Genomic DNA, 56,577 nt, shown 5'->3' on the forward strand with positions numbered 1-56,577 from the left:
CTGTTTGGTACAATCCATTAGCAGCTTGTTCAGGTCAGTGGACTCTATCTGGTGCTCATCGGGGTTATTCAGCCGGGAAAAGTCAAGGATATCTTCAACAAGAGTATTCATTTGCCGGGCGCCTGCCCTGGCAAACCTGAAGTAGGTATGCAGGTCGTCGTACTTGCCCTTTTCCAGATCGCGTTCTGCCAGTCCCAGGAAACTGGAGATATTCCGGATGGGCGTCTTCAGGTCATGAGAGGCAATGTAAGCGAACCGTTCCAGCTCAATATTTGCTTTTTGAAGCGCAGCATTGGAGGACTTCAGCGATTTCATCAGCAGCGCTTGTTCCTCTTCGTACTTTTGGTTCTCATGAAAAAAGTAGGTGATCATAAGGCTGACGGCAAGGGAGGTACCGATAAAGGTAATGATGCTGTCCAGCGGGTCAACCTTGTCCGCTAATGGGGGGCTGATCGAAAGCAGTGCAATGCTGGAACCGGTAAAAAGCAGAATAATGAATACAATCAGCGCAATGCGGACCGCCCACTTTTGGTGAAAAATAATGGCGGTGGTAATAAAAACGAACAGGGTATACCCCCCTCCGATTGAAGGGCCATAGAGCAGAAGGACCGCTGTCAGAAGCAGAGGCAGGACGATATTGGCAGCATAGCGGGCCAGGTTGTGCAGTTTTAGGTAGGACAGCACTAATTCTCCGACGAAAAACATCAGGATCGGGATCAGCACGGTAAGCTCAAGGCCCTTGAGTATAATATCTTTTATACCTACGAGTACGGCTGCACTGGCGCCCGCAAGATTGAGGCGGTTCAAAATGACGATCCTCGCGACCTCCATCCGGTTGAGTCCGGGGTTGACGCCCAACTGGGAAATCCATGAAAAAATACCGGGCTTAGTGTACATAGTTGCTGAAAAATCAAATCTATCCACAATGTACTGGGTTTTCTGGCACTTTCCGGTTGTGTTTTGTCAAAACTTATTGGGCTGGCCGGTTTCGGAATTAGATATTATTAATGTGGGTTTTTCCCAAAAAGAATTCTGTTTTGTAAACCTTTTTCAAGGTGCTTTGTCTCACTTTTATAATTTAGTGGTGCCTGTGTTGGCGCTGCAAAAGATGCATTAGTAAACATGTCGGAGCACTACGATTACATCATCGCCGGGGCAGGTGCCGCCGGGTTGAGCCTAGCCTGTAATATGGTGGACGGGGCACTGTCTGGCGCCCGGATTCTGCTGATAGATCAGGACCTCAAGCAGAGCAATGACCGGACCTGGTGCTACTGGTCTGATGAAACGGATGACCTTGAGCACCTGGTGTACAAATCCTGGTCTCATTTATCTTTCCTAAACGAGGCGCATCAACACGGCGGAGCGCTTGGTCGTCTGACTTACAAGATGATCAGGGGAGGAGATTTCTACGAATATGCCTGGGCTAAGCTACGTGATTACGCGAATGTATCCTTCCGGCAGGAGCGGGTACTTCATTATCATTCCACAACAAATGGCGCTGGGGTAGTAACCAACCGTGCATCTTATACCGGAAAGTACATCTTCAACAGTTGTACGCTACCTAAACCTGACCCCGGGGCACACTTTCTTCTTCAGCATTTCGCAGGCTGGTGGATAGAGACCGAATCACCTGCTTTCGACTCTCAGAAAGGCTATTTGATGGACTTCCGTACCCCACAGAAAGGAAGTACCCGCTTCTTTTACCTCTTACCAATCGACGAACGGCGCGCATTAGTTGAGTATACTGTTTTTTCTCCTGCCCGTTTGCAACCATCCGAGTACCAATCCGAATTAAAAACTTATGTTGAACAAACTTTAGGGATTTTGCATTACACCATCGCAGAATGCGAATCGGGAGCTATTCCCATGACGGACCAGATAATGCCAAAGGAAATGTACCCTAATGTGATCAATATCGGAACAGCAGGTGGAGCCGTCAAGCCCACGACCGGCTATGCTTTCTCCAGAATCCGGCAGCAAGCGGCACGGGTTTGTGCACAGCTCGAGTCAGGGCAGTATCCGGACAGTACAGTCAAAAGCCCCGTGCGTTTTCGGTTCTACGATCAGTTGCTGCTCAATATTTTACAGAACAGAGGCGATTTAGGGAAAGGCATTTTTTCCAGCCTGTTCCGGTATACGCCGATCGAGACAATATTCCGTTTTCTTGCTGAGGGGACAAAGCTGTGGCAGGAAGCAAAAATATTTTTGCGGTTGCCTGTCCCAACGTTCCTCAAAGCAGTTTGGCGCGTATTCGGTCCGATGAAAGCAACACCCAGGGAGAGGAAGGCTTCTGATCCTGCTGAGAAGGCACCGGTTGCCTGGGCTATTCCTGTTCAGGATAAATTACAGACACCATGACATCCAGGTACCCTGTACTTTACCGGTCCATTCAGGGCATAGCGCTGCTTGCTGTGCTACTGAGTTTGCTGGTGCCAGGCTGGCTGTCGAGTGTACAGCTGATTGTTGCGCTGGTTATGATTCTGCTGATCGGGATCCCTCACGGAGCAACAGATTATCTTATTTTTCAGCAACTCTCCCGCCCGCTCTGGGGCAGTCGGGAAATGACCCGGTTTTACATCAATTATATTCTGCTGATGGCTGCTTTTGCTGCATTATGGTGGATACTTCCGGAATTAGCGCTCCTTGTGTTTCTCGGTATTTCAATCTACCATTTTGGTCAGTCCAACTGGAATTATGTAGGGTTTCAATCCAAGCTGGAAGCTGTAGGGACGCATGTGTTGTGGGGGAGCTTTGTGCTGTTTGTGCCTATACTCTGGCATTACGAAACTGCAGCACCAATTATTGGCAGTATAACGGGTGCCCCTGCTCCACAAATCAGCGGAGCCTGGAGAGAGGCGGTCAGTATCACGCTATTGGTGCTTAACCTATGGCTTTGTGTTTATTACTTTGTGCAAGACAAGGTTACGAGAAAAGAATTCATGGATGAAGTTGTCAATCTTTTCGCATTGGCGCTTTTGCTAATTAATCTGCCATTGCTGCTGGGGTTTGCCATTTATTTTGTCTGCTGGCATTCCTTGAGCTCGATGATGGATCAGATACGTTTTTTCAGGAGGCAGGTACAGTCCTATAATGTGGCTCAGTACATTAAAAATGCATTGCCTTTGAGTCTGGCTGCAATCGGAACACTTGGCGTATTCGCTTTCGCACAGGTAAAAATGGATATTCCGCTCAACATTGGAATTGTGTTTGTGTTTATCTCCGTGGTAACACTGCCACACATGATTTTGATAGACCAATTGTACCAGGAAGACAATGCTGTCTCGGCATATAATTCCATGAACAAAGAATTTTGAATCATTTGGTTCGGCGGTTTGAAAATTTGACAAATTTTTAAACCATTTTTTCACGACGCTGTTAGTGCAGTGTCTTTTAACAGTTCTTTAACGTAATTCAATAAATCTAAATCATGGACGCATTAGTAAACATCCAACCCTTGCTGCTTGCGCAGCTCAAGTCCGGTGATTATGTAGGTTTTACCTTCTTCATCGGTTCAATGGCCATGGCAGCCGCCACGGTATTCTTTTTCTTCCAGTTTAGCCAGGTGAAAGGCAAGTGGAAAGACTCCATGCTGGTGTCTGGCCTCATTACCTTCATTGCAGCGGTACACTACTTCTACATGAGAGACTTTTGGGCAACCAATCAGGCTTCTCCAACGGAGTTCCGCTATATTGACTGGATCCTGACAGTGCCCCTGATGTGCGTTGAGTTTTACCTCATTCTGCGCGCTTTCGGTGCAAAGGTCGGTCTGCTTTGGAAGATGATCTTCTATTCACTGGTGATGCTGGTAGCCGGATATCTCGGTGAGACCGTTTTCCGCGATCAGTCTCCACTTTGGGGTTTCATTTCCACAATTGGTTACGTTGGCATTTTGTACGAAGTATGGTTTGGTTCTGCCAAGCGCCTGTCTTCTAACTCCAACGATCCTAAGCTGCAGAAAGGCTTCAATGCACTGGCATGGTTTGTCTTTGCCGGCTGGGCGATTTACCCGATCGGTTACATGACCATCGACACAGGTTGGCTGGCAGGGGTTATCCCGGGCGAGTCTATGGATATCATCTACAACATTGGTGACGCTGTAAACAAGATCGGCTTTGGTCTGGTGATTTACTCACTGGCGATCTCTAAGTCAGCTGAAGGCTCAGAGGAGTCTGTTGGTGTGGGTGCAGGAAAAACGACTACCAACGCTTAAGGAGCAGATACGGTTTGCATTGAAGAAAAAACCTGCACTCAGGTTTCCACCACAAAGTGCAGGTCAATAATGCATTAGTAAACTATAACTGCAAAAGTAAGGGTTTTAAAGCATATCTGAAATCCTTTGATGGCGGATAGCATTCAAAAACACTTACAATCGTATCTTTTCAAAAAGAAACTTAGGGGCACGGCAGTTTTGCCGTTGCCCCTTTTGGTGTTTATACAGTCTAATGAGAAATTTTTTCTAAAGCCTACAAACGGAATTGGTAGGGAATTGACTAAAAACGACGTCTATTTCCAACTTTTTTTCCTTTCCGCTCTTTCCTGTGTGGATACTATACTTTTCAGAACTATCTCAAATTGATAGCTATGCGCAAAACCTTAAAGATCATTGGAATTGTCTTTGCGGCATTAGTGCTGTTGGCCTTAGGTGCTGCCTGGCTGGCCAACGAGCCGATTCCGGAAGGCACACCCGGGGCAAAAGCAGATGAGCTGGCGCGCGAGATGCAGCAGGCGGTCAATGTGGAAGCCTGGAATAACACCCGGTTTGTACGCTGGTCTTTTCCCGGCGGGCATGATTATGTGTGGGATAAGCAGGCGGGGCTTGTTCAGGTAAAATGGGGAAGCAAAGAGGTACTGCTTCGTACAGATGGGCCCAACGGGAAAGCGTGGGATAGCGAGCAGCTCCTGAAAGGGGAGGCTGCTGAGGCGGCGGTTCAGGAAGCCTGGGCTTATTTTTGCAATGACTCTTTTTGGTTGAATGCGCCCGCCAAAGTTTTCGACCCGGGTACTCAGCGGGCTTTGGTAGACCTGGAAGGCGGTGAAAAGGCACTGCTTGTCACCTACGAAAGCGGAGGCGTGACCCCCGGGGATGCCTACCTTTGGCACCTTGGAGCAGATGGTAAGCCGGAACGCTACGAAATGTGGGTTTCAATCATCCCGATCGGGGGGCTGGACGCCACCTGGGAAAACTGGACAACGTTGTCTACAGGTGCCCAAATCGCTACGACCCATAATCTGGGCATTTACGAGATGAAACTGACGAATGTAAAGGGAGGGCATTCCCTTGAGCAGATTGGCCTGGAGTATTACCCTTTTGAGGCACTGGGAATCAGGCAGTAAGTGCCACTTACCTGATAGAAAGAGGGCGCGTTATGAGTTGTAAAGGTTGAGCAACGGAAGGTTAATCAATCAGGGCCTGAAGCTCTGATTTGATAAATGCACCCAGCTCGCTGACGTATGACCTGGAAAAATTAAACTCGATACCAGCGGCCTGGTAGATTTCCCGGACATTGCGGGTATAGCCTAGTTTAAGTGCGTTCAGGTAATCCTTTATGGCAGCCTCGGGCTCTTCCCGGTACCTTTTCCAAATAGCGATAGCGCCAAGTTGAGCCATACCGTACTCGATATAGTAAAAAGGCACTTCAAAAATGTGCAGTTGTTTATGCCAGAGGTGTTCCAGGTAATGCTCCAGTCCTGAATGGTCGATGGTTGGAGAATTAAAAGATTTCATGATCTGCATCCAGGCCTCCTGCCGGTCTTCCTGCTGATGCTCAGGGTGCGTGTACACCCAATGCTGGAATTTGTCAATTGTTGCGATCCAGGGCAATACCTTGAGGACGTATTCCAGTTGGTTGATTTTTGCCCGCCGCAGTTCTTCCGGGTCTTCGAAAAAGACATCCCAATGCTCCATAGTCAGCAGCTCCATGCTCATCGCTGCCAATTCTGCAACCTCGGAAGGCACGCGCTTAGCGGTCTTGAGTTTGTAATGGTTGGTAAGCCGGCTATGTACGGCGTGGCCGGCTTCGTGCATTAGCGTGCGCATATCGCTTAGGGAAGTCGTCGCGTTCATGAAGATGAATGGGATACCAGTCAGGTGGAGTGGCATATTGTAGCCACCAGGCCGTTTGCCCGGACGGGAATCCAGGTCAAGGTGCCCCAGCTCACTCATGATTTCCAGGGTCTGGCCGAATTCAGGATGAACCTTATAAAGGCAGGCGGTAGATTTCTCTACCAGGTCATCAATAGTCTGGAAGGGGCGAAGGGGCTGGTCACCAGTAGGGTCGACAAACAAATCCCACGGGCGTAGCCGTTCCAGTTGAAGCGTTTCCTGCCGGTACTGGTTTAGCTCATCGACGAGCGGGACAATCTCCGTTTGAATAGAGTGGTGAAAATCCTCACAGTCCCGGACCTCATAGTCAAAACGGCCAAGTGCCCTAAACTTAAAGTCCCTGAAGTTTTCGAATCCTGCATTCTTTGCCATCTGATGCCGCATATCTTTGAGGGTATCAAAGAGGTTGTCCAGAGGCGCTGTTTCTTCCAGCAGGCGGGCATGGATTTTGTGGTATACTTCCTCACGGTAGGCCCGGCTGGGTTCTTCGAGTAGAGAAGAAGCTTTCTGCAGGGTCATTTGCTTGCCATCTACTCCTATGGTCATTTCGGAGAAGATCTTAACGTACTCTTTGGATTTCAGTTGGATTTCAGTAGCCAGAGGGATATTTTCCTCCCGGAACAGGTTTACGGCATTGCGGATACTACGCAGGTGAATGAGGTACTGGCCCTCATCTAATTGTGTAATACAAGGGCAGTTGACCAGTTTTTCATTGAGTTCGTTCTCAAGCGCGGTGATTTTAGGCGCCAGCTCCTGCACGGCATATTGATACAGGGACTCGGCTTTATCATCGGTACTGTCTATAGTGATTTTGATATAACGCCAGGAAAAAGCTTCACTGACCACAGCATCCAGTTCGCTCTTATCTTTTAGCCATTGTTCAAGTTCCTGCTTGGTATGAATCTGCCGCTTGAGCAAATCCCGGTAGTAAGGCTGAAGCCTTGACCAGGTCGTCACTTTGAACTCCTTAGGCACAAATGCTCTTTCATGTTCTTGCAGAACAGTAGCCGTCTTGGTCATGAGAATCATGATTTAGGGGTGCCGCACGTTTCTACAGTTATACGGGCACACAACGGGAATGTATATTTTCTCACAGTTGGTTGTTCCCCCCGGGAACCACAATCGTGAAATTTTCCCTTCAATGATCGAATGTTGTACCGGGGGGTACGTTAAGAAGGTTTACGCTACTTACTGCTATTTGTTACCCAATCTGAGGAATTTGTTTGGGAAAAGCGCCGAAGAGCAATCAAGGTGGGGGGGATGGGCTGGCACGGAAGCGAGTCACTGGGCGCTTTGAGAGGGGTGGGAGCGTCCGTGCCAGCTAAGTGCCGTTTTATTCTTCTTCTTCTTCGCTTTCTGCTGAATCATTCAGCAATCCCGCTTCATCGAGGTAGTTAAACCACTTTATCACTTTCTTGATATCACCGTTGAAGACCCGGTCCCGGTCGTAGGTCGGTAATACCTCATCGAAGTATTCGTGCAGTTCCTCTGATTTGGCAGATGCAGCAGGGGGCGGATTATCCTCCTGTTGCTGTTTCATGTTTCGGAACACTTTTTTTAGCTCCATGGAGTCTCCGTCATCCGTAAAGATGGAGATAGACTCCAGGGGGGTAAATTGGTGCTTCCGTGAAGATGCAAACCGGCGCTTGCCCGATTGGACATCTTCTATGATTAAGCCGTTGCTGCGGTTGGCTGCCATTCGGTATATGCCGGATAAGCCGCTTACCGCTATGAGTTGTTCTAAATTCATAAATTACGTGTCTCCTTATTTACTTAAGGCTGCAAATTTAACAACAAAAACCTGAATTGCTTAGCCTAAAGAACTTGTTCTTTTACGGAGATCACTATGAAGGGGGGATGGGGGCTATTTAGCATTGATGGTAGTACGACAAATCTACGGATTAATTTCAGCGAACACAATTATTAGCCCTGTTAATTGGGGTATTCATACCAAACTTCTGCCATTATTAAGGATGCAGCCAGCTTCTTCTTTTGCAGGGGTATGGCCTGAACATACCGGGCTATTCCTCCTCTTCCCGTTTCGACAGCTGCCGGAGCTGGCTTGGGAGCAGGCTGATTTTCCCTTTGCTGAACCGCTCCAGGCTAAGCGCAGTAACAATATACAACTCGGTAATACCAGGGACGGGCATAAAAATCAGGCTAAAAAAAGGCAGAAACCTGGGCAGGTCTTTGAGTTGCTCTATGGCTGCCTTTATTTCCTGTTCAGATGGCAGAGGGGTATCTCCGTGAGGCCGGAACTTTCTGCGCAGCAAACGGCTAAGGGTGATGGCCATTTCGCGGGTTTCCACAGCTTCCATCTTTGCTGCCCGGCCCAGTTTAAGTGTGTTTTCTGCTACGGCTTCCCACACCAGGTACATCCCGGCTTTTCGGGCTTTATAGAACCGCAGTTGCTCGCCGTACTGAAACAGGAACAGGCCAAGGTTGGCTTTACTGCTGATCAGATCATCTTCCGTAAGGCGGAGCCTGAAGGCCAGCTCTTCCAGCAGGTGAATCTCCTGCAAATCAATTTCAGCATCAGCGTATACACCCATCAGTGCAATATCCAGCAGGAAACGCCGCCCGGCCCAGTGGAGGTTTTCCGGTACCTGTATGTCCCAGGCAGAAGGGCCGGAACGGATGAGGTTGCGAATAGCATGCTGTTCTCCTGGTGTCAGGATGCGGGCAGATTTCCGGAACTGCCGGAGCAGGAACTTTTCCTGGCGCGTGACCTCCCAGTCGGCATGGACCGCTGCTGCGATAACCTTCAGCGTGAGGATCTTCAGGGCCTTCAGTTCTTCCTGCAAAGCGGCTGCCCATTCAGCAGAGGGCTCCCCGCTAAGTTGTTTTTCATAATACCGCTGAAAGCCGTAGATGTCCCAAAACAAGTGGCTGTTGATGCCGCTGCGGCGAAAATCAAAATAACTGCGCTTATACTGTACCCGCTCAAAGAGGATTTCCTCGACAAAGTTATGCGTTTGCCCGGCGCCCCGCCCGTGCAGTTGTTGGTAGTATTGGCGCAGCGTACGACCAAACCTCGCTACCATATCCTTATATGCCTGCCCGGTAGGTTGCCCCTCGATGAGAAGGGCAGTGTAGAGCAAGGTGTCAAGCAGGATGAATTTTGCTAAATCCGGGCGTTTCATCCGCTGTATACGTCCATCGGTGGCTTCAAACGGGTAGGCAACGGGAAAGCCGAAGGAAATCCCGGAGCGCTGCATGCACAGGTAAAGCGGATGGTGGAGGCTTTCAAACCGCTCCCCATGCTGTATGAGCGCTTCCGGCAGCTCAACCGGTACTTTGGGCATTAGCGGTTTGTCCTGACGGTAAGCCAGGTATTGTTCCAGCCAGCTCTTTGATTTAAAATTCAGCATGCAGTTGGGTAATGGCGTAAAATGTTTCCGTGCCTAAAATAATGCCCGTAAGTTAGCACCTTCAAAATTATTCGCTCTATGGACTATTCTGCTCTGCCAAAAGTAGAGTTGCACCTACATCTGGATTGCTCGGTCAGCTACCCGGTAGCCCGTCAGCTGAAGCCCGGCTTATCTGCGCAGGTCTTTGAGGAGGAGTTTATTGCCCCGCCCAAATGCAAAGACCTGGCTGATTTTCTAAAGCGTGCTGTAAAGGGCTTCGAGCTGTTGCAGTCCCGCAAGGCATTGCGCCTGGCTACGCTGGACTTGCTGGGAACCCTGCAGGCAGAAAAGGTCATTTATGCCGAGATCCGGTTCGCTCCGCTTTTGCATACGCAGCAGGGGCTGTCGCCTGAGGCAGTGGTGGAAACCGTACTTGAAGCCCTAAAAGAGGGACAGCAGGAGAAAGGTATACACACGGGGCTTATTCTCTGTACCCTTCGGCGGTTTGGTGAGGCGCAGAGTATGGAAACTGCCCGTTTGGCTGCACGCTACCACGGTCAGGGAGTTGTAGGCTTCGATATCGCCGGAGACGAAGCCAATTTTGAACTGGCACCGCATATCTCTGCTTTTCAGTACGTGCACGAAAAAGGCATTCCGGCTACGGCACATGCCGGGGAAGCCCGGGGCCCGGAAAGTGTGCGTGAGTCTATGAAGTACCTTCACCTGAGCCGGATGGGGCACGGCGTCCGCATTACTGAAGACCCACGTTTGATGGACGAGGTCCGGGCTGCAGGGCTACACCTGGAAATTTGCCCCACGAGCAATATTCAGACTGATATTTACCCGGCTATGCCCGACCATGCGGTCCACCAATTATTACAGGAGGGCTTCCCGCTCAGTATCAATACCGATGGCCGGACGCTCGTCAACGTCTCACTCAGTGAAGAATACCGGCGGATCGGAAATGCTTTTCATTGGTCACCTGATCAATATCGGGTAACTTTAGATGCCGCTATTGATGCTGCTTTTACGACAGAAACCATAAAAACCGGGCTGCGCAGGCAAATCCGGGAAGCATGGGGTGACGGTTCATAACCGATGGCCTACGGTTCAGGGCCCGATATCTACGGCTGATCAGAAATAAGTGGTGGAAGGGGAGAGAAGCGTACACCTTTGTACCATCACTCACAAATACCTAATCTGATCATGACTCGATTTTTCTTATTTCCGATACTCCTGTTCATTGCAGGGACCCTTTTGGCACAACCGGTGCAAACCATCAAAGGAACGGTAACTGACCAGCAATCTGAAATGCCTGTTATTGGCGCTACAATCGAAGTGCTTAGCGTCGAGCCTTCCAAAGGCACTGCTACCGATTTTGACGGGCGTTTTGCCATTGAAGGCATCCCGGTGGGGCGGCATCAACTTCGCATTTCCTACCTGGGGTACGAAACGGTGACCATTCCTAACGTCCTGGTGACCGCCGGCAAGCAAACCGCTCTCAACCTCAGCCTGCAGGAATCCATTGTCCAAATGGATGAGGTAGTGGTCACTGCTAAGGTGGAGAAAGGCAAGGCACAGAACGAAATGGCGACTATCAGTGCCCGCTCTTTCAACCCCGAAGAAGTTACCCGCTTTTCGGGTGGGCGCAACGACGTGGCCCGCCTGGCAGGAAGTTTTGCCGGGGTAGCCGTAGCTGATGACAGCCGCAACGACATCGTCATCCGGGGCAACTCGCCTACGGGCGTACTTTGGCGCCTCAATGGCATTCCCATTCCCAATCCGAACCACTTTTCCACGCTGGGTACCACCGGCGGACCGGTCAGTGCGCTAAATCCCAACCTGCTCAAAACCTCCGATTTCCTGACTTCAGCCTTCCCGGCGGAGTATGGCAATGCCCTTGGCGGCGTTTTCGATGTGGGCTTCCGCAATGGCAACCGCGACGAGCACGAATACATGTTCCAATTGGCGGCCTTCAGCGGAGTGGAAGCGATGGCAGAGGGCCCATTGTCTAAGGCAAAGAATAGTTCTTACCTGGTGAGCTACCGCCACTCCTTTGTCGGGCTGGCAGACGAGCTCGGTATTCCGGTGGGCACCAATGCCACGCCCAATTACCGCGACCTGAGCTTCAATCTGGATTTTGCAAATGGAAAAGCCGGTAAGTTCACCCTTTTCGGCATCGGCGCGACGAGCGATATTGACTTCCTGGGTGATGAAATTGATGAGGCAGACCTTTTCGCCAGCCCTAATGAAGATGCGTACGCCGATTCTCAATTAGGTATCATTGGTTTGCGCCATAACCTTATTGTTGGCGAGAATGCCTACATCCGGACCGTGGTGTCTGCTTCCACTGCACGTTCCGGTTTTGAGCAGGATAACTTCCTGGACGATGGAGAAAGCAAGCTCCGGGTTACCGAAGTCAGCGACGTGACCAATACCCTGGCGGTATCTTCTTTCCTGAACAAAAAATTCAATGCACGATTTACCCTGCGGACAGGTATTGTGGCAGAAAACTATCAGCTTGATACCCGTGTAGACGACCGGGACGGCCGCCCTGACCTTGATGAGGACGGCGAGCCTGACTGGGTCGTGGTGCGGGATTTTGAAGGCAGTATGACGCTGATGCAGGCCTTCGCGCAAGGGGTGTATCGCTTCAATGATAACCTGTCGCTGCAGGCAGGCGTGCACGCCCAGTATCTCGACATCAATAAAACCTCAGCAGTAGAGCCACGTGCCACCCTAAACTGGCAGGTACACCCTAAACATGCCTTTAGCCTGGGCTATGGCCTGCACCACCAAATGCAGCCGCTGCCGGTCTTCTTCTTCACAGAAACCGACCCTGCCACCGGCGAGCTTGTACGATCTAATGAAAGCCTGGACTTCACCCGCAGCAACCACTTCGTGCTGGGCTACGACTGGAGCATTGCCCCAAGCTGGCGGGCCAAAGTGGAAACGTACTATCAGGCGATTAGCGATGTGCCGGTGCAGCCTTTCGCTAGCAGCTTCTCCATGCTCAACGCCGGTGCAGACTTCGTCTTCCCGGAAACAGGGCGCCTGGTGAATGAAGGCACCGGGACGAACTACGGGCTGGAACTTACCCTGGAGAAATTCTTTAGCAGCGGGTACTATGGATTGCTGACCGCTTCGTTCTTCGATTCCAGGTATGAAGGCAGTGATGAAATCGAACGCAATACCGCTTTCAACAACGGCTACGTGGTCAACTTCCTGGCAGGCAAAGAATTTAAGATTGGAAAGGACAAGCGTAATGCCCTGACCTTTGACATGCGCCTGAGCAATGCCGGTGGCCGTTACTACACCCCGGTTGACCTGGAAGCCTCAAGAGCTGCCGGAGTGGAGGTGCTGCAGGAAGGTGTGGCATTCAGTGAGCGCTTCGATCCCTACTTTCGTCTCGACCTGAAGTTTGGCTACCAGCTCAACAGCAAGAGGAAGCGCTTGTCCCAGCAGTTCTTCATCGACTTGCAGAACATCACCAATAATGACAATATCTTTGATTTACGCTACAACCCTGAGACCAACAACGTTGACCGGGTGCTGCAATCCGGGTTTTTTCCGGACATCATGTACCGCTTACAGTTTTAATTTCCTAAACTCTTGAGTATCTTACTTACCGGAGTTGGGTTGTTTCTAGCTCCGGTAGTTTAATGTTGAGGCCATGAAGCACCAAATGACAGTCAGGCAAGCCATAGGAATAGACGATCGGCTTTTGATGTGGATTGGGATTCCGCTGCTGAGTTTTTTTATTCCGCTGCTGCTGTTTAATGGTACATTAGAAAGCGGCCTGCTCCGGTATTTACCGAAGTGGGGCATTTCATTTATGTATACAGTAGCCTATTGGTTGGTTAGCCGTCAGATCTTCATTTACTTCCGCAGGCGTTATACCGGCGCTAATCAAACCACTATGCGCCTCCTTTATACCGGCATTGCTCTGGTCGTGGGGTTCGTGCTCGTGAATATATTGCTTTGGAAAATTTGCCAGCCAATATTGGCCCTGGTGCCTGAGCAAAATGCGGAGGATACGAGTATGATTGCCGGCTCTTTGCTCATCGTTGCGCTGGTGGGTACGATTTATGAGTCCATTTATCTTTACCAGAACTGGAAGCGCACTTTGCTGGAGACCGAGCAGCTGCGCCGGGAGCAGGTCGAATCCCAACTGGAAGGCTTGAAAAACCAGGTGAACCCACATTTCCTTTTCAACAGCCTTAATACCCTGACCTACCTCATCCCGGAGGACCAGGAAAAAGCCGTGCAGTTTGTTCAGAAGTTATCGAGGGTGTACCGTTACATTCTGGAGATGAAAGACAAAAAGCTGGTCACCCTCGCAGAAGAACTGAAGTTTTTGCACGCCTACGTATTTCTGGTTAAGGAGCGCTTTGGGGACAACCTACAGGTGGAACTGGATGTGCCGGAGCCTGCCAAAGCCATGCAGGTGGTGCCGCTTTCGCTGCAAATTTTATTTGAGAATGCCATCAAGCACAACGTTATTGCGAAAGGAAAGCCGTTGACGGTAGCTGTAAGGGTGGAGGGCGGTAATCTGGTGGTGGTCAATAAACTGCAGCCCAAGGCACAAGTCATGCCCGGCACCGGCACTGGTCTGGCCAATGTGAGGAACCGCTACCGGTATTTCACGAATGACCCCGTGTCAATCTCGGCTGATGACGGGGTTTTTGAAGTACGCCTGCCGATGCTTCAGGTCTGATGGTTTTTCCGTAATTTCGTGTTTTCTGGAAAAAAGCGGAGCAGAACGCTCCCGGAAAATACCTGAAGTTATGATTTCAAAAAACATGGAAAATGCCCTCAACGAACAGATCGTTTTGGAGGGCTACGCTTCTCAGTTGTACTTATCTATGGCCTCCTGGTGTGATGCTCAGGGGCTGGAAGGCTGCGCACAGTTCATGCACCGTCAGTCCGAGGAAGAGCGCATGCACATGCTGAAAATTTTCCACTACCTCAGCGAAGTGGACGCTTTCGCGAAAGCACCGGGCATTGATCAGCCGCCCCACGAGTTTGAATCCATCCGGGCGCTGTTCGAGCAGGTGTATCACCACGAGCAGAAAGTGACGGCGTCTATTCATAAACTGCTCAAGATTGGTTACGACGAAAACGACCACACCACACTCAACTTCCTGCAGTGGTACGTGGAAGAGCAGCGGGAGGAAGAAGCCCTGATGCGCACCATCCTGGACCGCATCAAGCTCATCGGTGATGGCCCGCAGAGCCTTTACTACATCGACAAAGAGGTGCAGCAGGTCAATGCACAAGCGGAAGCCGCCGAAGCAGCGGAGGAATAATTTATAACCGGTTTCCCGCATGGAAGAGCAAATTCTGGATTATTTTGGTTCGTTTGAGGAAGATAGCCGCATCGTTGTGGCCAGGCACTTTTTCAGGGCATCAGAAGCGCACCTTTATGCAGCCCGCCTGCGGGAAGCCGGTATTCCTCACTATATTTCCAATACTAACATCATGACCGCCCTTCCTCTGGGCGGTGGAGGCGATATCGGGCTGCATGTTCGCGCTCAGGACCTGGAAGAAGCCACACGCATCATCGCCCGTCTGGATTTCCAAAAACAGCAATCTGCCGACCCTGACTTCCGAGATGCCGATCTGGACGACATTGAGTATGAACGTCAACTTAGCGAGGCTTCTACGAATGAACGTTTACATCCCTACTGGTATTGGGCCCTTGTGCTGATCGCCCTGCTAGTGGCGTTGAGGGCGTACCTGCGTGCCTCAGGGGCGGTGAACCGGTGGTGGGATTTCTTTTAATAACTGACCTTTCGCACGCGAAAGGTTATGATAATTGAAAAAATTAGCAGTATTCAGGGTGCTTGGCACAGCAATCCCACTCAGTGCATGGCACTGAAAAAGCACTCGCATGAACAAGTTAATCAAAGCCTTACCCCAAAAGAGGGGTGGCTAGCCCGTTTGGCGGCCCAATTGCAGGGACATAGGCTTTGAGCCTTTGCACCTCTTGAAAAGCCGCCCTGAGGGCATTGACATAAATTTTGGTTTTTAGGGCAAAGTGGTTGGTCTGCTCTTTTGCAGACAGCAGTTCGAGTTTAGTCCAGGCAATCATGGCAGCAAAAACATGGTTGCACTGGGATGTCTCGTGCTTGGTGGGGGACTTTTCCAGCCCCACGTTTTGTTTGAGCGATTTGTGGAATACCTCCACTCCCCAGCGTGTCCCGTAGGTTGTGCAGATAGCTGGGCCGCTTAGCTCCAGATCGTTGGTGACCAGGTACAAGTCTCCAGTTGAGCCGTCTTGGTTTATAAAGACCTGTTTGACCAGCTGGACTTGGAAGTCCAGCCCTTTAAGGTAAACAGTAATGGCCTGGCCTGCTTGCAGTTCTAGCCCGTCGACTCGGTGGAACTTGCCTTCCAGTTTGTCTTCCATGGTAAGGGCAGCCTTGCGGTTGCTCTTTAAGGCACTGATAAAATGCTTGCCCAGCTCATAGTGCACGAACTCAAAGTTCTCCTTGGCAGCAAACCAAGTGTCCCAGACCACATAGCGGAAGGGCACGCGGTTGTATTTGACAAGTGCAAAAAGCTGGTCGCGCAGCATCTCGTTCTTGCTGCGGGGGCTGCGCTTCTTTACCTGCCCGCTTTTGGTATCCACGTATTCTTGCGACTTGCGCACGATCTCAAAAGCAACAGGCAGCTCTATGCCCTGTGGGCTCTGGTAAAGGAAATTCAGGATGTTGATCCCTTTGGTGTGCCCCGCTTTCGGCTTCTTGGAGTGGTCCCAGTGCCAAGTGACCACTTCATTCTCCGTAGAGTGCGGCTTCTCCTCGATCGTGTCATCTATCTTGATGACCGCGTCCGGGTGCTCCACTTTACGTACCAAAGGCTTTATGCAACGCCAATAGTCCTTTGCCGTGAAGGCTTCCTGCCCTAAAAAACGGCTGATCTTGTCATGGCTCAGTGCCTGATCGGTCAGCTCGGACAAGCCGGTGGCTGTCGCCATGCGAAACGATGCCAGCAGGTAGTCCGAATACAAGTCTAGTAACTTTGGGTCTTTCATCTTTCGCTCCTTTGAGCTGCAAGATAACTGCCCTGACATTATTAATCAATTTTCCAAATATTTCGCGTGCGAAAGGTCAGTTAATAAAAGCCAGTGCAGAACGATTATCCACACTGGCCTTTGAACACTGGGTTCAGGTGTTGCTCTCTTATTTCACCACCACCTTCTCCACATAAACCCGCTCGCCCTGCCGGACCTCCAGCAGCACCGTACCTTTAGGCAGGTTGCTCAGGTCCAGGGTTTCATCTGCCTGTCCGTCAAAGCCGGGGAACGGGCGCTGTAGTAGCTCTTGCCCGGTCAGGCTAAGGATGCGGAGTGTGGTGGGCAACGCTTCGCCTTTAAAACGGACCCGGAGCTCTCCGCTCGTTGGGTTGGGGGCGACCCGGAACCGCTGTAACTGCAATGGCTGAGATGACAGCCCCCCCTGCGAACCAGGCTGACCAGACTTGGTGTAGATTTCAATTACGCCATTTGCAGCGTCCTGACCATACTTCTCAATGGCGGCTTCTCCTTTGAGCACACTGATGCGGTCAATATCATCAGGCTTGATGTCAAACTGTTCTTCAATATCTCTAACACCAGGATAAGCTATGCCGTTAAGCACAATCAGTGCCGCCGGGCCATCGGGGTCACTCAGGCGCACTGGCTTTTCCTCTTTTGAAAAGCCGGTCACCTTGAGCGCATCTTTGTGTGCTACTTCTTCTTCCTTGGTTTCCAGCTCAGGCAGACGGAAGGATACGGGCAGATTGAATTCGACGGTTACCTTTTTACCGCCCTGCTCGCCGGGCACCCATGTGACTTGTTCCTGCATCAGCCGGGCAATACGGCGTACCTCTTCATCTAACACCGGAGCAACGGAGCGTACTATGCTGTATTCCCGAACCTTGCCAGTTGGTGCGATGATCAGCTTGACGACAACAACGCCTTGGGTGCCGGCCGCCCGGGCTTCAGCCGGGTATTTGATGTTTTGGTAGACGAATTCCAACAAGCGCTTTTGTGCACACTTTTCCCTTGCCTGTGGTTCTTCCAGCTCCTCACAGCCGGGGAAGCGGGGCATTTGCTCCGCTACTTTGAATGCCTCCCCGTCAGCCGGAGCAACTTCCTGTACTTCTTCGGCTTTGTCCTCCAGTTTAAAACGTATGGGAAGTTGGAGGGCAACGTTCACCTTGCGCCCACGCTCCACGCCTGGCACCCAGGTGATTTCCTGCTGCATTTGCTGAGCGACGCGCAGGACCTCGGCATCAAGGGCCTCATTGGCAGGGCGGCTGATGCTGTAATCCTTGATGGCACCATCCTTGCCAATGACCAGCTTAAGCACTGGCATGCCTTCTACCCCGGCTTCTTTGGCGGCTTTGGGGTAGATCAGGTTTTCGTAAATGTAAAGCATAAGCTCCTGATTGGCGCAGGCCTGCCGCTCTTCTGCATTGGCAATTTCCTCACAGCCCGGGAAGCGGGGCATCTCTTCCACAACCTGGAAAACCTCGTCGCCACCATCTGATGCCGGCAGCTTGAATTTGAAGGGCAAGGTCATTTTTGCTGCCACCGCCTGTCCGCTTTCGTCCGTTGCCGGTACCCAGTCGGGTAGCTGGCGAACGACAGCCACCGCTGCCTGATCAAGCGCCTCTCCGGCACTTTTAAGGACTTTGATGTCCTCAATTGCTCCGCTTTTACTTACCGTAAATTCGACTACCGCCATGCCTTCCTGTCCGGCTGCTTTGGCTGCTTCCGGGTATTGTAGCTTTTGCTGTATGAATGCCATCAGCTTTTCAGTGGTGCATTTCTGCTGAGCGGCTTCCAGCGCCAGCGTTTCGCAACCTTTGAATACAGGCTTTGGCCCCTCTTCTTCTGTCAGGGTTGCTTTGGCAGGAGCTGTGGGCGTAGCGGGCAGGGTGAAGGCGAATGCCAGGGCGGCCAGCAGCGGCAGCGCAAGCGCATACCGCAGGAGTTGATGTCGGTGTGATTTCTTCTTCGTCATCATTAGAATCCGTTTTTTTAATTGTACGTGTGAAAAATGGTTAGCTAAGGCAATCGCTTGTCCGGATTGCGATTGCCGAATCAACAAATGGCCGTATGTTGTTTTCTTGGAGTGGTGCAGCACGGCTTCGTCAGCCAGGTATTCGTGCACCGTACGCAGAGAGCGGGTGTAGAGGTAAATGAGCGGGTTGAACCAGAACAGCACGCCCAGTATTTCAGCAATCAGAATGTCGAGGCTGTGCCAGCCATCCATGTGGGCTTGTTCATGCCGGATGATTTTTGCCGCATCGGCTTTGGGGTAGGAGAGTGCCCGGCTCCAGAACAGCAACCGGAAAAAGGAAAATGGAGTGTGTAGGGTAGGGGTGCTGACCAGGGTGTACGTCTGCCGTTTATGCTGCTCACTTTTTCGGTACAGCGCATAAATCTGCCACATGCCATAGAGCAGCCGAACGCCTGCTACGGCAACACCAATCCAATAGATCAGGAGCAAAACAGACCGCCAGTTGAGCACGGGGGAGCTGCTTTCCGGTGCGGCTGTTTCCGGTGCGGCGGTCACAATGACCTCCAGCTGCTGTACCCCAATGGTGATGGGCTGCATGTAGTACGCCGCTTGCAGGGCTACTGTAGAGGGAGCCTCGGGCACCGGCCATTCCAGAGCGGGCAAAGCCAGGCTGATGATGAGGGTGAGCATGAGGTACGCCCGGTTCCAGCTGAAGAAGGTGGTCCGGCTAAGCAACAGTGCATAGAGCAGGAAAAAAATACCCCAGCAAATGCTGACTTGTAGAATATAGGATAGCATGATCGTTCGGTTTATTCTTCTTCAAGTTTGCCCATCAGGTCGTTGAGCTCCCGCAGGCTGAGGTCTTCCTCCTGCACCAGAAAGGAAACGAGGCGGTTCATGGAGCCTCCGAAGTAATCTTGCACGAGGGTGCGCACGGACTGCCGGCTGTATTCGTCCTTGGTGACTTTGGGCTCGTACACGAAGGTCCGGCCATAAGCGGTGTGTTTCAGGAAGTCTTTCTTGTCGTCCAGTATGCGGACCATCGTTGACACGGTGCTGTGGGGTGGCTTTTCCAGCCCCATTTCTTCCACCATGTAGTTGCGGATGTCGCTCACCGTGCAAGGTGCAATCTCCCAGATAATCTGCATGATCTCTTCTTCCGCTTTCGTTAGTTTATTCATTATGCGTTACTGTTGAAAGTGTATGATTTCTTTTAATTGCCCGATGCGCTGCTCGGTATAGGCCTGGAACTCCTTATGACCGGTGCCGAGGTAGTCCTGATAGTGGCGCAGCGCTATACTTTTGTCTTTGAAGTACTGATCGGAAGCCCGTGCCAGGAAAAAATGCGTTTCCACGGGGGCGCCGTAGGAAATAGCGGAGCGGTAGTGGTCAATAGCGGTACGCAAGTCCCCTTGTTGTTCTGCAAGGTTGCCCAGGTCATTGAAATAGGTCCCTATTTTAGGTGAAATCCCTTTGTCAATGGCTTGCTCAAAATGAGCCTGACTCTGTTCCATATTACCCAGTTTCCGGTGAACCAGCCCCAGATAGTGGTGCGTATGTTCGGTGTCTTCCTCCCGGTCCACGATTGCCTGCAAATGTGCGAGCGAAAGCTCCAGACTATCGATGTGCAGATAAGCTACGCCGAGCATCATCTGGTAATATTCGCTGGTATCGCCCTGCACCATAATGCTTTCAATGGTGGCCGCCACGAGCTCATGGGCTTTTTGTTTGTGGTGCAACCGGGCTTTTGCCTGCAGGAGGGGGATGTTCCGGGCATCCAGTTGTAGCCCTTTTTCTATCATTTCGGCTGCAAAGCCAAGCTCATCCATAGCCAGGTAAATAGTGGACAGCCGGGTGATGACTTCCGTATCTGCAGGATTCAAGCTGTGAGCTTTGATAAACTGTTGGAGCGAGTGGATCGCATCCCCCTGATGCAAGGCAATATTCGCTGATTTTTTGTAGTAATAGCTATTGGTGCTGTCAATTTGCGTAAGCTGGGTAAAGTAGGATTGTGCTTTTCTGTAGTTCCGCTCCCGCTCGTAGATACTGCCCAGAGCACTTAGAGCAGTGGTATGCAGGCTGTCGAGTTTCAGCACCTCACCATAAAACAGTTTGGCGTCCGGATAGCGGCCAAGCTGTGTGTGGCAATATCCGATCCGGAGCAGATAGGGAATGTGCCCGGGCCGCCTGATGTAGCAGGTGCTCAGTTGCTGGAGTGCGCCGTCAAAGTCGTAAGCGGCGATCCGGCGTTCCGCTTCTGCAAAGTATTGCTCCAGCTGAAGGCTGTCCTCCACTTGTGCAGTCCCAAAGATTGGGAAGAGTAAAATGGCTAAAAATGCTAATAGCTTCATGGTATACTTACACTTCTATGGTATACAAATCTATAACGTATTTTTTAGTTATAAAAGCTTTTAACTAATTTTTTAGTTATAAAACGTATTTTACCGTTGTAGATGAGCGAAAAGTATTTTTTGGTGGGAAGGCTGCTTATTTTTTGGAAAAAGAATTAATTTTAGAGCAATAAGCAGAGTTGGACAACACTTTAGATAAACATAACACTCACCCAGGTTGGCGTATACAGCGCCACGGAACAGTCGGCGACCCATTTTGTCTCATGAAAACCCTCCGCTATCATGTTTATCTTGTTGCTTTGTTTTCTTACCGCATTTGCGATGGCCTATCTGGCTATCCCGTACATCATTAAGATCGCCCGGGACCGTAATCTTTGCGAGGTACCGGGGGAGCGTAGTTCGCATACCATCAGTACGCCTGCTCTGGGAGGTATTGGTATTTTCTGTGGTACGATTTTTTCGGTATTGATGTGGACACCGTTTCAAAACTTTGCCAACTTACAGTATATACTCTGTGCCTTGCTGTTGATGTTTTTGGTTGGCCTTAAGGATGACCTTGCTCCCATTCTGCCTCAGACTAAATTTGCTGCACAGTTTTTCGCAGCGCTGATCATTGTTTTGCAGGGCAGTATTTATCTGGAAGGCTGCTACGGGCTCTTTGGGGTGCATGATATTTTGCATGTGAATGTTTTTCGTGCACTGACCATAATTGTGTTTATGCTTATCATCAATGGGTTCAACCTGATCGACGGTATCAACGGGCTGGCTGGTAGTCTCGGGACCCTGGCTGCCGGTATGCTGGGGGGCTGGTTTTTCTGGGTCGGGCGTATCGAGCTATCCATTTTGTCTTTTGCGATGGTTGGTGCCTGTGTGGCTTTTCTCAAATTTAATTATACGCCCGCCAAAACCTTCATGGGCGATTCCGGGTCCCTTGTCATTGGCATGACCTGTTCGATTTTGATCACTTCCTTTATTGAGGTCAATTACCAACTGCCTGGTGGTAATCCCTACAAAATAAATAATGGGCCTGTTTTTGCAATTAGTGTAGCGATTCTGCCGGTTTTTGATACGGTGCGTGTTTTTCTGACCCGCATTGCCCGCGGGCAGTCTCCTTTTGCGCCCGACCGCCGTCACATTCACCATTTGCTCGTTGATTTTGGCTTTAGCCACACGATGACCACGGCTATTCTCACCGGCGTCAGCATTCTTTTCATTACCTTGGTGGTGGTGCTGGACGGACTGCTGGGGCTTCATGCACTGCTATTGTTAATCATCAGCCTGGCAAGTGCACTGACGTATTACCTGCACTGGGCCGTAGGGCGCTATCGGGCAAAAAAAATGGTATTCTAGTTTCATGCAGGCAGTATTTTGGGTGTTTCTGGGTGGTGGATTCGGTAGTTTGGCCCGCTTCGGTATTGGCAGGGCGCTGCATTTCTGGAACCCTGGCTTCCCCTATGCCACCTTGTTCGCGAATATAGTCAGCTGTATCCTGCTGGGTTATCTGATGGGGCAAGCCCTGCACGGGCGTATCAGTCAGGAAGGGCAATGGCTGCTCATGACTGGTTTTTGTGGTGGGTTCAGCACGTTCAGCACTTTTTCCGGGGAGTCCTTTAGCCTCCTGCAGAGCGGGCAATATGCTTATGCACTGTTAAATCTTGGAGGTAGCCTCCTCCTTGGGTTGATTTGTATATATTTGGGGCTACGCCTTAGCGGATAACCAAATTGCAGTATAACCCTATGGAGCTTACCCACGAAATCCTGGAACGCCTGGAACAGCTGGAGGAAAAATATTCCGTCATGGGGCAGGATATCCTGTCTTATCTGGACGGTCTATTGTATGCAGATTACCTCACTTACTGGGATTACATTCATCTCGACACCCTGTTGAGCCTCCAAACACCGGAGACACCCTTTCCTGACGAGAAAATTTTCATTCTTTATCATCAGATCACAGAGCTTTACTTCAAGCTTAGCCTGCTTGCTATTGAGCAACTGCTTGATGCGGAAGCGCCCGGGCTTGACTTCTTCAAACGGCAGGTCACCCGAGTCAACCGCTACTTCGACAGCCTGGTCAGCTCTTTTGATATTATGGTGGAAGGCATGGACCGGGACGAATTCCTGAAATTCCGGATGAGCCTGCTGCCTGCGAGCGGCTTTCAGTCGGCACAGTACCGGAAAATCGAGTTGATGAGTACGGATATGTACCGCCTGGTGCACGGCAGCAAACGGGAAGAAGTAGCCCCGGACAGCCCGGTGGAGGAGTTGTACCAAAGGTTATATTGGAAATCGGGTGCTACCGAACTGGCCACGGGCAAGAAAACCCTCACCCTGAAGCAATTTGAGCAAAAGTACGCAGAGGAATTTCAGGATCTGGGCAGGGAAATGCGCCACCGCAATCTTTGGCAGGCCTACCTGCGCCTACCGGAGGCTGACCGTCAAGACGAAGAACTTAAGCAACTGATGCGCCATTACGACTTTAATATCGAAGTGCGCTGGCCGCTTTCGCATCTGCGCAGTGCGGTACGGTACCTGGATGCTAAACCACAGGTGATAGAAGCCACCGGCGGGACCAACTGGCAGGACTATCTGCCGCCCCGCAAGCAGCGCATTATTTTCTTCCCTGACTTGTGGACGGATGAAGAGCTGGACAATTGGGGCAAGAGTATCCGCTTTTAAACCCCTTGCTCTTCCTGCAAACGGCGGCGGTGCTTAAGGTCAAGGTTGACTAAAATAGCGAGGGACATAAAGAAAAACGGACCTACCTTATCGGTCTCAATCAAATCATTGATGAGTTGCATCACGGAGATAATAATGATGCACAGCATCGCCATCATGGCAATCTGTTTGTCCCGTTTGGTGCGGGCATTGGCGTATATGGCTTCGCCCCGGACCAGTGCATAGAAAATCAATATCAGGAAGAGGAGTAACCCCGGTATGCCCTGTTCCACGAGGGTCATCAGGTAGTAATTGTGAATGCCGGATCGTTCCGGGTTGTCACTGACATAAGTTGTGAAACTCGTGACGGTATAAGACTTATAGAAAAAGTAAAAGTTGCCCGGTCCAAACCCGAACAAAGGCTCCGCAGCGGACATATTGAAGCCTGCGACCCACCGGTAGAGGCGCTCCATCGTTGAGATATCCTCCAGTTCGTAAGTGGCTTGTATCAGGTTGTTGAAATCCTTGTGAGTCACGGTCGTTTCATAGTTGGGCGCATAGTCAAGATAGCGGTTATCGCTGATCATATAAACGAGCCCGGCGATACTACCGGCTACAGCCAGAGCCAATACCCACTTTGTCAACCGCCAGCGCAGTATATAGTATGCACCGATCGCTGCCACAACAGCTACATAAGCCGCCCGGGTATAGGACAGCTGTATTGCGATCAGAAGCACCGGCAGGCTTAGGGTAATAGCCAAGCGGGCCAGGCTCCCTTTGGGATACCATTGCCGCATGAACCATACAAACGGGGTAAATAGCACGATGATTGCAGCGTAGGAAACATGGTTGCGGTAAAACGGAGTGAGCACCCAGTGGATTTCTGCAAAAGTAAAGCCCTGAGTGGCATGGCGTGCCGTAACGATCAGGATGGTAACGATCAGGGGCGCAAATACAGACCAGAAAAAGCGTTTGAGATCTTGTTCTGTTTTTAGCATCCGGATTGCCAGGAAGTAGAATGGGGCAATATACCAGAGCTTTCCTGCCAGAAACTTAAAGGATACGACTGGCTGATGGGATAAAAAAGCACTGATGGCTATCCACCCGATATGAAGGCTCAGCAGCAGGGTAATGGGATGCAGCAGAGGTCTTTTGTCTATGCTGAGCCCCTGCCGGACTAAGAGAAGGATGCTAACAAGCATGAGCCCCACCATCAGGGGTTCTGTGGGAAGGTCCAGCCCCAAACCATTGGGTAATTGCAGTTCGGTGGAAAGGGGGATGCAGATAAGCAGCAGGGTGAACACCGCCCGCACATCCACAATTGTGAGGTACACAATGATACATGCCGCAGGGATGGCAGCCAGGAAGTACCAGGAGCCGGCAATGGCTGTAAAGAGCGAAAGCATCATCAGGGCAGCGTAGGCCAGGAAAAACCGTTGTGGTTGTCCTTGCTGTGCCCACCAATGGTGGATTCGGTCTAAGGTGCTATGTACTCCTTTTGCTTTCAATTAGGATCCTTTGTAAACAGATTTCCAGTCGACATCCTGATAGGTGTCCAGAATTAAGACACCAATGACGGAGAAAAGAAAGGCAATGGCTACTGCGCCAATCACGATGAAACTCCGCTTGGGGCGGGATTTAATAAGCGGCACTTCTGCTTTTTCCACCACTACAATAGATGGTATATCGGAATTATAGACGGACAGGGTCTGCTTCAGGCGCTCCTTATCTTCGCTCAGGGTAGCATTGGCCTCAAGGTATTGGCGATTGAGGGTGCCCACTTCGGCCATACCATCATTGAAGCGCTCCATACGCTTAGAAACATTGGCATAGGACCCTTCGAGGCCCCTGACAGAAGCCCGCAGCTGTAGGATGGTGTCCCGGGGTACGCCCTGCGTTTCCTCAAGAGCTTTGAGGCGGGCCTGGCTTTGCACGAGCTTCGCTTCCGCTTCTGATACCTGACTGGTCAGGGCTTCAGATTGCCCGTCGATGTTATAGATTCCGTAGCGGCGGCGTTTAGCGATCAGGCTGTCACTTAAGGCTTTTAGCTGAGCTTCTTTGCTCTCAATATTACTTTGATAGGAGTTTATAGTCCGTAGCTGCCCTTCCCGGATGAGTTGCCGGGCCATTTCGCCGATTTTGCGGCGGGCGGTATTGGCCATAGCAGCGGCCATGGTGCGGTCTTTGTCCTCCACACTCAGCTCAATGGCATCCCGCTTGGTCTTTTCCACCTCATAAAGCCTGGCAAATTTATCTCTTACCTTAAATTCCGCCTTGGGCTGGCCGGGGTCAATTTCGTAGTGCTGGTAGAGTTGGAAAGTATCCACGAGGAAGTTGATCAGCATGCCCGACTGTGCGATGGTGAGCAATCGGTCGATGTCATTTTCATTACCATAGTAGGCCGTCCGGGTCTGTCCGTCACCAAAGAGGGCATCAGGTTTGGCCTGGTCCGGGCTGACGGCCAGGAATACCGTAGTGCCCTTGTAGTAATTGGGGAGGAACAGGCTGATCGCTACCGCTCCTATACCTGTCAATGCGCAAACGGTGATAATCTGCTTCTTCCAGCGAAAGAGCGTCCGAATGATATCTAAAAGGTTGTCTTTCTGTTCCATTTATCTGTACTGGTCAAAAAATTTGTGCAAAAGTACTCCCTTTAGCTTGAATTTTAAGGCTTTGCCAAAGTTGGATGCACGAAAACGATATTATCAGAATCTATGCCCTGCTCCATATACCAGTTTTCAATATCTGGCAAGGGTAGCAAGCTGCCGCTTTGCTGAATAGCATGGGGCGTATATCCTGCGTTCAACAGGTCGCATGCGGCTTCCCGATGTGGGGTATTGCCCCGTTCCGGATTGAGGTACTCCATCACAATCGGCACAGGGTGTTTATGCAAAAATGGCAGTGCGCCCTCAATGACAGCCGCTTCTCCGCCTTCCACATCAATTTTGATCAGGTTTGGGGTCATGGCCGTTTCTTCTAAAAAACGGCTGAGCTGCACACCTCTGACTTCTTTACGCTTTGGCTGATTGCCTTCAAACCAGTCCTGCCCCTCAAATTGCTTCACGTCCGTAGAGTTATACTCTGAATGCAAGGGGTCGAATTCGAAAAAAGTAACCGCCTGCCCATCAGCATTAACGGCTGCATGTACTGCCAGACAGTTGGGAAGGGGCTTAAGGTTGGTAGAAAGGCAGGAAAAGGTGTCCTCAGCCGCTTCAAAAGCGAATACTTTACCGCCTTTTCCTACAAGCGTAGCCGCAAGCAGAGAAAAGTAGCCAAAGTGCGCTCCAATATCCACAAATACATCGCCGGGCTCCAATTGCTGAATCATAAACCGGGCCAGCCGAATCTCTGAGCTATGGGTTTTTCCGCCAACGAGGTAAAGGTCCGTGCCGGCGGGAAGGACTACCTGCATCCGTTCACCAAAAAACGTCTGTATTGTTTTTAGTTTGCCCTTGCGTTGATAACGATACAGCGTTTCCCGGAACCCAATAGCATAAAGGTATCGTGCGGGGGTAGCCCGCAGGCGTTGCCATTTAGACCCCTCCGCGAAATGCTCGACCTCTTTCAGGGCTTTTAACAGTTGTTGCTTCATGGATGTGACAAAAACTTGAAGAGGCGAAGGTACAAACTTCGGCCTATTGTCTGTGTACCAGTATTCTCTGGCTTCCAACCAGCTGGCCACAATGAGTGGCGGTTAGGAAATACACGCCTTGTGGTAAATGTGCTACCTGAAGACTGAAGCTAAGTGGTTTTTCTGCGGCTAAAGTCTATAATCGAATTGCTTTGCCATACAAATGACAGTGCGAGCACTCCACCTATACCTAAAATTGCGAGAAACGACCAATACCAATCGAAGGGAGCCCAGTAGTTTAGGCTTTGCGCAGCAGCCAACAGCAGGAGAAGTGAGCCCGCCAGTTGCCCCCAGGTTGTGAGTGGGACCCTGAGCTGCAACTGCCGGGAAGCCACCCATAGCTCACCTGCAATAACAAACACCTGTGTAGCCAGGGTCGCAATGGCAGCGCCCTCTGCCTTAAGGCTGGGAATGAGCCAAAGGTTCAGGGTCAGGTTAATGCCCAGTCCGATACCGAATACATAGTTCAGTTGCCGGGTATGGTTGCTGGCAACGAGCAGGGTGCCAAAGACATACGTCCCTGAAACGGCCAGGTAGCTTGCACAGAGGAACACAAGAATGCGACCGGAGTAAGCCGAGCCACTATCATACAGCAGCTCCATGATCTCAGTATGGTAAGCCCCTGCGCCCACCAGTAAAATGAGGCCGCTAAGTGTGATGAGCTTAAAGCTAAAGTAAGCCAGCGGTGCTACCGAAGTTTGCTCCTTTAGCATGCGCGAGAATAGGGGCAAAAGTAAGCCGGCAAAAAGAAAGCCTACCATGTTTGCGGCTTCGTAAAGCCGGTAGGCGGAGGCATAAAGGCCTGCTTCGGTTGCTCCGTCCGGCAGCAACTGCTCAATCATTAGGCCGTCCAGGCGGTAATAAGCTGACATAAGGAAAATACTCAGCGCATAAGGGGCACTTTCCCGAAGCAGGTAACGCAAAAATACCGGGTTGACGCGTAAGCGGAAGCGGGGGAGTCTGCGCGTGACAATACTCATGGCGATCAGTGCCGTCATACTGAGCGATGCGGTTTGTGCCCAGACAAACCATTCTATCCGAAAAGGCCCTGGCACCAGGTTGCCCCAAAGCAGCACACTGCAAATCAAGATGAGCAACAACCGATCGGTAACCGAAAGGAGGCTGTCCAGCCGGTAGCGCCCCAGCCCGGATACATTCGAGCGGAGGTACAGTACGAGCGAAAACAGGATTTGATTCAATGCGATAAAAAGCAGGAGGCTAAAGTGCGGCAGGGTATAGCCCGCCCACCAGCCTATGCCTAACACAAGGGCCAGATAGAGGATCGATAGGAGCCCTTTTAACACGATCAGGTTTGGAAAGTACTTGACCAGCAAGTGCCTGTGCTGCGCAATATTCCGGTTGTTGTAGTTCTGTATCCCGAAGTCGTTGACGATCTGGAACAGGAACGTGAAGTTGAAGAGAGCAAAGTACAGCCCGTACTCGTTTTCCGATACTGTATTCTGCACCGTCCGGTCAATGCCAAAAAGGTAGAACGGCTTGATCAGCAGGTTGGCCGTCAACAGGAAAACGATATTGAGGAGGAACTCACGCTTCATGGGCGCAAGGTAAGGCCTTTTACTCGTACCGCAGCGATTCGATGGGGTCCAAACGGCTGGCTTTCATCGCCGGGTAGAGTCCGGAGAGCAGACCAACGCCGGTGCAGGTGACAATAGCAATAATCACCCAAGCCCAGGGAAAGAGGAAACTACCGCTGGCAATGATGGCTACGACATTACCCGCCAGTACACCCAGGAATATTCCAATCAGCCCGCCAATGAGGCTAATGGTCACCGCTTCGGTCAGGAACTGGGTGAGGATATTGCTTCGTTTGGCCCCGATGGCTTTGGAAATACCAATTTCCCGGGTACGCTCCGTCACTGAAACCAGCATGATATTCATCAGTCCAATAGCAGCGCCGATGAGGGTGATCAGCCCGATACCCACTGCAGCCCAGCGGAAGTACGTGGTGTTTTCCCGGATTAGGCCGATAAGGCTATCACTTTTGGTGATTTCGAAGTCATTGTCCTGAGCAGCTTCGAGCCCACGGACATTACGGAAAACGGCGGTAGCATAATCCGTTCCTATATCAATCTGATTCGCATCATTTACAGCGATCATGAGGTTGTAGTTGGTGCGGCTGCTGCCGTAGTAACGCTTGCCGGTCTGTAGGGGGATAAGCACGCGGCGGTCTTCATTGCCACCCATACTCGATCCTTTCGACTGCATGGCGCCGACCACCTTGAGCTTGATGTTGCCGGCGTGAACGTACTGGCCTACGGCTTTCTCGGGCTGCCCTTTGAACAGTTCGTCCACTATTTCAGAACCAATAATGGCAATAAACCCGCCACGGATAGATTCCAGATAGGTGAAGTTCCGCCCGGCGGCCAGCTCAAATCCTTTGGATTCGAGGTAGTTCTCGTCAATGCCGAAGAGGCCTACGTTGGGGTTCGTTTTTTCATCTGCGCGTTTGATGGTGGCGGTGCCAGAGCAGGGCAGGGATACGGAAACCCGGGCCGGGAAGTCGTACGCTTCTTTGAAAGCCAGTGCCTGGTCATAGGATATGGGCTCGCCGATCTTTTCGCGTCTTCCACCGCGGTGTCCCCGCACGCCTTCTCCACGGGGCTCAATGTCGAAGGTATTGGCACCAAGATTAGAGAGGTTGTCGCTCAGGGAGTTGATACCTACGTCGATGGCGGTGAGGATGCCTACGAGGGCCATAATCCCGAAGGCAATGATCATCAGGGTGAGGATGGCGCGGAGCCAGTTGGACCGGACGGTGCGCAGGGCGAGGGTGATGTTTTCGCGTAAGCTCATGGCGTGGCTTTGTTTTTACAAATTCGAATGTAGGGTTTTTTGGGGGAAGGTGGGAAAAAGTTCGATGAATGGGGGGTGGGAGTCGGCGGTTGGCAGTCTGGCAGTTCTGTAGTGGGCAGTGGGGAGTCTTGGAGTGGGGGAGTGGGCAGTGGGCAGTCTTGGAGTGGGGCAGTCTGGGTAGTGGGCAGTGGGCAGTCTTGGAGTTCTGTAGTGGGCAGTGGGGTAGTCGGCAGTGGGCAGTCTTGGAGTTCTGTAGTGGGCAGTTGGGCAGTCGGCAGTCTTGCAGTTTTGTAGTGGGCAGTGGGGTAGTCTTGCAGTCGGGTAGTCGGCAGTGGGGTAGTCGGCAGTGGGCAGTCTGGGCAGTCTGGGCAGTGGGGTAGTCTTGCAGTTCTGTAGTCGGCAGTGGGCAGTGGGGGAGTCGGCAGTCGGCAGTCTGGCAGTGGGGCAGTGGGTGGGCTAGAGGCCGCCAGGGAAGAGTGGGGAGTGTTTGAGGTCGCTACTATGATAGGTGACTCCGGAGGAGGTGTTGCTTAGATCGATGAGGGGGATTCGGTAGCTGGGGCAGTAGAGGTCTTCGGTGAATTGCTTTTTGGGCGTGAGGCAGGCGTTTAATTGGTAGGGACCGGGTGGTAGGGGCCGGAGTAGGAAGGATGCGGTTTCGTGGCCAACGTAGAGGGCTTTAAGGGTTAGCTCTGTATTGGCAGGCAGGTTGATGGTGTAGTGGCCGTTGAAGTCTGCTTCAGTACCTTTGATGAGGGTGTTGTCTTGGTAAGCGGCGATGGTGCAGAAAAGGAGGGGGGCTCCGGAGGGGCCTTGGATGGTACCTTGCAGGGTTATCATGGAATCAGGTGTTGTTGGGCTGACTGTATCAATGGGCGTGGGAGTTGCCTGTGTTATGAAGTCTGTGGTGGTACAACCGGATAGGATGAGGGCGAGTGCGGCAAAGTATACCGGGAGGCGCTTCATAGCAGGGATGTTTTTATGAAGAATGCAGGCCGCCCATGAGGAGTTCTATGACTTCGGCTTCCACTGCCTCGGCAGAGCGGGACTTGCCTTCCTGAAACCAGTCGTAGAGCCAGCGCACGGAGGAGAAGAGGGTGTAAAGCATGACGTTGGGGTCCATTTGCCGGAAGGCGCCGCTCTTCATGCCGGTATTGAGGATGTTGCGGAACCGCTGCTCGTAGTCCTTGCGGAGCGCCTTGAATTCGGAAAGGTAGGGCTCATTGAGGTGGCGCCACTCGTCGTTAAAAGCGGTGACTGAGGTGGCGTCTTCCATAGCGGTCCGGATGTGCAGGGACAACAGGGCACGGACCTGTGCGGGCGCATCGGCACCGGATTTTTCCACCTCTTCCATACCTGAGATAAAGCGGTGGGCATTATCAAAGCAGATGTTGCGCAGGATTTCTTCCTTGGAGGAAATGTGGTTGTACAGGCTTGAGGCCTTCAGGTTGACTGCTTCAGCCAGATCGCGCATGGAGGTGGCCGAGTAGCCCTTGTCGCGGAACAAGTGGGCAGCGGCTTCCTGAATGATTTCCTTCTTGGTCTTCTTCGTTGTCATGCAGCAAAGTTAACTATCAAAATCCACAGCGACCCGGTCCGTTTTGGGGTGGGCCTGACAGGTGAGGATGTAGCCGGCAGCCAGCTCATCGGGCTCCAGAGCGTAGTTGACGTCCATTTCCACTTCCCCTTCGGTCAGTTTGGCGCGGCAGGTGCTGCATACTCCGCCTTTACAGGCAAAGGGCAGGTCGGCACCCGCTTTCAGTGCTCCGTCCAGCAGGGATTCAGCATCCGAGGCAAGTGGGAATTCCACCGTAGTGCCGTCCAGGGTGATGGCGACCATAGCGTCCACCTTAGGCTGATCTGCACTGCTTTTGGCTTTGGGGGCGGGCGCTTTTCCGTTGCCGGTATTGAAGAGCTCGAAGTGGATTTTTTTGCGGTCCACGCCGTGTTGCTCCAGCACCTCCCGGATGCCCTCGATCATCGGGAGCGGCCCGCAAAGGTAGAAGTCATCTACTTCCGCTGTATCAATCAGTTTATCGCAAATCGTAGCGCACTTATCGGCAGAGATGCGGCCGCTCAGCAGCGGGCTGCCCAGTTTCTCGCGGCTGAGTACGTGGTAGATGCGTAGCCGGCCCATGTGCTCGTTCTTAAGCCCTTCGATTTCTTCCCGGAAGATGATGCTGTCCACCATACGGTTGCCGTAAAAGAGGGTGAACGTACTCATCGGCTCCTGCTCCAGTACGGTCTTCATAATGGACATCACCGGCGTAATACCCGACCCCGCCGCGAAGGCCACATAGTGTTTGGCTTTCGCCTGATCAGGCTCAGCGGTAAAGCGGCCCATAGGCGTCATCACCTCCAGCTCATCGCCAGCCTTCAGCGTTTCATTGGCATAGGTGGAAAAACGGCCCTCCGGCACCTTCTTCACCGCCACGCGCAGCCCTTCGGCCGGCGTACTGCAGATGGAGTAGGAGCGGCGCACCTCTTCACCATTGATTTCCGCCTTGAGCGTTAGGTATTGTCCGGGCAGAAAGGCGTACTCCGGCTGCAGTGCTTCCGGCACTTCAAAGGCTATAGACACACATTCTTCGGTCTCAGGCCGCACTTCGCGTATCTTCAGGGGATGAAACTTTGGCATTGCTGTTCAGTCTTTTCTATGAATAACGATACGAATGAACGTTCGTTTGCAAAGATAGGAAAAAGGTTGGTAAGCTTGGCCCTGTCTCTTTAAAGTGTTGCTGGCGTGGAGCTTAACCCAGGGCCTTTCCAGAAGCTCTGCCCCAGCTTTTCTCGATCAAACCCACCAGATTCCGACAGGAGCCCTTGCCCAGAGGTAGCCTACCTACAAAATGTTAACCAGCCGCTCCCCCGGGCCGTGCTCAGTAGCCCCGCACCTTCTGCACGGTCACAGCAAACCCATTGTAACCCGCGTCCCTGAATCACCAAGCTTTGTGCTTCCTACAATGTTTTTTTGATAAAAAAGCTCAAAAATTTGGAAATATTGCGGGGGGGGGTAAATTTGATCATTGCTAAAATATAAAAGCACATAATAAAACGGGAATTAGTTTTTTCGCAGTATTTGTGTTGCTTGCAGCACGCTGTGCCGTTCGGGCGCTCCGTTCATTTCGATTAATTGCACCAGGTTTTTTATTCATGTTTTTGCACGGCTAACCGGCTACAAGTCCGGCATTAAAAGATGGTTATGTATCCTGTGTACAGATTAGTACCTGGCCGTTCTATGCCTAATGGTGATGGCCGCTGTTGTTGTATTGAATACCGTCACCGGTGCGCCGGAAGTGCAAAAAAGTCAGTTTTGAATGAAAACGTTAAGCGTAGCTTTTTCAAACCAAAATATCATGTAGTATGAAAAAATCACTGTTGAATTTGCTCTACCTTCGTTTCGCATGCCAAAAGATTTTGTGCGGATTTTGCATGGGGTAGTTCTTGTGTTGCTGGCCAGTTCCCAAAAAGGTTACACCCAGTGCAGTGTATACCCTAATCTTTTAACCGCCAATTTGAACAGCGCTAATTCGACGCTATCCATATCCGGGATAAGTTGTGAACCTTGCCGGGTTGGAGTTGGCGAGAACCGCAACAGATGCATCTGCCGGGAGGATTGTAAGCGCATGATTCCCCCGGAAACTGTTATTGATGAAATACAAAATGATTGTATCGAAGATTGTGCAGATGAGTTCCCTAATGATCCTAATTCATATCACCATTGTTTAGGTTATTGTGATGAATTGCCTTTTCAGGATTATTATGATTGTTTATCAGACTGTGGTAACTATAGTCAGTTGAGGCGCCCTGTAGAATATGAATATCGGATAGGTGTATGGTATGCCACTGGATTCGTACCTTCATTTACTGGGGATCCTGACGAAATATTTCAAAGTGAAAATAACGGCGCTCCTCCGGAAACAATAAGTGTATCTTTGATGAATACTCCATCAGGAAGTTATAGTTATTGTTACTTCACATTCTTGGAAATCTCCTACGACGATGGCACCTGCTGTCACTTCATCAATGCAGAGTGCGTATCTATTGGTTAATTTGCTAATTTAAAACCCACAAAACATGAAAAAGATAACACTTCTGGCAGCACTCGCCATACTGATGCTTGCCGCTTGTGAAAAGGACACCGTGAATACTGCTGGGAACAACTCCAACGGTGAACTGGCAAATCTGACGATCGGCATTGTGAGAGATTACCTGCCGTTGGATTTGGTCAGGCAAAACAGCACAGTAGTCTTTAAGAATGCCGATGGAGAAGAAAAAAAGCTTCAGATTCACTGGCTGGAAGAAGAAAAGGAGAAGGCATACGGCAACCGTACTTACGAATCAGAGCACATTGCCATCTGGTATTTGGACGAAAGTGACCGGACTTACCAATTGAAAACCATTGCATCAGCAAACTATACGGAAGGAGGAGCCAATGAGTTCGTCACGAGCTTGATAAACACAACAGTTAATAATGGTCTTTCTACTGCTTTATCTTCGATATCCATATCAGCCGACAAGTCGCCCTTGATGTGTGACTTGTTGCCATCAGTCGATATTCTGGGCAAGACTTTCGCAGACGTTTACACCAGCGGGGTGGTTTTGGAGGATGTCACCTCTTTTTCCCGGCTATACTACACGATAGAGCTGGGTGTCGTAGGCTTCGAAGGCTGGGAGGGAGAAATGTGGGTGCTGGACCGTTTTGAGGAATAGAAACGGATGAAAACCCACAAGGAGGTGGATATCGCCCGGATCAGTCAGGGCAAAGGGTGGCATGAACTGGGCGAAGCAGAGCTGAAAGCCCTGGAAGACATCGCTTATTATGGGAGCACCGGGGCAGGAGTCCGCGCCCAGAACATCCTGAATGCCTTTTACGGGGCGGGGCAATACCACGAGCCCATTCTCCCTACTGGTCTACAAGCCCTATCCAAACCGGGCAGCAACCGTCCCGAAACCAGAAAAGCGCTCAAAGTGCCGGCTCAGGTACAGGCATTCCCCAACCCGGCCCGGCAGTCGGTCACCTTCCGGTGTACTTTGCCGGAAGGCACAGAACAGGCAGAGCTTAGCATACAAGACGTAAACGGGCAGACTATAGCCGTGCTGCCCATCGTGGAGGGACAGGCGACGGCCTCCTGGGACAGCCGGCCTTACCCCGCCGGGCTGTACTTTTATACGCTCCATCTGCCCAACCGTCGTTTAGCGACCCAAAAATTGGTTATCTTACGGTAGGTTGAGCAACCAAAGTATTAATGCCCTGCTTGCCTGTCTCAGGCAGGCAGGGCTATTCTCAAGATAACAACTGGCTTCTCATGCACCTCAGATTTTTGCTATTTCTATTCCTGCTCAGCAGCGCTTCCTTGCTGCCTGCACAGGAGGAGGCTTTCAATAAGCGCTATTACTTTGGTTATGCTGCGGCTATCATCAACGGGGTCTACCCTACAGACAGCTGCATTTACATCACCGGGCTGGCCGCTGATACTATACCGCCCTTTTATCCTTCAGGCTTATTTTTTGCTAAGCTGGACCTGAATGGGGAAGTCGAACATACAGCTTTTGCCCATCCGGAAGGGCAGGTTATTGAAAACTGGAGAGGTGGCTTAAAGTCTATCGGAGAAAGGTTTCTCACGAGTGCAATGATAAGAGATACGAGCTTTAGGGTGGCATTGATTTTTTTGGATTCAGCAGGATCGATTGTGAATACCAATGAACTCCTTCATTTTTTTCCGCTTCATGAAAATACATTTCAAACAAACTATGAGCCAGTTATTGGAATCGACAACAAAATATTGCTGCCTACCCGTGACCGGAACCCTCAGGGGGTCAACAACACGGAATCCGTACTTCAGCTATTTACTGCAGATGGGGAGCTTTTATGGCGAAAAAACTTTGGCGCTTTTGATTATTGGGATGCTCCAGTTTCAGCCAGCGCTATAGATAGTATCTTTATTATTGGAGGGCTGCGTGCAAATTTCAATAAAGTCAGAAAAAATTATATTTACCAACACCGTATCTACGCCATCGACACCCTCGGCAACGTCCAATGGAACTACCTCAGCCCGGTTGATGAGCTGCTGAGCGAACAAATGGCGATCCACGCAGAGCCGGACGGTAGCGTCATTGCCGCCTGCTTCAAAGGCGAAGAGTTTTCTGTGAATGCGGTTTCGGGGGCGATCAACTGGAGCCCGGCCTACATCTACAAGCTCAATCCGCAGCATCAGTTGGAGCGGGAAGTGGAGTTTCATGAGCCTTACCCGACAATGGGCTACAGTGACCTTAATAAGGTTCTAGCCCCGGCAGATGGAAGCGGGTATGTGATAGGCGGGCATATTTCGATATTAGAGGAGGGGGAAGCAGATGTCGTTGGTTGGCTCGCCAAAGTGTCCCTGGATGGAGAAAAGCTTTGGAACCGCAAAATAAGATATCTGGAAGTCCCTGATGTACTTGAAACGCACGAGATATTCGACCTAAAAGAAATGCCTGGCGGCGGCTACCTCATGGGCGGGCAGACCATATACGGCAATGAGCCTTCCGGGCCCATACAGCGCGGCTGGCTGCTGCGGGTGGATGAAGAAGGCTGCCTTGTGCCCGGCTGCCACCTGGTCAGTACGGAGGAGGCTGCTGCCCCGGCTCTTTCGCTCCACCTCTATCCCAACCCAGCGCAGGAGTACCTCTATGTGCTGCTCCGGGATGCGGGCATTGCCCGCCGCCGGGGCCCTGCCCTGCAATTGCTGGACCTGCAGGGGCGCATCTTGCAGTCGCACCCCGCCGGCCGCATTGATGAGGTGACCAGCATACTGCTGGTACGGGGCCTGCCTGCCGGCGCCTACGTCCTCCGCTATGTGGCGGACGGTCAGGTTTTGGCGGCGGAGCGGGTGGTGGTGCGGTAGAAAAAATCGTTTTGCAGTTTACCTTACCTACTACCGCAGGGCACATTTAGGAATCCTGCACCGCATGAGCTAAATTGACATTGTCGTTTATCATCAGACCATTTAAACATAAAATATGAAAAAGACAACATACGCTTACTCCCTGTTGCACCTGCTACTTGCAGTGACTGTAGTTTCGCTCAAAGCACAGGATTACACCCCTTTAGTCATTGAGCAGGCCACCTGGCAGATCATTGCGATAAATGGAAATGTTTATACCCCCTTTGGCTACACTATTGAGGGGGATACCACGATTGAGTCGGTAGCGTACAAGAAAGTTTATTATTTGGATTTGTACCCCGATACCTTCTCAGTCGACTACGCTATTGAAGACCGATGGCTTTTTGGGGCCCTGAGGGAAGATACTGCTGCCCGCAAGGTCTACACGATTATATTCGATGAAACATGGGATGGTTTCTGCACCATTGGTAGTGAGATTGAACTCTATGATTTTTCAAAAGGCATTGGAGATACGATTAGCAATTGTTTGACTTTTCCTGACATAGAATACCCATATATCATTGATGCCATCGATCAGGAGGAAGTATGGGGGCTTAACCGGACTCACATCCAAACCTCACAGTACGGCATTGAAGAATCGCTGATTGAAGGCATTGGATACTCCGGTGGTCTTTTTGTTGAAGCTCTTTATTTGCCCAGTACTGCTGATTGGGGGGTGTTCCTTCATGATTATTGTGTGGGTGCTGCAGCGGACTGTGGATTGCTCAGCAGTACGGTTTCTGAAAAGGTGGTGCCGGCAGTCCGGGTATTCCCCAATCCGGTAAGACAGGGTGCGCCACTGTGGCTCGAAAAGCCGGAAGGCATGGCTGCTGACCATACCGTAGAATTGGTGGATGCTATGGGGCGGCTTTGTATCCGTCAGGCGTACACACCACCCGCCGATGGGCAATACCTTTCGACCACCGGATTAGCTCCCGGCTTTTATGTGTTGCAGTTCCGTAGCCAAGACGGGCAGCTTTTTCAGCTTGAAAAAGTAATCATAGAGTAGAGTAGGGGCATGGATGAGAGAGGTAAGCTTGTATTATACCGACGATAAAGTGGTTTGCCACAGCAAACCGACTTGGTGTCGGCATAAACGCTGGAAAGTGGCCTGCGCCTGTCCTGACAAGCTTCGCTTCGTCACGGGCCGATGTTGCAAACCACTTTGTTAAGCGTATACATCAAGCCTTGCGAGCTGTTCCAAGCTCTACACTCACGAGGGCCATCACCACCAAAACCTCTCCGATGAAATAAGCCACGCCCAGCCAGGTCAGGGTGTCGAAGCGGTAGGCCACGATCCCAAGCGTAGCAATACAGTAGAGGGTATTGGCTACTGCGATGCCGGTCAGAAAGGGGGCTCCGCCTTCTTTGATCCGCCAGTAGCAGGTGAGGGAGTAAACGGCAAAGCAAGCGGCAACGCCCGCCAGGATGTAGAGAAGGGAGGCAGGCATGCCAAACACAGACTCGTACCGGGCAAGCACCTGACTGAGCAGGAGAGCGGTGATGATGGCACCAATGCCGTCGATCAGGAATAGCTTGTTAATCGTAGCTTTGGCAGGCATAGGTTCGTTTTTACCCGGTTGCATGGAAGGAAAGGGTAAATGGTTAAACGCGCTACTGACCATTCTGTTCTTTATGCTTTAGCTGTCCGCGTACTTTCTCAAGGTATTTTTCATCTACTTCCAGAACACGGCAAATCGTGGTCAAGGCTCCCTGCGCAGTACCCAGACCCTGTCCGGGCAGCCGCCCCACAGCCACCGTTGGTAAGTAAAGCCAGCCTGCATAGCGTAGCCGGGCCTTGGGCCGAAGGCGATCATCCACTCATCATCATCCACCCACCACCAGGATTTACCGGGCTGCCCTTTGCGTGCCGGGTGGTAATGATGCCAGCCATTGTACTCATAACCAGCATCCACCCGCTGCATGCGGATATCATTGCGCTGCAGCCATTCAAAAGCCTGTGCCCGGGCGCGGTTCCAGGCAAGATAGTCATGGGTAGCCAGCATGCTGAAGAGCGCAAATATAAAGAGGACTGCTCCTTTAAACCATACCTGTGGCTTTGGGGCAAGGGTTGCCAAAAACAGGATAGCCGAAGCCACGCTCAGCAGCATATACCGATCGAAAAAACCGGTGACCGACATAGCCAGGAAATTAGCCAGATTGAGCAGCAGCAGAAAAAGGAAGAAATCCTGCTGTTTTTGATTCAGCTCACGCAAGGCACTCAGGCCCACCCAGGTCAGCAGGCTGGCTGACAGCTGACTGATGTAGCCCAACGTATACATCGTCCATGTTGGCAACTGTGGCGTATTGCGGAGCTGAAAAGTGTATACATCGCCCAACAGCTCCGGGCCAAGCCCCCAGTTGTACAGGATGTTACCACCGTACGGAAAAACATGGCCGGCATAATGCTGCGCGATGAGCAAGCCTGCATTCGCTACTAGTATCCCGGTCAGCGGCCAAAGCCGGAGTACGCCGGCAGCCCGCACACGAGACCAAAGAAAGGGGAGCAACGGCAGGCAGAACGCCCCGAGGTAGACCCATGACTTAAAGCTTTGCCGGCCCAGCTGTGCGAGTACTCCCTCCGGCGCCTCCCAAAGTTGCTGCAGTAGCTGCGCCGAGACCGGCAGGTAGTTTTCGCTGATGCCTAACCAGGGTTTTACTGTATTTTCCAAAAGCAAGTAGGCGCTTGCAGCCACCGCTGCGGATAGCCCCGCCCAAAGCCATCCCCGCATTCCACCGCGCTGTTGCAGCAGGTACCAGCCCCCCATAGCCGGGAAGAGTAAGATGCCCGGTTGCCGGTTGAGGTAGGCCAGCAGGCTTAAAACTACAAAAAGAAGCAGCCACCGGATCTGCCTGCTCTGCTGAAACCTAAGGCCTGCCCAGGCGGCCCAGATAACCAGGGCCAGAAAAGGCACATCGGTCATAAAGGAAAAAGAAAGGTGAAAATACAATGGGCTGAAAAGCAAAACAGCGGTGCCCACAGTAGCCATGCTTACGGAAACACTGAGCAACCGGAGCAACCGGAAGAACCCCAGCCCGCCCAGCCCCGCTGCCGCCCAGGTAGACCACCGCAGGCATTCAAAACTAAAGCCCCCGCCCAGTTTGCAAAACAGCGCGCCCCAGGCCACTTGCGTCAGGATATTCGGAGAAAAACGAGCCTTAATTGAGAGTTGCCCCGTTTCGACCCATTGCTTAACGGGGTAGGCGTACTGCCAGTCGTCGTTGAGCGGGAAGTCCCCGCCAAGGCCTACTGCCAGCGCAGCGGCTATCCAGGCCAGCAAGAGCGCTAAAGCGCCGCGATGAAGCGTGATGTAAAACGGAGCCATAGACGATCAGGTAGAGGCGTGACGAGGCAGCAACACAAAAAAGTGTACCCCTCTCTGACGGAAAGATACACTTTTCAGGATCGATTATCCTGGTATGAATTTACAGGCTCGCGACGTGGCGAGTCAGCTTGCTTTTCAGGTTAGAAGCCTTGTTAGCGTGCCAGGTACCGCGCTTCGCCAAGCGGTCTACCATGCTGATGACCTTAGGCAGGAACTTCTCCGCTTCTGCTTTCTCCTTCATTTCACGGAGCTGACGGATAGAAGTCCGGGTGGTCTTCTTGTAGTAGCGATTGTGTACACGGCGCTTAGCTTCCTGCCGCATGCGCTTCTTTGATGATTGGTGATTAGCCATTACTTTATGATATTTACATGCTTTTCCAAAAAAGAGACGCAAATTTAAAGCTTCTTTTTAAGATTTTAAAGCTTACCTCTGATTTTATTATGCCGGTAGCTTTACTTTGGTAGTGGAGCCGGTATTGCCAAACAATGAACCGCAAAGCGCGTGGCATTCCAAATCATAGTGGTATCTTTAGCAGCCAAAATTAAGAGGAAGATCAAAAAACAAGAATTACACCATGAGAAAAAAATTACTGCTGCTGCCGGTGTTGTTTTTCGCTGCCATTAACCTCACACAGGCACAGGTATGGCTGGAATTAGGCGCCAAAGGTATGATGGGTATGACCGGGCTGGCTAATGCGAATATCAATGGCGACTCAGAACATGACAGCTCGCTAGGCTTTGCCACGTCTCTGGGCGGAGTGGCCAACCTGAATTTTGGCGATTACCACGGGCTGACTTTTGAAATGCTGGGCGCTACGTACAGTCACTCCATGACTTACCGGGGGGCAGCCGGCAACCGTACTGTAAATATGGAGTGGGAAAGCATCGATGCCTACCTGTTGTACCGTTTTTTCCGGAGCAACGGCGCTTTCGCAGAACTCGGGGGCAAGGCTACTTATCTGCGTGGTGCGCAGCAATCCTTCGGGACAGACTGGTCAGATGTTTCGGGTAAGTACACCGACCGCTATTGGTCAGGGTGCTTTGGAGTGGGCGGTTTTGTGACCGCTAATAAGGTGCTGACCGTCAAAACCGGAATACGGGCAGAGTACGCCTTTACGGACCTGATGTCAGCCGAGGGGCAGGCAGAAAACTACCCCACCTTCTACACCAACTACGATACTTATGAGGAAACACGACCCTTCCGGATTGGCTTCTACATGGAAGTGACCTTTGGTGTGGGTGGCATTGCGCAGTCACAGTGCGGTGCCCGTGGTGTAATATTCGGCACCGGGTACAACTAGCCCAATAAGCCATAATTATTCAAAATAAAGCAAGTCAAGGGCAAATAATAGCGCCCGGGCTTGCTTTTGTTTAAAAGCCCTCTTTACTTAGTAGCTTGACGGAAATAAATGGTACAATTTTCTTTAGGATTCACCAAAATTTTCACACAACCTCCCTCTGGTCAGTTGTTTAGAAAATTTTAGCGAATCAAAATTGTATCATTTATTTTTTTTCTCCGTCTTTTGGGGCAAATTTATGCATAGGCAGTTGCGTATCCGGCGAACGATACCTGCTGCCGCGTGTTTTCGAACAAAAAACATAATCCGTAACCATAGCAAGTAATGAACGATTTCTCATTTATAGCTAATGCTCACCCATCGTACATTGATTCGATGTACCAACAGTACCTGCAGGACCCTGATCAGGTGGAGGAAACCTGGCGTGCCTTCTTCCGTGGCTTTGACTATGCGGGCACCGCAACCAATGGCCATGCAGAGGGTGCTACCGCTGCTTCTTCTGAGGCCCTTGACAAAGAGTTCAAGGTGCTCGCCCTGATCAAGGCCTTCCGCAACCGCGGGCATTTATTGTCTACCACCAACCCAATCCGGAAGCGCCGCGACCGGCAACCGAACCTGAACCTGGAAGACTTCGGCCTCTCTGAAGAAGACCGTCAGCTTTCCTTCGAAGCGGGCCGGGAAGTGGGCATCGGCAAGGCTACCCTGCAGCAGATCATCGACCACATGCGTAAGGTGTACTGCGGTAATATTGGTATTGAATACCACCACATTCAGGACCGCGAAAAGCGCCGCTGGATACGCACTAAAATGGAAGGTTTAGAGCCGGACACAAGCTATGGCTTCGGTAATGATCAAAAACGACGCATTCTCGAGAAATTGAATGGGGCAGTGGTTTTTGAAAAATTCCTCCACACCAAATACATCGGGCAGAAGCGTTTCTCTTTGGAAGGTGGTGAGAATACCATCGTTGCATTGGATGGCCTGATTAATAAAGGTGCCGAACTCGGCGTTCAGGAAGTCCTGATCGGGATGGCCCACCGGGGGCGCCTGAATGTGCTGGCCAACATCATGGGCAAGACTTACGCTCAGATTTTTAACGAATTTGAAGGCACGGCCGTGCCGGACCTCAGCTTTGGCGATGGCGATGTGAAGTACCACCTCGGCTTCTCCTCGCAGGTAGAGACGCCTTCCGGCAAAAACGTACACCTGAAGCTGGTCCCTAACCCTTCTCACCTGGAGTCTGTCGACCCGGTAGTGGAAGGCTTTGCGCGTGCCAAGGCCGATATTTTGTACAATAGCGATTATGACCAAATCCTGCCCATCCTCATCCACGGCGATGCGGCACTGGCAGGGCAGGGGGTGACCTATGAAACCGTACAGATGAGCAAACTGGCGGGCTACTACACCGGCGGTACCATCCACTTCGTGATCAATAACCAAATTGGCTTTACCACTGACTTTGATGATGCCCGTTCTTCTACCTATAGTACGGGTGTAGCCAATGTGGTACAGGCCCCGGTTTTCCATGTCAATGGTGATGACCCTGAAGCGGTGCTGTTTGCCACAGAGTTTGCGATCGAATACCGGCAGAAGTTCAACAACGATGTCTTTATCGATATGGTGTGCTACCGTAAACACGGGCACAACGAGGGCGATGATCCCAAGTTTACGCAGCCTGAGATGTACGACATCATCAATAATCACCCGGATCCCCGGGAAGTGTACAACAGGCGGTTGGTTGAACGCGGTGATGTCGATAAGGAATTGGCTGAGGAAATGGAAGACTCCTTCTGGAAACTGCTGCAGGAGCGCCTGGACGAAGTCCGTGAAAATCCACTGCCCTACGAATATCAGGAGCCGGAGCAGGCCTGGCGGGAGCTAAAGAAAACAACGACGCCCGAAGACTACCGGGAGTCACCTGATACCGGCATAGACCGCGAGGCTGTCGATAAACTGATTAAGCACCTGACCTCCTTCCCGGATGGCTTCACACCACTAAGCAAAGTGAAGCGCCTGATGAAAGGCAAAAACAAATTGCTGGAAGAGAACAAACTGGACTGGGCGATGGGCGAACTCCTCGCTTATGGCAGTATTCTCATGGAGGGTAAAGATGTGCGCATGAGCGGTCAGGATGTCCGCCGGGGCACCTTCTCCCACCGGCACGCTGTGGCTTATGATGCGAAGACGTATGAGCCCATCAACCGCCTGGATGGTATTCAGGAAGGGCAGGGGAAATTCCGTATCTTCAACTCCCTGCTATCTGAGTTTGCCGTGCTGGGCTTTGAGTATGGCTACTCCCTGGCTTCCCCTGACAATCTGGTCCTCTGGGAGGCGCAGTTTGGCGACTTCTACAACGGTGCCCAAACCATCGTCGATCAGTATATCTCCGCTGCCGAGAGCAAGTGGCGGCGAATGAGCGGTTTGGTTATGTTGCTGCCTCATGGATACGAAGGGCAGGGGCCTGAGCACTCAAGTGCCCGACTGGAGCGTTTCCTGCAGGCTTGTGCTGAATTCAACATGACGGTGGCGAACGTGACCAAGCCGGCGAACTTTTTCCACCTGCTGCGCCGTCAGCTTGCACGCCCGTTCCGCAAGCCTTTGGTGGTAATGTCGCCTAAATCGCTGCTCCGCCACCCCGAGTGTGTGTCAGATATCAGCGAGTTCGAGTCCGGGAATAGTTTCCAGGAATTGATTGACGACCCCTTCATCGGCCCACGCAGTGGCAAGAAGGTCAAGCGGTTGTTGCTGTGCAGTGGTAAAATCTATTACGATCTGATGCAAAAGCAGCGCGAAGATGACCGCAAGGATGTGGCTATCGTTCGCCTGGAGCAGCTCTACCCGCTGCCCGATCAGCAACTGCAGGCCATCTTCGACCGCTACCCCAACGCAGAGCCGTACTGGGTACAGGAAGAGCCTTCCAATATGGGGGCCTGGCAGTACATCCACTCCATCTTCCTGGCTAAGGAAGTGGTGGTGAATACCGAGCTGAAGCACATCGCCCGCAAAGCGAGCGCTTCTACTGCAACTGGCTTCAAGGAAGTCCACGATCAGCAGCAGCAGCGCATCGTCAATCTGGCCTTTGGCGAGGAGTAGGCGTGGCTGAAGTGTATCAATTGAGCAGAGCCGCTTCCGGAGTTCCGGGGGCGGCTTTGCTGATTTACGGTCTGCTTGATATGCCTCTCTGTGAGCAATTGGACACTTGCTAAAACACTGAAATCATTGTAACTTGACAGTCAATTGAAAGGAGACGTAAATGGAGACTTTGCAGCCACAGCTTATTTATGAGCAAGAAAGGAATAAGCCACTACCCGATAAATTTCATGCCTTCATACAGCAGCAACTGTTATTTTTAATCAAATTAGCCTACCGTGACCGGTTTGAAGTACTGCCGGAGCTCAATATCCTGTTTGGAGAAGAAAAAAATGTGCCAGACCTGGCGCTTTTTGAAAAAGGTCAGCTCGACCTGACGTATAATGAAACCAACATCGCGGAAATTCCCGTAGGGGCTATCGAGATTCTATCTGGTCAGCAGCCCATACAGGAGTTGGTCATCAAGCTCGAACGTTATCTGAATGCAGGGGTGAAATCGTATTGGCTGGTGGTACCGGATTTGCGGTCCATTTATGTGTACCACCACCGGAACGACAGTAATATTTTTGGCAGCAATGATGTCCTCGTTGATGAGGTACTGGGCATTGAGCTTGAGCTCTAGGAAGTATTTGGCGCTCTTGAGCGGAAAGGCTAACTTTCGCTCATCCAAATCCATTCTTATGTCCATCGCTCAGCGCATCCTGCAATTCAACCGTTCCCTGCAGCCCAACTGGGAACTGCCACCGCATGCCGACCTGCTTTATCCCTTCGATGGCAAAGAGACCTGGAATGCTATGGAGCAATTTTACGGCAAGTACTACGGTGATGACCGCCCGCGCATTGCCATCTTTGGCATCAATCCGGGTCGTTTTGGAGCCGGTGTCACCGGAGTGCCCTTTACCGACCCCATCCGCCTGGAAGAAGTCTGCGGTATCCCAAACGCCTTTCACAAAAAACCGGAGCTGTCTTCCGACTTCGTTTACCGTTTCATCGACAACTGGGGCGGTGCGGAAGCCTTCTACGAGCATTTCTACATCACCTCCCTCTGCCCCCTCGGCTTCACCCGCGATGGCAAAAACTACAACTTCTACGATGATAAGAAACTGGAACGGGCCGTAGAGCCCCACATCATTCACAACATCCAATCGCAGCTTGATCTGGGTGTAACCAACAAAGTCGCCCTCGTCATGGGCGTAGGCAAAAACTGGAAGTACTTTGAGCCCCTCAATGAAAAGCATGGCTTTTTCGAAGTGCTAAAGCCCCTGCCACACCCGCGTTGGGTAATGCAGTACCGGCGCAAGCGGCTGGAGGAGTTTCTGGAAGACTACCAGCAGGCGCTGGATTGGGCGGTTGGGAAATTATAAACTCACATTTGAGATTGAATTGATTTCAAGGCTTCTTCATATTGATCATTAATTACAGTAACAGTACCTTTGATGCAAATAGCCGTTAAAAATGAAATTCAGTTGGGACCCGGATAAATCAGCATCAAATAAAGAAAAACATGGAATTGATTTCGATCAAGCCAAAGAGGTATTCATGGATAATAATGCAATAGTAGATCAGGCGAAAAGGGTAGAAAACGAAGAGCGCTGGCTTGCAATCGGTAAAACATTGAAACTTTTTATTGTTGCTATAGTGTTCACAATCAGAGACACTACGATCCGGATAATTTCGGCTAGGCAAGCCCGTAAGAGCGAAATAAAAGAGTATATTAGGAATTCATTTAAAGCGGACACTGAGCATGAAGATAATGAAAACAGATGAAGTGTTTGACCTCATCAATCGTGGTGAATCAGTCGACAATATTGTATTGTCTGATTTGAACAGCAAAAGATTGAGCCTCAGGGAAGCATTGCAACTGGTGGAAAATGGTTTTTCTGTTTCGCAGGAGAATATCAGGTATGATGATGCTGAAGTTGCTTATGATGCTGATTTCGATGAGGTAGAATGGGAAGGTAATTACAAAAGCCTGAGAGGACTCTTGGTTTCCAGGCAAGTCGTTGAAGAGGAGCAGCCGAAAGAAGAGATCATAACCATAGAATTATCCGTTAAGGACAAAGGCTTGAAAAACTGGCTGGGAGAGAATACTGGCAAGCTAAAGGACATCATTAATAAATTAGTGGTAGACCTGTACACTACGGAGCAATTGTTGCACCCTGACCAGCATAAATAGCGGTGGCACGGGCACTCCCCACCCCTCCAACAGGCTTCTAATCCCTTCTGGGAAAAATGAAAGAAGAGCCCTCTTTTCAAAAGTGCTCCTCTTTCATGTTGTGATCTTTACTCCTCGTAAGGAATGGTGCGTATCAAGTCGACAGGCTCTATGACTTCATCAGCCAAATAGGATAAAGTGCCACCTGAAGCATTTCCCATAAATTCTATTCTCCCTTTGATTGTATCTGGATGAACCATTAACCCTTTATATATCATTCTGGTATATCCTGCTATGTTACCGTCTTCTGTCCAATCTCTACAAACAGATTCCCCTAACTCTCCTCTTGTTGGCTGCAAAAGATGTATATGAATCTCTTTCAAGCTATCGGGCGTCATTGGGGGGATATATAGTACTTGTCTGGTAAGACTATACTCTGCATCGTCTGGGATTTCGGAGACTAAAGAAGTACCTGTAGGTACCCCGACTTCATTAGGAGAAGCCGTCCATGGCTCCTCCACAAAAGTCAGCCCAAAAGTATCTATGCATACAAACGGCTCTACATAAGCGACAAAGGTCTTAGATGACGGCATAATGCAGAATTTCCGGGCTTCAAGTTCATTGCTTATAAAAGAAGTCCTTAATTCCAGCCAGGTTTCAATGCTTTCTTCCGGGCAATCGCATTCTGCGTCCGCACAGATCATATCTCTGTCCCAACATCTTGGGCAATCGGGGGTGACTGGTACTTCATCTTTGCAGCCAGTAAAGGCTAGCAATAATGAGGAAAAAGTGAATATGATGAAGTTATATTTCATCGCAAGAATATTTTCTCGTTAGACAATGTACCGTCTGATTCGACGATGTTTACTATATATAGTTCTCCAAGGCGAGATTAATGCATTTTGACTTGCTCTTTTTTCCGCTCGCTGCGTTGAAAAGCCTCGCCGTCCGTACGGATGCCTGCGTTTTTCGCCTTGCGAGCGAAAAAAATACCTGCGTCAACTTTGCACAAGTCCTGCCTTGGAGAACTATATATAAGCCTTATTTTTAGATAAATGAATAAAATATTCCTAATTTTTAGAACTGGGCTTGTTTTTAATTGTCATAATAATGACTGTTGCCTTAGCAATTTTTCAATTAAATAATAGATTCCCGCTATTTAGGGCTTGATGGTAGCGTATTTGCTTTGAATACCAAGGAGTTTTGGTTCTGACTAAGTCTTTTTTGGCGTGTCAAATAATACGACGATAGAGCCCGCCCCGCATTTCTTCGGAGTTCATAAACTCCTGATTTGCAATAGGCGCAAGCACCAAACAAGCTCTCAAATCTCTTTGTATATGAAAAAACAACACTACCCCAACCAAAGAAAGCTATTTGAGCTACTCGAAAAACTATATTCTCTTCAGAATAAGCATTTTCCAAAACACTATATGGAAAGCGCAGGTCTTTCGAAAACCCCAGTTTACTACCGTGTCAATGGTAGGTCATCCATTACCTTTGACGAGGGTTGCAGGTTGCTTTCCAGTCACAATATTTCAATGGACCATGGTTACATTAATTCCGACACGGACAGCAGCCTAAAATTATTGGAAGAAATATTTCAACACATTGAAAAGGATGATGAAATAGAGATGACCATAATATGCTCTTCACTACCACCATTCTTATTCCATACTAAACCACTACAGGCATTCGAGCAATATTTTCAGCAGCTCACGCTTAAAAATACATCACTGGAACAAGTACCGTTTACAAGCTTTAGCTTTGATGCCAGCCATTTCGACCTGCTCGGTTCGCCTGCAATCTCAAGTGCAAAAAAGACCTTAGTACTCCCTCTTCAATTATTTGAAAAAGTCGTCCACAAAATCCATCATGTAGATGCACTAGGGCTTTTTCAAAACCAAAACATCAAAAAGCGATTGCTTAATTCGCTACTAAGTGCAGTGAAAGAACTAAAGAACTACATCACTCACTCAAAGCATCAAGTGGTAGCCTTTGAAAATCCTTATTTTGAATTGAGCAATCTCATACTTATCCAAACCCAATCATTAGGGCTCGCATATACCTGGTCTGACATGATGAGCAAGGTTTATCTTTTGACCGATGATGACAGTAACAATATTAAGCGATCTTTTATGACTATAACACCTCACTTGCATAACATCTTTCCCTACAATAGCAAGGGGTTCAGACGGTATTTTGAAACTCAAAAAAACCGCTTAGAAGCGTGGCAAACCTGAAATACGAGCTTGTTTGGAGCAGTTTTTCAATGTCCATGGCGCTAAAAAGACAGGTTGGCCTTCATTCTATCGTAGAGGAGAAGTGGTTAGAATCACCCCTTCGGATACGGGCAATGCCGGCACCCGCTCCCACAGCAGTACCCCCGCTTGAGGTGAGACCAGCTCGTCATCACGAACATCCCGTTTTCCATATAGTAATCGATGCCCTCTACAGGCCTGCCGGGCCTTTTGTAATCTGGTGCAGTATTGTACCTTTTGCCGGCTTTGAAGTCCGCCACAAACTGCTCAATTTGCTCCTGTACCTGCGCTTTGAGGCAGGCAGGGCAAAGGCAGCGTGCTGCTTCGATGGGCGCAATAGCGGGCAGCTTATGGCACCAGCAAGCAGCGGCGTTTTCCACCTGGCAGTCAAAGACAGAATTACAATTTGGGCAGGTCTGTTTCACGGTTTTGGTTTTTTAGGGGTCGCGAAACAATAACTTACCTATTTTGACTCGTTTTTTTGCACGCTAACTGCGTTAATCCCGGTTACACCGGGACACCGTAGCCCCACTATGGTTACGTTTTTTGCCTTGTTATCGCACAAAATAACTTCGTCTATTCTAGGCAACTTATTGTTGCGCGACCCCTTACGCGTCAAAGCTACCTACTTTTTACTAATTCTCATTCATACTGCAAGCGTGCGCGCGCATATCAAAGTGCACTACTTGAATAGCCTGGCAGCATTCGTGGATGAGCTGGAGCAGAGCGGGAAGCTCTACCCCAGCAACCATCGCAAATGGATAGGAAAGTTTGATTCAGAGCCAACCGTGGACAGTTATGGCTACCGGCGTTTCGACAGCCATAGCCGCTTAGACTATGTTGGGATTTCACCCTTTGGGCTGTATTTGCCAAATTTCATCCTGCACTTCGTTGCTCTTCAGTCGCTTAGCTTTGGCTAGGCTCCTTCATCGCGCCTTGTTCAGAATAAAATTTGACTGCATTCGCTCCAAAAGCGAATTCCCAACATAGTCTTAGACACACAGCTACTTGGGGCGAAAGTGAAATTCGCCAATTCGTTCGCCACGGCATTGATACTCGAAGTTCACTTCGTGTGGCCCGTAGAGCTGCAGTATTACTTTCTGTTTTGTACCCAATTGTTATGGCACAAAGCGTGCCGTGAGGTACGCAATGCAGGTAACCCAGCGACCAGGCCGGGAGTCCGTGCCGTAGGTACGGAATGTACCGCCCATGACTCCCTACTTCTTTTTACCAAAGTGCCGGATATTGTACGTAAAGTTCAGCATCACATACCGCTGCAGTACCTCCGTTTGCACATCCTCAATAAACACATCTGTGACATTCCGGCTGATGCTGTTGTTTTGCCCCAGGAGATCAAAAACGCTGAGGCTGATTTCAGCCTTGTCGTCCAGGAATTTTTTGCCCGCCTCCGCATTCCACAGCCAGAAATTTTGGTTGAAGCCCTCCGACAGCCCGTCAAACAGCTGATGGTTCACGCTGCTGCGTACTACCCAGCCGTTACCGATCAGGAAGTTAGCCCCTAGCCGGGTGGACTGATTGAGGAAGTTGTTGTCAAGGGCCGTATTCAGGCTGTTGCGCACCCGGTTGTAGCTGGTCTGGGAAGACAGCGTAAAGTCCACCCGTTCGCTGATATTGCTGCTCAGGGTGGCATTGAGGGAAGAGCCGATATTGTTGGCGTAGTTCAGGTTGTCATTGATGAGGCCCGGAATCCGCTGAAAGGTACCTCCAACGCTAAAGTTGAGGTTAGATTTGATGGCCGAAAGCGGAAAGCCATAGGTGGTAAAAGCCCGGGCATTCCAATAACCATCGAGGTTGACCGGTTGCCGGAGTTGTGCGCCCCGCTGCAGGAAGATACCGGGCCGGATCAGCAAGTCGCGATCTGCAGTGAAGGTACTGTTGCCGATGTAGTGCTGCGTGTACTGCGCGGAAAGCAACACGTAAAACACCGAAGCCTTGTCGGTATTCGTCCTGGAATAGCGGGCAAATACCCGGTGGGTATAGTCCTGCCTGAGGTCCGCATTACCGGTAGACAGTTGGAGCGGGTTGCTGTTATCGATCACCTCTTGCAGTTGGCGGAGAGAAGGTGGTGCCGTCCGCCCAAAGTAACCGGCTCTCAGGTTGGCATCCTTGGAAAACTGGTAACGCATAAAGAGCCGCGGCAGGAAGTTAAAAAAGCGCCGGTCGATAGCTTCAGGAGCCGGAAAAACCTGATCGCCGCTCAACTGTGCCCACTGCGCCACAATCCGCCCATTGAAAATCAGCTCCTTATCACGGAACCGCAGCCCTACGCTGCCCTCCTGTGTCCGGTAGGTAGTCTCAAAGGTATTGGACAGCAGCGGGTTGAGGTCAGAAAATTCACCATCTGCTGCCCGGTCAAAGGTTTCCTGATTGCCATCGGTGTTTTGCTGGCTGGCTTCGGCGCCCAATTGCAGCTGAGCCTTCTCGCCAAGGGGGTCGCTGTAGCGGATACCCGCACTGTGTGTCCACCCCGTTTCGTTCAGCCCGGCAAACTGATCAAGGTTTTCGGTGAAGGCAGAGTCTTGCAGGAAGCGGTTCTCAGAAGCCAGGAAACGCTCGCCATCCTGCTGATTGTAGTTGGTACCGACATTGAGGGAGACGGTCCGGCCCCGTTTAGCAAACCGGTGGCGGTAGTTGAGGTCATTTGAAAAACTCAGGGCGTTTAGATCCGTCTGCAGGCCAAAGTCGGTGCTGCTGAGCAGCAGGTTTTGCAGCCGGGTTTGCCCTAAGGTTTGTTCCTGCCCTTCACTTTGCTGCAAGCTGAGGCGGGGGCGTATACTGATGGTGTTTTTAGGGTCGATTTCATATTCTATCTGTGCGTTCAGCCGGTGGTTGATGGTCCGGGTATCCGCCAGGTTGTCCTCGCTGTAGGTTTGCCCCAGCAGGCGGTCGCTTAGGAAATCCTGGAAAATAGACGACCGTGCGTTGTTATCGGTTTGATTGAAAAAGTAGCTGGCGTTGGTTTCCACTTTGTCGCCCCATTTGTCGGCATAGTTCAGCCCAAAGGCGTGAGTAGTGGCAATGCCGTTCTGGGTATTCACCAGGAAATCGCTGGGGTCGGTGCCTCCGCCTCCGCCCCGCCGGCCTCTCCCCCTGCCGCGCTGACTGCCCGAGCTGCCGAAAAGGCCCGAGAGGTCTTCTCCGGCAAAATTTTGCTGATTGATGTTGTTGGTCTGCCCGATGATGGACAGTCGGGCGTCGCCTTTGAAGATGTTGACGTTGCCCCCGGCCCGGTATAGGCCTTCTTCGCCAATGCCTGCATAGAGCTTCCCAAACTCCCCTTGCCGCTTGCCGGGCTTGGTGATGATGTTGATGGCTTTGGTGGTCTCCCCGCTGTTGAATCCGCTAAACCGGTCCTGCTCGCTCTGCTGGTCAAAAACCTGGATTTTGTCGATCACCTCAGCTGGCAGATTGCGGAGAGCTGCACTGGGGTCATCGCCAAAGAAAGGCTTGCCATCCACGAGGACCTGCCTGATCTCCTCGCCCTGTGCCTGTGCCTTGCCATTCTCAAACAGCACCCCCGGCATTTTGCGGATGAGGTCCTCGGCGCTGGCATCAGGATTGACCTTGTAGGCGTTGGAGCTGTACTGCGTGGTATCGCCGGATTGGGTGGCGAGGGGGGCTTTGCCCGTGATTTCCACCTCGTCCAGATTGAGGGCGATTTGGGTAATTTGCAGTACCCCCAGGTCAAAGTCTTCCTGAAGTTCAATGGTATCCGAGTAGCTCTGGTAGCCTACGTAGGTGACCGAAAGGGCGTAGGTGCCCGGCTGCAGGCCGCTGAATTGGAATTTCCCTTTTGAATTGCTGGTCTCACTGAACTCTTTCGTGCCATCGGTGAGGTATACATACGCCCCTTCAAGCGGCGCCTGTTCCGTTGAATCGTAAACCATGCCGGTGAGGGAGAGCTGTTGGGCAAAGGCGTGCGCCAGGGGCAACAGCAGAAGAAGCAAGCTGCTTAGGATTTTCATATGCAGTATGTAATTAGGTCTATTTACCCCGTTAGACCACGTTGGGCCTGCCCTTTTTCCCGCCGTCGTGAAGATAAGTGAAAAAAATCACTGTTGTACTTACTTTAGAATGCCTATCTTAACGACAACTAACCAACTGTACAGATGAACCTCGACTGGACTTACGAAGAATTCTCAGCTTTTGCGATGTTATACGCTGCCTCCGTCGATGCCGAAATCGACCCGGAGGAGGAAGCCCTGATCCAGCAACGATTGGACGACCGCAGCTACCGGCGGGTAAAAGCGGTTTATGAGGAATGCTCTGATTCCGAATGCATCAATACCATTTTGGGCTACCAGAAGAAATTTATGACGGATCAGGCTGGCCGTGAGCGACTCCTGAGCGATCTGCGGGAAGTCTTTGAGGCAGACCACCGGTATACGGCTGTTGAGCGTGAAATCATGCATTTGTTTAAACGCCTGCTCGAATCAGAAGACCACTGACCTTCTTCATTGACTGTACCCTCAGAGCGGACTACATTTGGGCTGAAACCAAACGCAAAATGCCATGGATTTAGCAATGATGCGGGAAGAGTTCACCCTTTCGGGCTTGTCAAGAGAAACACTGCTGGCCGACCCGGTACAACAATTCGAAGCCTGGTTTGAGCAAGCGGAGTCAGCAGGTCTCAATATGCCCAATGCCATGTCTCTGGCTACGGTATCTCCCGATGGACAGCCCAGCCTGCGCACCGTGCTGCTGAAGTATTTCGACAACACCGGTTTTGTATTCTTTACGAATTATGAGAGCAAAAAGGCGAAGGACATTGCCGCTAATGCAAAAGTTGCCCTGCACTTTCCGTGGCTGGACCTCGAGCGGCAGGTGAAGATTATGGGGCGGGCGGAGCGTGTCAGCACAGCCGAGTCCGCAAAGTACTTTCTCAGCCGGCCTCACGGCAGTCAGCTGGGGGCCTGGGTGTCCAACCAAAGTGCGCCCATTTCTTCCCGGCAGATGCTGATGTCCAAGTTTGAAGAGCTAAAGCAAAAATTTAAGAAGGGTGAAGTGCCCCTGCCCTCATTTTGGGGCGGTTACCGGGTCGTGCCGGATACTTTTGAGTTTTGGCAAGGGCGTAAGCACCGCCTGCACGACCGTTTCCAGTATACTTTGGAAGCAGAAAAGTGGAAAATAGAACGATTGGCGCCCTAAGGTGTTTGGGTTGAAAACCAGCGCAAAGATGTCTGAACCATTATCTAAACTCAAACTACAACTCATCCAGGCTATTCTGCGCACGGATGACCCGGAGGTGCTGCGCACAGCCCTGCAAGTCCTTTCCCTGGAGAGTCCTGCTGCAACCACAGCCTCAGCTGACCGGCCGATGTCATTGGATAACCTGCCTGATATGCTCAATCAGGGCGCAGCGCCCACCGATCCGGAGGTGCAGGATATGCAGCGGGATATTGATGAGGTTTTTAATGCTTAAAACGCATCACTTTATCAACTGATCCAAAATTCCACTGATCTTTATCTTCTCGCCCAGGCTCAGGGGCGCTGTGAATTTGGTGAAAATTGAATCCATCTTTGGTTTGATAGCTCTTAGTTCCTGCTTGCCTGCTTCGGTTATTTTGATCCTTTTGGCTCTTTTGTCTTGTTCGTCCGGAAATTCAAGTACCAGCTTATTCCTGAGCAGCCGCTTGATGATCTCTATGCCGGTAGGAGCTTCCAGATTATGCAGTTCCACGATTTCCATTTTCCTGAAGCTGTCCTGATAATCCAGATGTAGCAAGAAGCTGTATTCATCAATTGAAGAAATACCTGAGACGGACAAAATAGACTTGGCCTGCTTTTTCAGTTCCTTATTCAGGTACATGACCTTGAAGGCAATCAGTAGTTCGTCATGCTCGGAATGCGGGTCATCTGCTTGGTCGGTAAAAAGTTGGTTGTTCAGCCAGATGACGAAATCTTCTATCCTGCTCCCTTCTCCCTGTTTTTGAAACACCTCCATGTATTGGATGATTTCCTTCAGTAATGAATAATCCATGGGTTGCATTTAGTTCATTTTTGAATAAATATATAAAAATAGTTTCATAAATGAAATTAAAGTGTAAATTTAGATCGGAAACATAATTTTTAATTGAAACAACAATAGTGATGAACAATCTATCCTACACGTTCGTGTCCGTATCAACTGCAAAACCAGGCCGGCTAGACGAGTTAGTACAAATTGCCAAAGCGCCCAGTGAAAAAATGGATGAAAAACTCGACGGTGTTATTGCCCGGCAGGTTGGTGTCGACAGGGCGCGCAATACTGTGATCGTTTGGGTGACTTTTGATAAAAAGGAAACCCTTTACAACTTTCTTGAAACAGAGCAGGGGAAAGACGACCACGGCGAAAGCGAAGATATGAGCTGTATCGAATCTTATGAGATGTATGACCTTGAGCCGGTAAGCGAAAGGCTGCTTCCGAAAGTGTAAAAGCATAAGGTGAAGGTATGGGCAAGCCCCTTGATGCAGCATGCAGGGATTTATGTATTGGGCTACCTTTCCGAATGCAGGAAAGACCAAAATCCCTTATTTACCTGGGAGTCAGATACAGCCCCTCCTGGCCCGGTAAGAACTGATTGATCAATAAAACCGTTATATTTATGGTCGTAAAATTATGATCCCCAACAAACATTGATACAATGGGAGCGCAGCAAATTAGAGATGTATTGCATTATCGGATCGAACAAGCAGACGAACGGTTCTTGCAGGTGATTTATGCGATGGTAGAAGCGTATGCCCATCAGCATGAACTTGATACGGATATGGAGCACCCCATGGGCTATCAGGCAGGAGAACCCCTAACTCTGGAAGAATTGAAGGCTAAGGTTGCCAGAGCAGAATCCCAGGCTGATCAAGGCATGTCTTATACCGTAAGCGAGGTCCGTAAAGAAGCAAGCACATGGCTAAAGGGAAGTACAGAGTAATTATTACGCTTGAAGCTCGCGATGACCTCAAGAGAGAAATAGATTTCATTCGGAGAAAATGGTCAGTCGCCCGAGCCGGTAATGTTCAAAATGGCCTTTTGGATGAAATAGACAAGCTGGATGCTTTTCCTAACCGCCATCCGGAACATCAGGGGCTGACCAATCAAAAACATACGTACCGATTTGTGCCAAAATGGTCCTATCTGATCATTTACCGGGTAGAAGAAGATTTAAAACGTGTCCGGGTAGTAAGCATATTTAGCACAGCTCAAAATCCTGAAAACATTGACGATGTTCAAGGCCGATAGTCTATGACCTTAATCAAAGGGGAGGTGAAATTGGCTTGCGTCAAAAAGTTGGGAGGCATACAATTTTATCACTCCCTGATTTGCCGGGGGATCAAATACAGCTCCTCCTGCCGCCCGTCAATATAACGCACCCCGTTCTCATCAAAGAAAGCATCTTCCTCCATCATCATGCGGATTTCCTTGTTCCACTCCGGTAAGTACACCTTGGTATTCAATTCAATGGAGTAGGCGGTGTTGTGGTAGAGCGGGTAATCGCCCTTGTGGGGCACGCCCTCCTGCTGATCCCAAAGCCCGATAGTTGACCCCGCGCCATGCCCGTGGTAGCCGATGGGGTGGGTGTAAATCTGGGGTTTCAGCCCGGCGTATTTG

General features: G+C 50.7%; 57 protein-coding genes (2 of these 57 only partly in view). 33 read left to right on the plus strand and 24 right to left on the minus strand.

Annotated features, from left to right (window positions below; all coding sequences use genetic code 11):
* A protein-coding gene (locus IX84_RS31025) for a sensor histidine kinase (RefSeq protein WP_052516011.1) crosses the window boundary here: on the minus strand, positions 1-924 show its 5' portion. The gene continues 429 nt to the left of window position 1, outside the view; only the first 924 of its 1,353 coding nucleotides appear in the window; the start codon lies at positions 922-924; its stop codon lies off the left edge, out of view.
* A 1-nt stretch (position 925) separates the two neighbouring features.
* On the opposite strand from IX84_RS31025, the gene IX84_RS14105 reads away from it, so the two are divergent.
* The 5 genes from IX84_RS14105 (at position 926) to IX84_RS14130 (ending at position 5,334) form a co-directional block, all read left to right on the plus strand.
* Complete coding sequence (locus IX84_RS14105) at positions 926-1,117, plus strand: hypothetical protein (protein ID WP_044221897.1); 192 nt, start codon at positions 926-928, stop codon at positions 1,115-1,117.
* Between the two features lie 5 nt (positions 1,118-1,122).
* A complete protein-coding gene (locus IX84_RS14110) occupies positions 1,123-2,358 on the plus strand; it encodes a lycopene cyclase family protein (RefSeq protein ID WP_052516012.1) in 1,236 nt (411 codons plus the stop codon).
* Complete coding sequence (locus IX84_RS14115; RefSeq protein WP_044221900.1) at positions 2,355-3,314, plus strand: Brp/Blh family beta-carotene 15,15'-dioxygenase; 960 nt, start codon at positions 2,355-2,357, stop codon at positions 3,312-3,314. The genes IX84_RS14110 and IX84_RS14115 overlap by 4 nt, the downstream gene beginning before the upstream one ends.
* Positions 3,315-3,427: 113 nt before the next feature.
* Complete coding sequence (locus tag IX84_RS14120) at positions 3,428-4,210, plus strand: bacteriorhodopsin-like (RefSeq protein ID WP_044221904.1); 783 nt, start codon at positions 3,428-3,430, stop codon at positions 4,208-4,210.
* 371 nt (positions 4,211-4,581) lie between these two features.
* Positions 4,582-5,334 carry a hypothetical protein gene (locus IX84_RS14130; RefSeq protein ID WP_044221909.1) on the plus strand — a complete coding sequence of 251 codons (753 nt, stop codon included), beginning with the start codon at positions 4,582-4,584 and terminating at the stop codon, positions 5,332-5,334.
* A gap of 61 nt (positions 5,335-5,395) precedes the next feature.
* On the opposite strand, the gene IX84_RS14135 is transcribed toward IX84_RS14130, so the two are convergent.
* From IX84_RS14135 to IX84_RS14145, 3 genes are all read right to left on the minus strand, one after another.
* Positions 5,396-7,123 carry a M3 family oligoendopeptidase gene (locus IX84_RS14135; protein WP_044221912.1) on the minus strand — a complete coding sequence of 576 codons (1,728 nt, stop codon included), beginning with the start codon at positions 7,121-7,123 and terminating at the stop codon, positions 5,396-5,398.
* 313 nt (positions 7,124-7,436) lie between these two features.
* Positions 7,437-7,853, minus strand: coding sequence for a DUF5606 family protein (locus tag IX84_RS14140; RefSeq protein ID WP_044221914.1), 417 nt, complete (start codon positions 7,851-7,853; stop codon positions 7,437-7,439).
* A 271-nt stretch (positions 7,854-8,124) separates the two neighbouring features.
* Positions 8,125-9,474 carry a tellurite resistance TerB family protein gene (locus IX84_RS14145; RefSeq protein ID WP_044221917.1) on the minus strand — a complete coding sequence of 450 codons (1,350 nt, stop codon included), beginning with the start codon at positions 9,472-9,474 and terminating at the stop codon, positions 8,125-8,127.
* Positions 9,475-9,552: 78 nt separating this feature from the next.
* Between IX84_RS14145 and add the strand changes: the two genes are divergently transcribed.
* From add to IX84_RS14170, 5 genes are all read left to right on the plus strand, one after another.
* Positions 9,553-10,548: an adenosine deaminase gene (gene add, locus IX84_RS14150; RefSeq protein ID WP_044221921.1), complete on the plus strand. Its 996-nt coding sequence runs from the start codon at positions 9,553-9,555 to the stop codon at positions 10,546-10,548.
* Between the two features lie 111 nt (positions 10,549-10,659).
* Complete coding sequence (locus tag IX84_RS14155; protein ID WP_044221924.1) at positions 10,660-13,053, plus strand: TonB-dependent receptor; 2,394 nt, start codon at positions 10,660-10,662, stop codon at positions 13,051-13,053.
* A gap of 73 nt (positions 13,054-13,126) precedes the next feature.
* Positions 13,127-14,170 (plus strand): sensor histidine kinase, encoded by a 1,044-nt coding sequence (locus IX84_RS14160; protein ID WP_081968764.1) that lies wholly within the window; start codon positions 13,127-13,129, stop codon positions 14,168-14,170.
* Positions 14,171-14,255: 85 nt separating this feature from the next.
* Positions 14,256-14,762, plus strand: a complete 507-nt coding sequence (locus IX84_RS14165; protein WP_238578283.1) for a ferritin — start codon at positions 14,256-14,258, stop codon at positions 14,760-14,762.
* A gap of 19 nt (positions 14,763-14,781) precedes the next feature.
* The gene (locus IX84_RS14170) at positions 14,782-15,237 is read left to right on the plus strand and encodes a putative signal transducing protein (protein ID WP_044221930.1); all 456 of its coding nucleotides are present in this window, start codon (positions 14,782-14,784) and stop codon (positions 15,235-15,237) included.
* Positions 15,238-15,367: 130 nt separating this feature from the next.
* On the opposite strand, the gene IX84_RS14175 is transcribed toward IX84_RS14170, so the two are convergent.
* From IX84_RS14175 to IX84_RS14190, 4 genes are all read right to left on the minus strand, one after another.
* Positions 15,368-16,492 (minus strand): IS701 family transposase, encoded by a 1,125-nt coding sequence (locus tag IX84_RS14175; RefSeq protein ID WP_044215897.1) that lies wholly within the window; start codon positions 16,490-16,492, stop codon positions 15,368-15,370.
* Between the two features lie 148 nt (positions 16,493-16,640).
* Positions 16,641-19,265 (minus strand): TonB family protein, encoded by a 2,625-nt coding sequence (locus IX84_RS14180; RefSeq protein ID WP_044221933.1) that lies wholly within the window; start codon positions 19,263-19,265, stop codon positions 16,641-16,643.
* An 11-nt stretch (positions 19,266-19,276) separates the two neighbouring features.
* Positions 19,277-19,648, minus strand: a complete 372-nt coding sequence (locus IX84_RS14185; protein ID WP_044221935.1) for a BlaI/MecI/CopY family transcriptional regulator — start codon at positions 19,646-19,648, stop codon at positions 19,277-19,279.
* Between the two features lie 6 nt (positions 19,649-19,654).
* Positions 19,655-20,818: a tetratricopeptide repeat protein gene (locus IX84_RS14190; protein ID WP_044221938.1), complete on the minus strand. Its 1,164-nt coding sequence runs from the start codon at positions 20,816-20,818 to the stop codon at positions 19,655-19,657.
* Between the two features lie 282 nt (positions 20,819-21,100).
* On the opposite strand from IX84_RS14190, the gene IX84_RS14195 reads away from it, so the two are divergent.
* Genes IX84_RS14195 through IX84_RS14205 form a run of 3 tightly spaced genes read left to right on the plus strand, consistent with a single transcriptional unit; the run spans position 21,101 to position 23,494 of the window.
* Complete coding sequence (locus tag IX84_RS14195; protein ID WP_044221941.1) at positions 21,101-22,168, plus strand: glycosyltransferase family 4 protein; 1,068 nt, start codon at positions 21,101-21,103, stop codon at positions 22,166-22,168.
* Between the two features lie 4 nt (positions 22,169-22,172).
* Positions 22,173-22,535 (plus strand): fluoride efflux transporter CrcB, encoded by a 363-nt coding sequence (gene crcB, locus IX84_RS14200; RefSeq protein WP_044221944.1) that lies wholly within the window; start codon positions 22,173-22,175, stop codon positions 22,533-22,535.
* 20 nt (positions 22,536-22,555) lie between these two features.
* A complete protein-coding gene (locus IX84_RS14205; RefSeq protein WP_044221947.1) occupies positions 22,556-23,494 on the plus strand; it encodes a tryptophan 2,3-dioxygenase family protein in 939 nt (312 codons plus the stop codon).
* Here IX84_RS14205 and IX84_RS14210 read toward each other — a convergent pair.
* The 5 genes from IX84_RS14210 to IX84_RS14230 all read right to left on the minus strand — a co-directional run bounded on the left by IX84_RS14210 (position 23,491) and on the right by IX84_RS14230 (position 29,918).
* Entirely contained in the window at positions 23,491-24,981 is a 1,491-nt protein-coding gene (locus IX84_RS14210; protein ID WP_152605061.1) for an O-antigen ligase family protein, read from the minus strand. The two genes, IX84_RS14205 and IX84_RS14210, sit on opposite strands and share 4 nt — an antisense overlap.
* Entirely contained in the window at positions 24,982-26,085 is a 1,104-nt protein-coding gene (locus IX84_RS14215) for a Wzz/FepE/Etk N-terminal domain-containing protein (protein ID WP_044221950.1), read from the minus strand.
* Positions 26,086-26,138: 53 nt separating this feature from the next.
* The gene (locus IX84_RS14220) at positions 26,139-27,065 is read right to left on the minus strand and encodes an FkbM family methyltransferase (RefSeq protein ID WP_044221953.1); all 927 of its coding nucleotides are present in this window, start codon (positions 27,063-27,065) and stop codon (positions 26,139-26,141) included.
* Between the two features lie 149 nt (positions 27,066-27,214).
* Positions 27,215-28,660: an oligosaccharide flippase family protein gene (locus IX84_RS14225; protein ID WP_052516014.1), complete on the minus strand. Its 1,446-nt coding sequence runs from the start codon at positions 28,658-28,660 to the stop codon at positions 27,215-27,217.
* Positions 28,661-28,679: 19 nt separating this feature from the next.
* Positions 28,680-29,918 (minus strand): ABC transporter permease, encoded by a 1,239-nt coding sequence (locus IX84_RS14230; RefSeq protein ID WP_044221956.1) that lies wholly within the window; start codon positions 29,916-29,918, stop codon positions 28,680-28,682.
* A 68-nt stretch (positions 29,919-29,986) separates the two neighbouring features.
* On the opposite strand from IX84_RS14230, the gene IX84_RS32930 reads away from it, so the two are divergent.
* Positions 29,987-30,298, plus strand: coding sequence for a hypothetical protein (locus IX84_RS32930; RefSeq protein WP_044221957.1), 312 nt, complete (start codon positions 29,987-29,989; stop codon positions 30,296-30,298).
* 76 nt (positions 30,299-30,374) lie between these two features.
* Here IX84_RS32930 and IX84_RS14240 read toward each other — a convergent pair whose 3' ends face one another.
* The 3 genes from IX84_RS14240 to paaE are packed head-to-tail and all read right to left on the minus strand — an operon-like array spanning position 30,375 to position 32,556.
* Entirely contained in the window at positions 30,375-30,884 is a 510-nt protein-coding gene (locus IX84_RS14240; RefSeq protein WP_044221958.1) for a peptidase associated/transthyretin-like domain-containing protein, read from the minus strand.
* A gap of 13 nt (positions 30,885-30,897) precedes the next feature.
* Positions 30,898-31,476 (minus strand): TetR/AcrR family transcriptional regulator, encoded by a 579-nt coding sequence (locus tag IX84_RS14245; protein WP_044221959.1) that lies wholly within the window; start codon positions 31,474-31,476, stop codon positions 30,898-30,900.
* Positions 31,477-31,485: 9 nt separating this feature from the next.
* Positions 31,486-32,556, minus strand: a complete 1,071-nt coding sequence (gene paaE, locus IX84_RS14250; protein WP_044221960.1) for a 1,2-phenylacetyl-CoA epoxidase subunit PaaE — start codon at positions 32,554-32,556, stop codon at positions 31,486-31,488.
* Between the two features lie 766 nt (positions 32,557-33,322).
* Between paaE and IX84_RS32935 the strand changes: the two genes are divergently transcribed.
* From IX84_RS32935 to IX84_RS14270, 5 genes are all read left to right on the plus strand, one after another.
* Positions 33,323-33,970, plus strand: coding sequence for a hypothetical protein (locus IX84_RS32935; protein ID WP_152605062.1), 648 nt, complete (start codon positions 33,323-33,325; stop codon positions 33,968-33,970).
* Between the two features lie 25 nt (positions 33,971-33,995).
* Entirely contained in the window at positions 33,996-34,631 is a 636-nt protein-coding gene (locus IX84_RS14255) for a hypothetical protein (protein WP_044221961.1), read from the plus strand.
* Positions 34,632-34,637: 6 nt separating this feature from the next.
* Positions 34,638-35,147 (plus strand): T9SS type A sorting domain-containing protein, encoded by a 510-nt coding sequence (locus IX84_RS14260; protein ID WP_044221965.1) that lies wholly within the window; start codon positions 34,638-34,640, stop codon positions 35,145-35,147.
* Between the two features lie 80 nt (positions 35,148-35,227).
* A complete protein-coding gene (locus tag IX84_RS14265) occupies positions 35,228-36,805 on the plus strand; it encodes a T9SS type A sorting domain-containing protein (RefSeq protein ID WP_152605063.1) in 1,578 nt (525 codons plus the stop codon).
* A 115-nt stretch (positions 36,806-36,920) separates the two neighbouring features.
* Positions 36,921-37,853: a T9SS type A sorting domain-containing protein gene (locus IX84_RS14270; RefSeq protein WP_044221969.1), complete on the plus strand. Its 933-nt coding sequence runs from the start codon at positions 36,921-36,923 to the stop codon at positions 37,851-37,853.
* Between the two features lie 172 nt (positions 37,854-38,025).
* Here IX84_RS14270 and IX84_RS14275 read toward each other — a convergent pair whose 3' ends face one another.
* The 3 genes from IX84_RS14275 to rpsT form a co-directional block, all read right to left on the minus strand.
* Complete coding sequence (locus tag IX84_RS14275) at positions 38,026-38,406, minus strand: hypothetical protein (RefSeq protein ID WP_044221971.1); 381 nt, start codon at positions 38,404-38,406, stop codon at positions 38,026-38,028.
* Between the two features lie 141 nt (positions 38,407-38,547).
* Entirely contained in the window at positions 38,548-40,170 is a 1,623-nt protein-coding gene (locus IX84_RS14280; protein ID WP_044221975.1) for a glycosyltransferase family 39 protein, read from the minus strand.
* Between the two features lie 100 nt (positions 40,171-40,270).
* Positions 40,271-40,522, minus strand: coding sequence for a 30S ribosomal protein S20 (gene rpsT / locus IX84_RS14285; protein ID WP_044221978.1), 252 nt, complete (start codon positions 40,520-40,522; stop codon positions 40,271-40,273).
* Positions 40,523-40,745: 223 nt separating this feature from the next.
* Between rpsT and IX84_RS14290 the strand changes: the two genes are divergently transcribed.
* From IX84_RS14290 to IX84_RS14315, 6 genes are all read left to right on the plus strand, one after another.
* Complete coding sequence (locus IX84_RS14290) at positions 40,746-41,471, plus strand: hypothetical protein (RefSeq protein WP_044221980.1); 726 nt, start codon at positions 40,746-40,748, stop codon at positions 41,469-41,471.
* Between the two features lie 321 nt (positions 41,472-41,792).
* On the plus strand, positions 41,793-44,561 hold the full coding sequence (locus IX84_RS14295; protein WP_044221983.1) for a 2-oxoglutarate dehydrogenase E1 component: 2,769 nt from the start codon (positions 41,793-41,795) through the stop codon (positions 44,559-44,561).
* Between the two features lie 160 nt (positions 44,562-44,721).
* A complete protein-coding gene (locus IX84_RS14300) occupies positions 44,722-45,180 on the plus strand; it encodes a Uma2 family endonuclease (RefSeq protein WP_044221987.1) in 459 nt (152 codons plus the stop codon).
* Positions 45,181-45,238: 58 nt separating this feature from the next.
* A complete protein-coding gene (locus IX84_RS14305; protein ID WP_044221990.1) occupies positions 45,239-45,922 on the plus strand; it encodes a uracil-DNA glycosylase family protein in 684 nt (227 codons plus the stop codon).
* Positions 45,923-46,013: 91 nt separating this feature from the next.
* A complete protein-coding gene (locus IX84_RS14310) occupies positions 46,014-46,325 on the plus strand; it encodes a BrnT family toxin (protein WP_044221998.1) in 312 nt (103 codons plus the stop codon).
* Complete coding sequence (locus tag IX84_RS14315) at positions 46,303-46,734, plus strand: hypothetical protein (protein WP_152605064.1); 432 nt, start codon at positions 46,303-46,305, stop codon at positions 46,732-46,734. The genes IX84_RS14310 and IX84_RS14315 overlap by 23 nt, the downstream gene beginning before the upstream one ends.
* A gap of 107 nt (positions 46,735-46,841) precedes the next feature.
* Here IX84_RS14315 and IX84_RS14320 read toward each other — a convergent pair whose 3' ends face one another.
* The gene (locus IX84_RS14320) at positions 46,842-47,528 is read right to left on the minus strand and encodes a hypothetical protein (protein WP_044222004.1); all 687 of its coding nucleotides are present in this window, start codon (positions 47,526-47,528) and stop codon (positions 46,842-46,844) included.
* A 522-nt stretch (positions 47,529-48,050) separates the two neighbouring features.
* Here IX84_RS14320 and IX84_RS14325 point away from each other — a divergent pair.
* Positions 48,051-48,953, plus strand: coding sequence for a hypothetical protein (locus tag IX84_RS14325; RefSeq protein ID WP_044222008.1), 903 nt, complete (start codon positions 48,051-48,053; stop codon positions 48,951-48,953).
* A gap of 92 nt (positions 48,954-49,045) precedes the next feature.
* On the opposite strand, the gene IX84_RS34140 is transcribed toward IX84_RS14325, so the two are convergent.
* Positions 49,046-49,396 carry a cysteine-rich CWC family protein gene (locus IX84_RS34140; RefSeq protein WP_072013662.1) on the minus strand — a complete coding sequence of 117 codons (351 nt, stop codon included), beginning with the start codon at positions 49,394-49,396 and terminating at the stop codon, positions 49,046-49,048.
* Positions 49,397-49,657: 261 nt separating this feature from the next.
* Between IX84_RS34140 and IX84_RS14335 the strand changes: the two genes are divergently transcribed.
* Positions 49,658-49,891, plus strand: a complete 234-nt coding sequence (locus IX84_RS14335) for a hypothetical protein (RefSeq protein WP_152605065.1) — start codon at positions 49,658-49,660, stop codon at positions 49,889-49,891.
* A 297-nt stretch (positions 49,892-50,188) separates the two neighbouring features.
* Here the strand turns inward: IX84_RS14335 and IX84_RS14340 are convergent, their stop codons facing one another.
* Entirely contained in the window at positions 50,189-52,957 is a 2,769-nt protein-coding gene (locus tag IX84_RS14340; protein WP_044222019.1) for a TonB-dependent receptor, read from the minus strand.
* Between the two features lie 144 nt (positions 52,958-53,101).
* On the opposite strand from IX84_RS14340, the gene IX84_RS14345 reads away from it, so the two are divergent.
* The 3 genes from IX84_RS14345 (at position 53,102) to IX84_RS14355 (ending at position 54,414) form a co-directional block, all read left to right on the plus strand.
* On the plus strand, positions 53,102-53,440 hold the full coding sequence (locus IX84_RS14345; protein ID WP_044222022.1) for a tellurite resistance TerB family protein: 339 nt from the start codon (positions 53,102-53,104) through the stop codon (positions 53,438-53,440).
* A 64-nt stretch (positions 53,441-53,504) separates the two neighbouring features.
* Entirely contained in the window at positions 53,505-54,140 is a 636-nt protein-coding gene (pdxH, locus tag IX84_RS14350) for a pyridoxamine 5'-phosphate oxidase (RefSeq protein ID WP_044222025.1), read from the plus strand.
* A 28-nt stretch (positions 54,141-54,168) separates the two neighbouring features.
* Complete coding sequence (locus tag IX84_RS14355) at positions 54,169-54,414, plus strand: hypothetical protein (protein WP_044222030.1); 246 nt, start codon at positions 54,169-54,171, stop codon at positions 54,412-54,414.
* A gap of 6 nt (positions 54,415-54,420) precedes the next feature.
* Here IX84_RS14355 and IX84_RS31030 read toward each other — a convergent pair whose 3' ends face one another.
* Positions 54,421-54,972 (minus strand): MarR family winged helix-turn-helix transcriptional regulator, encoded by a 552-nt coding sequence (locus IX84_RS31030; protein ID WP_160213772.1) that lies wholly within the window; start codon positions 54,970-54,972, stop codon positions 54,421-54,423.
* A 110-nt stretch (positions 54,973-55,082) separates the two neighbouring features.
* On the opposite strand from IX84_RS31030, the gene IX84_RS14365 reads away from it, so the two are divergent.
* The 3 genes from IX84_RS14365 to IX84_RS32135 all read left to right on the plus strand — a co-directional run bounded on the left by IX84_RS14365 (position 55,083) and on the right by IX84_RS32135 (position 56,208).
* The gene (locus IX84_RS14365) at positions 55,083-55,406 is read left to right on the plus strand and encodes a hypothetical protein (protein ID WP_044222033.1); all 324 of its coding nucleotides are present in this window, start codon (positions 55,083-55,085) and stop codon (positions 55,404-55,406) included.
* 236 nt (positions 55,407-55,642) lie between these two features.
* Positions 55,643-55,900, plus strand: coding sequence for a hypothetical protein (locus IX84_RS14370; RefSeq protein WP_152605066.1), 258 nt, complete (start codon positions 55,643-55,645; stop codon positions 55,898-55,900).
* Entirely contained in the window at positions 55,876-56,208 is a 333-nt protein-coding gene (locus tag IX84_RS32135) for a type II toxin-antitoxin system RelE/ParE family toxin (protein ID WP_072013663.1), read from the plus strand. The genes IX84_RS14370 and IX84_RS32135 overlap by 25 nt, the downstream gene beginning before the upstream one ends.
* A gap of 68 nt (positions 56,209-56,276) precedes the next feature.
* Here IX84_RS32135 and IX84_RS14380 read toward each other — a convergent pair whose 3' ends face one another.
* On the minus strand, positions 56,277-56,577 hold the final stretch of the coding sequence (locus IX84_RS14380) for a M24 family metallopeptidase (RefSeq protein WP_044222041.1). It continues 1,040 nt past the right edge of the window; 301 of the gene's 1,341 nt are visible here — the last part of the coding sequence; its start codon lies beyond the right edge, outside the window — the gene reads right to left on this strand; its stop codon occupies positions 56,277-56,279.

It is taken from the genome of Phaeodactylibacter xiamenensis (assembly GCF_000759025.1).
In the GTDB taxonomy this organism is placed as follows: Bacteria; Bacteroidota; Bacteroidia; order Chitinophagales; family Saprospiraceae; genus Phaeodactylibacter; species Phaeodactylibacter xiamenensis.

Bases quoted from the DNA above. Each gene is read 5' to 3' on its own strand.
- IX84_RS14105 (WP_044221897.1), top strand. From the start codon at position 926: ATGTACTGGGTTTTCTGGCACTTTCCGGTTGTGTTTTGTCAAAACTTA.
- IX84_RS14110 (WP_052516012.1), top strand. From the start codon at position 1,123: ATGTCGGAGCACTACGATTACATCATCGCCGGGGCAGGTGCCGCCGGG.
- IX84_RS14115 (WP_044221900.1), top strand. From the start codon at position 2,355: ATGACATCCAGGTACCCTGTACTTTACCGGTCCATTCAGGGCATAGCG.
- IX84_RS14120 (WP_044221904.1), top strand. From the start codon at position 3,428: ATGGACGCATTAGTAAACATCCAACCCTTGCTGCTTGCGCAGCTCAAG.
- IX84_RS14130 (WP_044221909.1), top strand. From the start codon at position 4,582: ATGCGCAAAACCTTAAAGATCATTGGAATTGTCTTTGCGGCATTAGTG.
- IX84_RS14135 (WP_044221912.1), bottom strand. From the start codon at position 7,123: ATGACCAAGACGGCTACTGTTCTGCAAGAACATGAAAGAGCATTTGTG.
- IX84_RS14140 (WP_044221914.1), bottom strand. From the start codon at position 7,853: ATGAATTTAGAACAACTCATAGCGGTAAGCGGCTTATCCGGCATATAC.
- IX84_RS14145 (WP_044221917.1), bottom strand. From the start codon at position 9,474: ATGCTGAATTTTAAATCAAAGAGCTGGCTGGAACAATACCTGGCTTAC.
- add (WP_044221921.1), top strand. From the start codon at position 9,553: ATGGACTATTCTGCTCTGCCAAAAGTAGAGTTGCACCTACATCTGGAT.
- IX84_RS14155 (WP_044221924.1), top strand. From the start codon at position 10,660: ATGACTCGATTTTTCTTATTTCCGATACTCCTGTTCATTGCAGGGACC.
- IX84_RS14160 (WP_081968764.1), top strand. From the start codon at position 13,127: ATGAAGCACCAAATGACAGTCAGGCAAGCCATAGGAATAGACGATCGG.
- IX84_RS14165 (WP_238578283.1), top strand. From the start codon at position 14,256: ATGGAAAATGCCCTCAACGAACAGATCGTTTTGGAGGGCTACGCTTCT.
- IX84_RS14170 (WP_044221930.1), top strand. From the start codon at position 14,782: ATGGAAGAGCAAATTCTGGATTATTTTGGTTCGTTTGAGGAAGATAGC.
- IX84_RS14175 (WP_044215897.1), bottom strand. From the start codon at position 16,492: ATGAAAGACCCAAAGTTACTAGACTTGTATTCGGACTACCTGCTGGCA.
- IX84_RS14180 (WP_044221933.1), bottom strand. From the start codon at position 19,265: ATGCTATCCTATATTCTACAAGTCAGCATTTGCTGGGGTATTTTTTTC.
- IX84_RS14185 (WP_044221935.1), bottom strand. From the start codon at position 19,648: ATGAATAAACTAACGAAAGCGGAAGAAGAGATCATGCAGATTATCTGG.
- IX84_RS14190 (WP_044221938.1), bottom strand. From the start codon at position 20,818: ATGAAGCTATTAGCATTTTTAGCCATTTTACTCTTCCCAATCTTTGGG.
- IX84_RS14195 (WP_044221941.1), top strand. From the start codon at position 21,101: ATGTTTATCTTGTTGCTTTGTTTTCTTACCGCATTTGCGATGGCCTAT.
- crcB (WP_044221944.1), top strand. From the start codon at position 22,173: ATGCAGGCAGTATTTTGGGTGTTTCTGGGTGGTGGATTCGGTAGTTTG.
- IX84_RS14205 (WP_044221947.1), top strand. From the start codon at position 22,556: ATGGAGCTTACCCACGAAATCCTGGAACGCCTGGAACAGCTGGAGGAA.
- IX84_RS14215 (WP_044221950.1), bottom strand. From the start codon at position 26,085: ATGGAACAGAAAGACAACCTTTTAGATATCATTCGGACGCTCTTTCGC.
- IX84_RS14220 (WP_044221953.1), bottom strand. From the start codon at position 27,065: ATGAAGCAACAACTGTTAAAAGCCCTGAAAGAGGTCGAGCATTTCGCG.
- IX84_RS14225 (WP_052516014.1), bottom strand. From the start codon at position 28,660: ATGAAGCGTGAGTTCCTCCTCAATATCGTTTTCCTGTTGACGGCCAAC.
- IX84_RS14230 (WP_044221956.1), bottom strand. From the start codon at position 29,918: ATGAGCTTACGCGAAAACATCACCCTCGCCCTGCGCACCGTCCGGTCC.
- IX84_RS32930 (WP_044221957.1), top strand. From the start codon at position 29,987: ATGGGGGGTGGGAGTCGGCGGTTGGCAGTCTGGCAGTTCTGTAGTGGG.
- IX84_RS14240 (WP_044221958.1), bottom strand. From the start codon at position 30,884: ATGAAGCGCCTCCCGGTATACTTTGCCGCACTCGCCCTCATCCTATCC.
- IX84_RS14245 (WP_044221959.1), bottom strand. From the start codon at position 31,476: ATGACAACGAAGAAGACCAAGAAGGAAATCATTCAGGAAGCCGCTGCC.
- paaE (WP_044221960.1), bottom strand. From the start codon at position 32,556: ATGCCAAAGTTTCATCCCCTGAAGATACGCGAAGTGCGGCCTGAGACC.
- IX84_RS32935 (WP_152605062.1), top strand. From the start codon at position 33,323: ATGCCAAAAGATTTTGTGCGGATTTTGCATGGGGTAGTTCTTGTGTTG.
- IX84_RS14255 (WP_044221961.1), top strand. From the start codon at position 33,996: ATGAAAAAGATAACACTTCTGGCAGCACTCGCCATACTGATGCTTGCC.
- IX84_RS14260 (WP_044221965.1), top strand. From the start codon at position 34,638: ATGAAAACCCACAAGGAGGTGGATATCGCCCGGATCAGTCAGGGCAAA.
- IX84_RS14265 (WP_152605063.1), top strand. From the start codon at position 35,228: ATGCACCTCAGATTTTTGCTATTTCTATTCCTGCTCAGCAGCGCTTCC.
- IX84_RS14270 (WP_044221969.1), top strand. From the start codon at position 36,921: ATGAAAAAGACAACATACGCTTACTCCCTGTTGCACCTGCTACTTGCA.
- IX84_RS14275 (WP_044221971.1), bottom strand. From the start codon at position 38,406: ATGCCTGCCAAAGCTACGATTAACAAGCTATTCCTGATCGACGGCATT.
- IX84_RS14280 (WP_044221975.1), bottom strand. From the start codon at position 40,170: ATGGCTCCGTTTTACATCACGCTTCATCGCGGCGCTTTAGCGCTCTTG.
- rpsT (WP_044221978.1), bottom strand. From the start codon at position 40,522: ATGGCTAATCACCAATCATCAAAGAAGCGCATGCGGCAGGAAGCTAAG.
- IX84_RS14290 (WP_044221980.1), top strand. From the start codon at position 40,746: ATGAGAAAAAAATTACTGCTGCTGCCGGTGTTGTTTTTCGCTGCCATT.
- IX84_RS14295 (WP_044221983.1), top strand. From the start codon at position 41,793: ATGAACGATTTCTCATTTATAGCTAATGCTCACCCATCGTACATTGAT.
- IX84_RS14300 (WP_044221987.1), top strand. From the start codon at position 44,722: ATGGAGACTTTGCAGCCACAGCTTATTTATGAGCAAGAAAGGAATAAG.
- IX84_RS14305 (WP_044221990.1), top strand. From the start codon at position 45,239: ATGTCCATCGCTCAGCGCATCCTGCAATTCAACCGTTCCCTGCAGCCC.
- IX84_RS14310 (WP_044221998.1), top strand. From the start codon at position 46,014: ATGAAATTCAGTTGGGACCCGGATAAATCAGCATCAAATAAAGAAAAA.
- IX84_RS14315 (WP_152605064.1), top strand. From the start codon at position 46,303: ATGAAGATAATGAAAACAGATGAAGTGTTTGACCTCATCAATCGTGGT.
- IX84_RS14320 (WP_044222004.1), bottom strand. From the start codon at position 47,528: ATGAAATATAACTTCATCATATTCACTTTTTCCTCATTATTGCTAGCC.
- IX84_RS14325 (WP_044222008.1), top strand. From the start codon at position 48,051: ATGAAAAAACAACACTACCCCAACCAAAGAAAGCTATTTGAGCTACTC.
- IX84_RS14340 (WP_044222019.1), bottom strand. From the start codon at position 52,957: ATGAAAATCCTAAGCAGCTTGCTTCTTCTGCTGTTGCCCCTGGCGCAC.
- IX84_RS14345 (WP_044222022.1), top strand. From the start codon at position 53,102: ATGAACCTCGACTGGACTTACGAAGAATTCTCAGCTTTTGCGATGTTA.
- pdxH (WP_044222025.1), top strand. From the start codon at position 53,505: ATGGATTTAGCAATGATGCGGGAAGAGTTCACCCTTTCGGGCTTGTCA.
- IX84_RS14355 (WP_044222030.1), top strand. From the start codon at position 54,169: ATGTCTGAACCATTATCTAAACTCAAACTACAACTCATCCAGGCTATT.
- IX84_RS31030 (WP_160213772.1), bottom strand. From the start codon at position 54,972: ATGGATTATTCATTACTGAAGGAAATCATCCAATACATGGAGGTGTTT.
- IX84_RS14365 (WP_044222033.1), top strand. From the start codon at position 55,083: ATGAACAATCTATCCTACACGTTCGTGTCCGTATCAACTGCAAAACCA.
- IX84_RS32135 (WP_072013663.1), top strand. From the start codon at position 55,876: ATGGCTAAAGGGAAGTACAGAGTAATTATTACGCTTGAAGCTCGCGAT.